This is a genomic window from Pseudomonas sp. N040 (assembly GCF_015637705.1).
Classification (GTDB): domain Bacteria; phylum Pseudomonadota; class Gammaproteobacteria; order Pseudomonadales; family Pseudomonadaceae; genus Aquipseudomonas.
In genome coordinates, this window is record NZ_JADOBE010000009.1 from 1 (window position 1) to 55,507 (window position 55,507).

Consider the following 55,507-nt stretch of genomic DNA (forward strand, 5'->3'; position numbering starts at 1 on the left):
TCTGGTTGAGCGCGCCGCTGCCGGAGATGACGTTGGCCATTGTCAGGTTGTTGGAACGGTTGATCTGCAGGGTGCTGTTGTTGACCACGGCGCCGCTGCCGAGCTGGCCGGTGGTGCCACCGTTGCCCAGTTGCAGGGTGCCGGCGCTGATAGTGGTGACGCCGCTGCTGGTATTGTTGCCGGTCAGGGTGGTCGTTCCGGTGCCGCTTTGGTTCAGGGTTCCAGTGCCGCTGATGGTATTGCTCACGGTCAGCGCATCGGAGCGGTTGAAGCTCAGTGCCGCGTTGTTGACGACATTGCCACTGCCCAGTGTGCCGGTGGTGCCGCCGGCGCCGACGCTGAGCGTGCCGGCGCTGATGGTGGTGGTGCCGCTGTAGGTGTTGTTGCCGGTGAGGGTGGCGGTGCCGGCGCCGAGCTTGGTCAGCGCACCGGTGCCGGAAATAGCGTTGGCGACGGTGACGGCGTTGCTGCGATTGATCTGCAGGGTGCTGTTGTTGATCACATCGCCGCTGCCCAGGCTGCCGGTGGTGCCGCCGGCGCCGATGCTGAGGGTGCCGGCGCTGATGGTGGTGGTACCGCTGTAGGTGTTGGCCCCGGTGAGGGAGGCGGTTCCGGCGCCCAGCTTGGTCAGCGTGCCGGTGCCGGAAATGGCGTTGGCGACGGTGACGGCGTTGCTGCGGTTGATCTGCAGGGCGGCATTATTGACCACGGCGCCGCTGCCCAACTGGCCGGTGGTGCCGCCGGCACCGATGCTGAGGGTGCCGGCGCTGATGGTAGTGGTGCCGCTGTAGGTGTTGGCGCCGCTGAGCGAGGTGGTGCCGCTGCTGGCCTGGGTCAGGCCGCCAGTGCCGATGATACGTGGAGCAATGGCCAGGTCATTTGCGCCGCTGGTGCTGAACAGGGCGCCTGCATTCAGGCTGATTGCGCCGTTGCCGACTGCCAGCAGCGAGCCTCCGCTCATGTTGAAGGCCGTCTGTACGGTGTAGGTGATGTTGTTGTTGATGGTCAGGGATCCGGCCGACATGTCGACCGTGCCGATGGTGGCATTGGCGCTAAGCACCGGCTGGTTACCGCCGGTGGTGTTGAAGATGGCGGTGGCGCCGGCGCCGGGAACCACGGCAGGTGTCCAGTTGCTGGCGGTATTGTAGGCGGTTGTGCCGCCGGTCAGCCAGGTTTGCGACCACACGCTGGTGGGAATGCAGGCACTGATGAGTGCGATTGCAGTACAGGCCTGGAAATGGCGCGAAAGTACAGATTGGTTTGCTAGTGGGCCTGTTTTTTTCATTATGTCCTGGCTCTGGGTTGCAGCTTGTTTTTGTGAATCTTATCGCAAAAAATGTGCCGGCTGCTAAGCGGCTGCGGCTCTTGTTTGTGATATGGAATGCCACTTGCGGTCTACGTTTACTGGGTGATTGAGCCGGCTTGCGGATCCCTCGGGCGACAAGCCGGATGCTGGTCAGTGTTCCCTGCGTTGCAGATCCGGATGCTCTGCGACAAGCAGCCTGAACACTGCGGGTAGGCTGTGTGCAGCGGCTTGGCGAGGCTGTTACCCAAGGGAGTGGTCTGGCGCAGAGTCCGGGTTTCAGCCGCGCGCAGTTCCGTAAGGTGCGCTGCCAAGCCGAAAAGTGCGACCGGGGCAGATAGCCCGCTGGTCGGTCGTGCCGGCATGCTTTAAGCTGCCGCGCCTTGTCTTCAAGCTGTCCCTGCCCAAGGAGTTGCCCGCCGGTGAACGCCAAAGATCCGCTGCACGGGATTACCCTGGAAGCCCTGCTCACCGAGCTGGTGGCCCGGCATGGCTGGGACGGCCTGGCCCGGCAGGTGGATGTGCGCTGCTTCAAGAACGACCCGAGCATCAAGTCGAGCCTGTCGTTCCTGCGCAAGACGCCCTGGGCCCGGCAGAAGGTCGAGGCGCTGTTCGTCGAGTTGCGCCGCAGCCAGGCCAGGTAGTTCGCGCCAGCTCAGCGTCCAGCGCCGTGCGGCCCGGCCCTGAGCAGCTCGACGCGCTGTTCTGCCGGCAATAGCCCGGCGATCTCCAGCAGCATCCGCTGATTGAGTTCCTGCATCTGTGCCTGTAGCTCGCGTTGTCGGGCAAAGGCAGCCTGCAGTTCGCTGCGCGGCAGCTCGGCTTGTCCCATCAGTTGCTCGATGAGCTGGCGCTGCTCGCGCCCCTGGTCGGCCAGCGCGCGCATTTGCGGCGCGTGCTCGCGCATTTTTTCGCGGATCTGCTGACGCTGCTGCTCCGGCAATTGCTGCATGCGCGCCAGCATGTGCTGCAACCGCGGGCCCTCGGCGCCGGGGTGCATGGGCGCGAAGTGCGCCGGTTTGCCGAGCAGCCAGCCACCCAGGAAGGCATTGCCGGCCAGCGACAGCAGCAGGGCGCCGCCCAGTAGCCAGGATTTGTTCATGGTTCCTCCGTGCCCAGCGCGCTGTCGAGCATCTGCGCACTGAGCAGCAATTCGGTGGTGTCGCTGCTGTCCTGCCATTGCCCGGCAAACACGCCGAGCGCGGCGCACAGCGCCAGGCTGGCCAGTTTGTACGGCCAGGCGTAACCCAGTTCCTCCAGCAGCCGTTGCCAGCGCGGCAACCAGCCCTGCTGCTGCGGCTGGGCGAGCGCCTGGCGAATGATCTGCGCAGCCAGGTCGGGCCGTGGCACGGGACGCGGGCTGCCCTGCAGGAGCGGCTCGCGAGGGGTGTGCAAGTGCTTCATCATGCCTCCTCGCGGTGCTGGCCGAGCCAGCCGCGCAGTTGCTTGCGCGCGCGTACCAGCAGGCCTTCCAGGGCTTTGACATGCAGCCCCATCAGCGCCGCCGCCTGCGGATTGCTGTGTTCTTCGAAGTAGCAGAGCACCACCGCCATGCGCTGCTGCTCGGGCAGGCGCTGCACGGCCCGGTCGATGGCCGCGGCCTGCCTGGTCAGGCTGTGGGCGGTGGAAAGATCGGCGGCCGGATCGGGCAGTTCAGCCAGCAGACTGTCGGCATCGCCAACCTGCCGCCGGGCCGTCTGCCGGCGGGCGTGATCCAGGCTGGCGTTCACCAGGATGCGCCCCAGCCAGGCGGCAAAACTGCCGCGCCGGGGTTGCCAGGCGCGGGCCTGGGTCCAGACCCGGGTGAAGGCTTCCTGGGCGACATCTTCGGCATCGGCGCGCTGGCCGACTACCCGGTGGGCAATGGCGTAGGCGCGCGGCAGGTGACGCTCAACCAGCAGGGCAAAGGCCTGCTGGTCGCCCTCTTGCACGCGCGTCATCAAGGCCTCGTCAGTCGGACTGCCGGACATTGCTTACGCAGGCGTCACGGCGTCCCGGTGGCGCCTGGTTGCTGGCCTTTGCGCTGCATCCACTGGTCGCGCATCTGCTGGCGCTCCTGCTGGCTGATCTGCCCGTCACCGTTGCTGTCCATCTTGGCGAAGCGCTTCTCGCAGTTGGCCATGAACTCCTGCTTGGAGATGTTGCCATCGCCATTGGTGTCCATCTGCTTGATGTGCTCCTGCATGTTCTGCTGCATCTGCCCGTGCATCGGCATTTGTCCACCCATCGGCATCTGCCCGTTCATCGGCATCTGGTCCTGCATTGGCATCTGCGCAGTGCCCGTATCGGCAGCCAGGGCAAGGCCGCTGGCGCCAAGCAGAACGGTACAGGCAAGCAGCTTGGTGAAGTTTTTCATGGGGATTCCTCGAGTGTGAAAGCGGGATGCTCAAAGCCTATACGCAGGAGCTGTGCATTCCCCTGCGTTTGATTGGTATAGACCAGTTCAGTCCCGGTTGGCAGCACCGCCGTCGCCGGTACCCGTGACGGGATGCTGGCTGAACCAGTCGAGCGCGAGCGCCGCCAGCCGTTCCGGCTGCTCCCTGGGAATCCAGTGGCCGCAGCCCTCGATGCGCTGGTAGGCCCAGGCGGCGTCCATCTGTGTCGCCGAATCGCGCATCTGCGCTTCGGTGAGGAACTTGTCACCGCTGCTCCAGATGCCCAGTGCCGGGCGGCTGCAGCGCGGCCAGTGGCCGAGTACCACGTCCAGCAGGTTGGCCCGGTACCAGTTGAGCCCGGCAGTGAGCCGGCCAGGCCGCGCCATCCGTTCGACTATTCGTGCGCGGTCCGGCTCGTTGCCCAGCCAGCGCGCCAGGCCACCCCCGCGCAGCAGGTACCACTCGGCCAGGCCGCGCAGCTGGAACCACAGGGTGTACAGGCCCTTGACCAGCTTCTGTTGCAGCCCGGCCCGCCCATAGCAGCGCGGGTGCCCCACCGAGACCGCCACCAGCGCCTGCACCTGTTGCGGGTGATACAGGGCAAAGGCCCAGGCAATCGCCGCGCCCCAGTCATGCCCGATGACGTTCACCGGCTGGTTGACACCGAGCGCCGCCAGCAGCGCCGGTATGTCATCGACAATCTGGCGGATGCGGTATTGCGCGGTTGCCGCCGGCATGCTGGTTTCCCCGCAGCCGCGCTGGTCGAAGGCGATTACCCGGTAGCCGGCGTGCAGCAGCGGCGGGATCACTGCCGACCAGATGTGCAGGTCGTCCGGGAAGCCATGCAGCAACAGCAGCGGCGAACCGCTGCCCTGATCGAACACGCGGAAGTCGAGCCCGCGGGCCTGTACCCGGCGCAAGCTGGCAGCGTTCAGGGGTGCCTGGGTGTCCATGCAACTCCTTGGTGAGGTGTCGGGTTAGCGCAGGGCCTGCATCCGCTGCAACAGGTCGCCGTTGGCTTTCTGCAGGATGCCGCCGGCGCCGCTACTGTAGCGCGCCGGATCGGCCTTGACCGAGAAATCGCGGCTCTGGTTGGTGCCGGCGCCGAGCAGCACGCCTGCCACGTTGCTGGCGGTTTCCAGCACTTTCATGGTTTCCGAGGTGGTCATCTCGATCTCGCCAAAGGCATCCGGCGAAGTGATCGCCTGGCCCAGCTTGAGTGATCCGTTGGCGTTGCTGAAGGTGCCGGCGGCGCCGCCGATCAGGTTGATGCCGCTGCCCGGAATGACCGACAGGGCCTGGCCGACTTCCAGCGCGGAAGTACTGGCAAAGCTGCCACCGGAGCCGTTCTTCGAGGCGAAGTCGAGGGTGTAGGACACCGACAGCACTGGCAGCTTGGCCTGCTCGGCAAAGGTCGAGGCCGCGGTGGTCGGGTTGTCGAAGCCGAAGCCGCCGCTCGGCCCGGTATCGCCGAGGAAGAAGTACAGCTTGCCGATGTCTTTCGGCGCGACATAGGTGACGTCGTTGTTGCTGCCGAAGAACGAGGATTCCTCGGTCAGTGGCGAGGCCTCGTGAGTGGCCTTGGCGAACTCGGTGCTGCCGGTCAGCTGTGCCCGGTCCACCACCTCGTAGCCGTCGGCCTTGAGCTTGGCGAGCAGGTCGCTGTAGGCCTTGTCGGTGATCTCCTGCATCACCGCGGGGGTCAGGCCCTGCAATTCGAGCACTGCGTTGGAGCGGCCACCCATGCCGGTACCGGCCTTTTCCTGTTCTTCCTTGGCGGTGATGAAACCAACCTTGAAGGCGCCGATGACGACTTTGTGTACCCCGGAGAAGGCCTTGTCGCCCTCGGTGGTGATGTCGTCATGGGTGATCATGCCAAACGGGCCGGAGGTTTGCGCCGGTGGTTTGACGACGCCCTGGGTGGCATTCACGCCGCAGGCGGAGATCGATACGAGAATCGCAGCTGCAGATAAGGTCTTGAATATACTCATGATATAGCCTCGGTTGATTGACCTTTGCGAGTATAGACGGGCTCTCCGGCAGTTCCATAAAATTGCGCCGGCAGCGCAGTCGATCAGTCTGGATTGCTTCTGGACGGTATTTTGACGCGCCCGCGGCGGGGCGGCAGGCGCTCGGGGCAGGGTTTGCGCCGGCGGCTGATCCTGCATCGCTTTGACCGGTGTCAGGGCAGCATCACGGCTGCGTCTGCTTTACTGCAACGCCTGTCCCCGGGGAGTCTGCCGATGCGAAATATTCCTGCCGTAGTGCTGCTCTGGCTGATGCTGCTGGCCATGCCGCTGCACGCCAGTGCGAGCTTTCGGGTGGTCACCGAGGAGTGGGCGCCTTTCAACTATCAGCACGACGGTCAACCTGCGGGCTTTGCCGTGGAACTGCTGCAGGCTGCCCTGACGCTGCTCGGCGAGCAGCCGCGCATCGAATTCATGCCCTGGAACAGGGCTTACCTGACCGCGCAGAAGCAGCCGGACGTGCTGATCTTCAGCCTGGCGCGCACCACCGAACGCGAGCCGCAGTTCCAGTGGGTGGCGCCGATCCTTGGCCGTGAAGTCCTGCTCTACCGGCTGGCCCGGCGCCCCGACATCCAGCCGCGCACCCTCGAGGAGGCCAAGCGCTACAAGGTGGGCAGCAATACCCTGGAGGATGCCTCGACCCAGGATCTGCTCGGGCAGGGTTTCGTGCTTGGCAAGAACCTCGAGCTGGTCACCGGCCGCGATGTGCAGAACATCCAGAAGCTGATGCTCGGGCGGATCGACCTGATCCCGATGACCCAGTTGCAGCTGGCTGCCGCTGTCAGGGAAGCCGGTTTTGCGGTCAGCGATTTTGTCCCGACCGTCGCCCTCGGCGCCGCGGGCGAGGAGTACTACTTCGCCTTCAGCGCGGGTACCGCAGAGGCCCGGGTCGCGACCCTGCGCCAGGCGTTTGCGCAGCTGCGCGCCGATGGCACCTACGCCGCCCTGCTGCAGAAATACACGCACTGAGCGTCAGCGGCTGCAGCGCCGGGCGCTCCGCGCCGCTCAGGCGCGGACCGCGAGGATAATCAGCGAAGCCGGTTTCCCGGTGCGTGGGTCAAGTGGTTCGCGCAGCTCGCAGAGGCGCAATCCGGCGCTGGCGAACAGCCTTGTCCAGCTTTCCAGGGTGCGGAAATACCAGGGCGGCGGGCTGCGGAAGTGGCTGCTGAAGCCTTGCCAGGAGCCTTCGCGCCAGCCATCCGCGTAGGGCAGTTCGCCACACGCCTGCAGCGGGTGCAGGGTTTGCACGATGCAGCAGCCGGCCGGCGTCAGCAGCCCGCGGGCGGCGTGCACGACCTGTTCGGCAGACGCTTTGCCGAGCAGGGAGAAATTGCACACCACGCAGTCCACCGCGTCGGGGAACTGGCCGGCGGCCAACTCTGCGTAAGTCATCACCCGGAAGTCGCCGCCACCGGCCTGCCTGGCCGCCTGCACCAGTTCGGCGACCGCATCGATCCCGCTCACCCGGATGCCCCGGGCCGCCAGTTCCCGCGCCAGCCAACCCTCGCCGCAACCGATGTCCAGCACGGATGCCGGTGCCCGGCCCCGCACGGCGTCGATGATGGCCGCATCGGTCACCAACTGGCGGCTGGCGATCTGCCCGGTCCGCACGGCACTGACCCAGGGCTGGGCATTGGCGTGCCAGGACTCGACGATGCCGGCCTCGCGGGTTTGATCCTGGTTCGGCGGTTTTGCCATGTTGCCGTGCTCCTCGGCGCAGGGTGGGCCGTTGTGCGCTCAGACGCTGCCGGCCGGGGCCTGCCGGCAGGGGAAGGCGCTGTCCCCGCGCTCGAACTGCAGGGTGGTGTGCTGGATGTCGAACTGCGTGTGCAGTTCCTGGTTGATCCGCGCCAGCAGGGCATCGTCCAGCGCGGCATCCGGCTTGATCAGGTGCGCGGTCAGTGCCACCTCGGTAGTGCTCATGGCCCAGATGTGCAGGTCATGCACTTCGGCCACGCCGGGCAGGCTCTCCAGGTAGGCCTGCACCTTGGCCGGCTGGATATGCCCGGGCACCGCGTCCAGCGCCAGGTTGAGCGATTCGCGCAGCAGGCCCCAGGTGCTGATCGCGATCACCAGCGAGATGGCCATGCTGGCTGCCGGATCCAGCCACAGCCAGCCAGTGGCGAGCATGGCGATCGCCGCCAGCACCACGCCCAGCGAGATGGCGGCATCGGCGGCCATGTGCAGGTAGGCGCTACGGATGTTCACATCACCGTCCTTGCCGGACATGAACAGCCAGGCGGTGTAGCCGTTGATGGCAATGCCGATGGCCGCCACCACGATCACCGTGCCACCGGCAATCGGCTGCGGGTCGTTGAACCGCAGCAGCGCTTCCCAGGCGATCGCGGCCACGGCCAGCAGCAGGAGCAGCGCGTTGAACAGCGCAGCCAGCACCGAGGAGCGGCGCAGGCCATAGGTATGCCGCTGGGTCGGCGCTTTCTGCACCAGCACGCTGGCGCCCCAGGCCAGCAGCAGGCCGAGCACGTCGCTAAGGTTGTGCCCGGCGTCCGCCAGCAGGGCCAGCGAGTTGGCCAGCAGGCCGAACAGGGCCTCGATCAGCACGAAGCCGACATTCAGCGCAACGCCGATGGCAAAGGCCCGGTTGAAGTTCGCCGGGGCATGGCTGTGGCTGTGGTTGTGTCCGTGGGCATGTGCATGCCCGGCATGGCTGTGGCTGGATTCGTCGGTCATCTGGCGTTCTCGTCAGGGCTGCGGGTTGGCAAGCGGTCGAACGTGGGCAGGCGACAGCGGGCGCCTGCAAGCGTTGGGTCTTCAGCCGGGCAGCGGCGAATCCGGGTGCACCCGGGCAAAGTGCTCAACCGTGGGAAACGGCTCATAGAAATGATGCAGCAGTTGACGCCACTCCTGATACTGCGGCGACTGGCGAAAGCCGATGGTGTGATCCTCCAGCCGCTGCCAGTTGACCAGCAGCAGGTACTTGTCCGGGGCTTCCAGGCAGCGCTGCAACTGGTGCGCGAGGTAGCCGGGCATGCCGGCAATGATCGCCTGCGCCTGGGCAAAGGCCCGCTCGAACTGCACGGTCTGGCCGGGTTTTATCTGCAGCATGGCAACTTCGAGAATCATGTTCTGCTCACGGTGAAGGAGGGAGTGTGCGGCTGCCGGCATCCAGCCGGGCGGCCAGACGGGCCCTGGCGGCTGGCCACTCGGCCGCCAGCAGGCTGAAGATTACCGAATCACGCCGGCGCCCGTCGCGCATCAGCATATGGCTGCGCAGGATGCCTTCCTGCTGTGCGCCGAGCCGGGCAATCGCCGCGCGGGAGCTGTGGTTGAGGAAGTCGGTCAGCCATTCCACCCGGTTGCACTGCCAGTGCTCGAAGGCATGCTGCAGCATCAGGTACTTGGCGGCCGTGTTGACGTGGCTGCGCTGCCAGGTGCGGGCGATGAAGGTGAAGCCGATCTCCAGCCGCCGGTGCGCCGCCTCGATGTTGCGGAAACGGGTGCTGCCGACCACCTGGCCGGAGGCGCTGTCGAGGGTGGCGAAGGCCAGCTCGTGACCGCCGCGGAACTGGGCCTCGGCCTGCTCGAGGAACGCGGGCAGGTCATCCGGGTGCGGCACGCTGGTTACCGGCAGTTGCCACAGCTGGCCGTCGCGGATGGCCGCCGCCAGGCCGGGAAGGTGGCTGGCAGCCAGCGGCTCGAGGCGGACGCCGGCGCCGTGCAGGGTGATTTTTTCGATATTCATGGGCGTGGGCCGGCTCGCTTCAGGTTCGGGTGGTGCTGCTCGTGTGGCTGGCGGAGCGGCTAGCGCGGCTGCCCCGGGTGCTTCACAAAGCCGGCCAGCAGCAGGCTCCAGGCCAGCAGCAGCGCAGTGCCGGACAGCACATGGGCCAGCGTCACCAGCAGTTCCTGCCAGGCGCTGGCGCCGCTGGCTCCGGCCTGCTGGGCCGCCAGCGGGAGGATTTCACGGGTGCCCCACCAGGCGTTGGCGACCTCGGAAAAGCCCATCAGCCAGGTCAGCCAGGCGGCCAGCCACATGACAAAGGCGGCGCGGGCGGACACGGCGTGGGGCAGGGAGATCAGCAGCACCGCCATGAGGATGAACAGCATGCCGTTGATGGCGAACTGGATGTGCGCGCCCAGCGCCAGGCGCGGAAACGGCGTGTGCGGTACGGCCAGGCCCCAGAGCAGCCCGAACAGGACCAGTGCCAGGCCGTGGATGAGGATTTGCCGGCCCCTGCCTTGTGCATTCATGGTTGTTCCCCTGTGAGATCCTTGCCTGCATTAAAGACGCCCTTGGCCTGCAATGCCGCGCGGGTCAGCGCCAGGCGCAAGGGCAGCTGCCGCGCGTCGTGGATATCCAGGTTGCTGGCGAAGAACCAGACATCCTCCGCGGTTTCCACGTAGCCCACGTACCAGCCGACCTGCGGCGGGCTGTCGCCGGCCAGGCCGGTCTTGGCGAACAGCCGGTAGGCACCGGTCTGCTCGCTCAGCATGATCTGCTGCAGGCTGTCGTAGGCCGCCGGGCGGAAGGGCAGCCGGCGCTGGTAGACCTGCTTGAGGAAGGCCACCTGTTCCAGCGCGCTGATCTGCAGCGCGCCGTCCAGCCAGAAGCGGGTCAGCGTGAAGGGTTCGTGCAGCACGCCGTAGCCGATGCGCCGCAGCCAGTCGCGATAGGCCGCCTGGCCGATCTTGCCGGCCAGCTGCTGGTAGCACCAGACGCAGGACACGCGGAAGGCTGTCTCCAGGGTCTGGTCCTGATTCCAGTTGGCGATGCCGTAGTGCGTGCCATCCCAGTGGAAGGGCGAGTCCTTGCCAGCCACCACACCCAGTTGCAGTGCGATCAGGGTATTGGGGATCTTGAAGGTCGAGGCCGCGCTGAAGCGCCGGGCGGCGCGCGCATCATCGTGGATGAAGGTCTGCCCGCCCTTTAGCGAACTCAGCACCAGGGTGCCCTGCACGCCGCTGTCGGCCAGCAGCCGCGCGATCTGTGCATCTTCCGCCAGCAGCGCAGGGCACAGCAGCAGGCAGAACACGAAAGTGACGAGGCGCGGCATCGGCAGGCTGTCCTGGAAGGGTGGCTGTCGGCGGCGCCGGCCTGGGGCCGTTGCCGCCGGCAGGCGTCGGGTGGGGTTACAGCGCCTGCATGATGGCCGGTGGCTGCCAGCTGCCGGCGCCGGGCGGCAGGATCGACGGCGCGCTGGTCTTCGGCCAGTACAGGCGCATCACCAGGTAGATCGGCCCGTCCGGTGCCGGCAGCCAGTTGGCTTCCTTGTCCTTGCCGGGCGAATCCTTCTGGATATAGATCGTCAGCGAACCATCGGTATTGCGCTGCATGGCGTCCAGCATTGGCGAGTTGATCAGGTAGCGGTTCAGCGGGTTCTCGATCAGCAGCTGGGTCTTGCCGTCGTACAGGGTCACCGACCAGAAGGCGTGCACTGGCGGCAGCTGGCCGGCCGCGAAGGTCAGCGTGTAGTTGTGCCGGCTGCCGTCCAGCGGCTGGCCGCTGGCGTCGTTGCGGCTGGCCGGATACATGGCTTCGACCGCATCGTTGCCGTAGATGCCGGCCTTGGCGGCCGCCGCGCGCTTCAGCCAGTTGCCCTGGAAGAAGTCACGGTCACCGAACAGCGAGCCGACTTTCCAGCCATTGATCTCCTTGAGGCCACTGGCCAGAAAGGTATCGACCTGCTCGTTGCCAGCCCTCATCCCCAGCAGCAAGGCGCCCTTGTGCAGCGGCGAGAGGTCCTTGAAGGAGAAGCGCTTGTCCGGGCCGATGCCGATGCTCGCCAGCCGGCTGCGCAGCGCCTGGTTGTCCGGCGTCGCGGGGATGAAGTGCAGGGCGGCGTCGAGGTACTCGAAGAAATTGTCCTTGATCCCGGCGGTGCTGGCCGGCAGGAAGTCGATCGCCGGCGCGGCGGCCGGGGCAGGTTGGCCGAGGTACGCGGACAGTGGCCGGGCCTGGTAACCCGCCTGCACCCGCTGCACGTTGGGCATGTCGGCGGGGTCGAACAGCTGGGTGCGGAAGATGCTCAGCGAAAACGGGGTGGTCGAGGTAAAGACCTGGCGGATTCCCGCCGGTTTCTCCCCCGCCCAGCCGGGCCCGGCGACCAGATAGTCACCGGCTTCGATACCCGTCGCGCGGCTGCCGATATAGCCGTAGTTGTAGGTGTTGCCGTCGACCAGCTGCACCGAGTAGTAGCGATCCTGGTCCACCGCCGGCACCGAGATCACCATCGGCTCGGCGCGCAGGTCGAGCCAGAGCATCGAGTAGGGCGTGTCGCTGTTGGGGGTGACGATCGCCGTGTCCTTGTAGGTGAACACGCGGGAATCGTTGTAGAGGCTGTTGAACGGTGCCTTGTACTGCCCGGAGTCCTTGTTCACCGAGAACTGCTGCATCACCGCGTAGTTCATCACGATCGGCAGGCCGTAGACGAAGCCTTCCTCGGCAATCGCCCGGGTTTCCATGAGGCCGGGGGCGGGGCTGTCGCCGGTCTTGCTGCAGCCGCTCAGCAGCAGGCTGGTGAGGGCGGCCGCCAGGAGGCCGGTCAGGCGGAGGGTTTTTCCCATTTTCATTATTCTCTCACTGCAAGCGACAGGCTGGATGGTTATGGATCAGGCCCGCTGCAGACCGAATTTTCTGCGCGCGCGGGCAACATCCTCGCAGCTTGCGCAGGGCGGGTGCAACCCGCGGGGACGTGGACAAGGTGCCGGCCGTTGGGTGGGGGAAGGCGGGTTTCACCCGCCCTACACCACCTGCCCGGCCGCATGCCCGGACGACCAGGCCCACTGGAAGTTGAAGCCGCCCAGATGGCCGGTGACGTCCAGCACTTCGCCGATGAAGTACAGGCCGGGCTGCAGCTTGCTTTCCATGGTCTTCGATGACACCTCGTCGGTGTTCACCCCGCCCAGGGTGACCTCGGCGGTGCGATAGCCCTCGGTGCTCGACGGGCGCAGCTCCCAGCCGCTCAGGTGCCCGGCGATCTGTGCCAGCACGGCGTCGGGGATTTCCGCCATCGGCGTTTCCGCATGGGCGGGCCAGAACAGCGCCTGCAGTTCCTCGACCAGGCTGCGCGCCAGCCGCTCGCCCAGCAGGCTGCGCAGCAGCGAACGCGGCTGGCTTTTCTTGCGTTCCAGCAGCCAGGCCGGCAGGTCCTCGCCGGGAAACAGGTTGACCTGCAGCGACTCGCCCGGCAGCCAGTAATTGGACAGTTGCAGCGCCGCCGGGCCGGACAGGCCGCGGTGGGTAAACAGGATGTTCTCGGTAAAGCTCGCCCGCGGGTTTTCCAGCACGACTTCGCTGGCCAGCCCGGACAGGCGCTCGGAAATCGCCTTGAAGCCGTCGCTGAACATGAACGGCACCAGCCCGGCACGGGTCGGCAACAGGCTGTGGCCGAACTGGCGGGCGAGGTCGTAGCCGAAGCCGCTGGCACCCATGGTCGGGATCGACAGGCCGCCGGTGGCCACCACCAGCGATTCGGCGCGAAACTGGCCGAGGCTGGTATGCACGGCAAATCGCTGCGGCTGGTCGACCAGCGCCTCGACGCTGACAATCTCGCAGCTGCTGCGGATCTCCACGCCGGCGTCGGCGCATTCGCTCAGCAGCAGGTTGAGGATGTCTTTCGCCGAGTCGTTGCAGAACAGCTGGCCGTGCTTGCGCTCGTGCCAGGCAATCGCGTGCTTGTCGACCAGGGCGAGGAAGTCCCACTGGGTGTAGCGCTTCAGCGCGGAAATGCAGAAGTGCGGATTCGCCGAAAGGAAGTTGTCGCGGGTCACCGCCAGGTTCATGAAATTGCAGCGTCCGCCGCCGGACATGAGGATCTTCTTGCCGACCCGGTTGCTGCGATCCAGCACCAGCACGCGGCGGCCGCGCTGGCCGGCCTGCATGGCGCACATCAGGCCGGAGGCGCCGCCGCCGATGATGATGACGTCGAATGGGCTCACGCGGGAAAGTTCCTGGGGCGGTGGGAAGGCTGCGGATTTTGCCACAGGGCGCGCCGTCTGGCGCGGTTGCGCTGCTGGGGCAGCGCTCAGCCGGCATCGCGCAGCAGCGGGATGAAGTCCTCCAGCCGCCTGATCGCCTGCGTGCCGGGCGGTACCGCGGCGGCCTGCGGGTTGAACCACACCGCGAAGACGCCGTGGCTGGCCGGGCCGAGCACGTCCTGCTCCAGCGAGTCGCCGAGCATGGCGATCTCGCTGGTGCTGCAGCCGAGGGTGCGGGTGACCACTTCCCAGAACGCGCGCTCACTCTTCTGCGCGCCGATCTCGCTGAAGCAGAAGACCTGGCTGATGTACTGCAGCAGGTCGCCGCGGGCCAGGGCCTGCTCGATTTCGCCGCGCCGCGACAGGCTGGCGTTGCTGGCAATGCACAGCGGGTACTCGGCAGCGAGTGCGGCGAGCAGTTCGCGGGCACCGTCGATGACCCGGACCTGCGGCCACTGGCACATCGGCAGGTCCTGCGGCCCGGCCTCCGACATCAGGGTGCTGCCCCAGTCGAGACACACGAAGCGGATCTTGCGCATCTGCTACCTCCGTTGCGCAGCCCTGTGCCGGGCGGTGGAACCTGCCCGCGCGCTCATGCCGGATTGGCCGCAAAGCTGTCGCTGCGCGCCATGCGCCACATGTTGCGGTAGAACGGGTAGGGGATGTCCTCCTGCAGCAGTTCGCCCGGCTTGAGGAACACATGCACCTGCGAGAACAGGCGTACCTCGGTGTCGCTGATGCGCCGCACCAGGTGTTGCGGCTCCAGCTGTTCGGGGTGCTCCAGGCCGGCGGCGGCGAGCATCTCGCCAAGGGTCCGCAGGGTGTTGCGCTGGTAGTTGCAGACCCGCGTGGCCTTGTCCTCCACCACCAGAGCGCGCTGGCGCAGCGGATCCTGGGTGGCCACGCCGGTCGGGCACTTGTTGGTGTGGCAGCTCTGGCTCTGGATGCAGCCGATGGCGAACATGAAGCCGCGTGCCGAGTTGCTCCAGTCGGCGCCGATGGCCAGCACGCTGAGGATGTCGAAGGCACTGATGATCTTGCCGCTGGCGCCGAGCTTGACCTTGTCCCGCAGGTTCAGCCCGACCAGGGTGTTATGGGCGAACAGCAGGCCCTCGCGCAGCGGTGCGCCGATGTGGTCGGTGAACTCCAGGGGCGCGGCGCCGGTGCCGCCTTCCTTGCCGTCGATCACGATGAAGTCGGGCAGGATGCCGCTCTCCAGCATGGCCTTGGCGATGGCCATGAATTCCCACGGGTGGCCGATGCACAGCTTGAAGCCGACCGGCTTGCCGCCGGACAGTTCGCGCAGGCGGGCAATGAAGCGGAGCAACTCCAGGGGCGTCGAGAAGGCGCTGTGTGCGGCCGGCGAGACGCAGTCCTGGCCCATGGGCACGCCCCGGGTCGCGGCGATCTCGGCACTCACCTTGTGCTTGGGCAGGATGCCGCCATGCCCCGGCTTGGCCCCCTGGCTGAGCTTGACTTCGATCATCTTCACTTGCGGCAGGACGGCCTGGCTGGCAAACCGTTGCGCGTCGAAATGGCCAGTCTCGTTGCGGCAACCGAAGTAGCCGCTGCCGATTTCCCAGACCAGGTCGCCGCCATGCTCGAGGTGGTAGGGGCTGATACTGCCTTCGCCGGTGTCGTGGTAGAAGCCGCCCAGGCTGGCGCCCTTGTTCAGGGCGCGGATGGCATTGGCACTGAGTGCGCCGAAACTCATCGCCGAAATGTTGAAGATCGACGCCGAATAGGGCTGGCTGCATTGCGGTCCGCCGATCTGCACGCGGAAGCTGGCCGGGTCGCTGTGCGCGGCAGGCCGTATCGAATGGCCGATGAACTCGAAGCCTTCCTGGTAGACGTCGATCAGGGTGCCGAAGGGCTTGTCCGCGTTGACGTTCTTGGCGCGGCTGTAGACCAGCGAGCGCTGGGCGCGGGAGAAGGGCAGCGCCTCGCGGTCGCCCTCGATCAGGTACTGGCGGATCTCCGGGCGGATGCTTTCGAGCAGATAGCGGCTATGCCCGAGAATCGGGTAATTGCGGCGCAAGGATTGCTGCGTCTGCAGCATGTCGAAGACGCCCAGCAGGCTCAGCGCGCCGCCGAGCAGGGCCAGCGGCCACACATCCGGATACTGGGGCAGCAGGGCCAGGCTGAGCAGCGTGACCAGCACGCAGGTAGCGAAGCAGGCGTAACGACTGAGCAGTGACAGGTTCATGTGCGCTCCGGAGCAGTGGGCAGCGTTCGAGCCTAACTGCTGCCATCCCGCACGGCCAGCCCTGCCGTGCGTGCCGGGGCCGGTCAGCGCACCTCGAAGCTTTGCCGGGCCAGCAGGCGGTCACCCTGGAACACCATGAACTCCCAGGTCCCGGCGACCACCTCGTATGGCTCGCTGAACTCGAAGGCCATCACATCCTGGCTCGCGTTGGCGGCCAGTGGCTGCTCCAGTACGATCTTGTCATGCCGCAGGCCATCCGGCGTGGTTATTCCCGGCGTCAGGTACAGCAGGGTCAGCGGCGCCTCGCCGGGCTGCTTGCCCTTCAGGCTGTAACGCAAGCCGAAGCGGCTGCCCAGCCGCGCCGGGATCAGCGTGGTCTGCTCGATGGCCTGGGTGTTCTGCGTCAGCAGCCGCTCGCCCGCGGCGTACTCCGCAACCGGGCTCTGGAACAGGCCGTACTCGACCGGTCCGGCGATATGCACCTCGGCCAGGGCGGTTAGCGGTGACAGGCACAGGGCCATGAGGATGGCGTTGACGGATCTGGACATGCGGCGACTCCCGGCTGGATTTTTGCCAGCATATGGCGGCAAGGTGACAGCTGGATGACAGTCCTGATGCCGTTCCCGTGGCGCATCAGTCACCCCCTCTCCCGCTTGCGGGAGAGGGCCGGGGCGAGGGGTTTCAATCCGCCCGGCGGAACAGCGGCAGGCAGGCCCGGGCAATCTGTTCGACATGCCGGTGGTCGGTGCCGCAACAGCCGCCGAAGACGTTGAGGTGGCGGAGTTTCTCCTGCTTCAGCGCGGCATAGTCGCGGCCGAGTTCCTCCGGATCGCCGGCGTCGAGCTCGGGGGCCTCGTTGAGTTCGGCATGACTCATCCGTGAAGCATTGGCGCGCAGCCCGCGCAGGCGGCTGGTCCAGGGCTCATCGCCGGCGAGGCTGGTGCTGAAGTGCGCCGGATGGGCGCAGTTGATCATGTAGTACGCCGGGCCAGTCGCGGTGGCGGCATCCACCTGCAGGATCGCCTCGCCCAGCGGCTGGCCGGTCGGCAGCCGGCCATCGGTTTCCAGGGTAAAGGAGATGACCACCGGCAGCCCGGCCTGTTGCGCCGCGCGGGCCAGGCCGATGGCTTCCTCGGCATAGTTCATGGTGATCGCACCGATCAGGTCGGCGGCGCTGTCGGCGAAGCTCGCGACCTGCGCGGCGTGGTAGTCCTCGGCCTGCGCGGCGGACATCCGCTCCCCGGGCACATAGCCATCGCCGCGCGGGCCGATACAGCCGCTGATGACGATGGGCGTGGCGACGGTCTCGAACTCCGCGCGGATGGCCTCGAGCAGGGCGACACTCCGGCGATTGGCCTCGGCGAGCGCGGCGGCATCGTAGCCAAGCAACCTGGCCCAGTCGGCACTGGCGCGCCAGGTCGGTGTCTCGAGCACCAGCCCGGCGCCGTGCCGGCGGGCCAGTTGCGCATAGGGACGGAAGTAGTTGCGCAGCGCCGCCTCACCCTGCGCCGTGCGCAGCAGATCGAAGGCGGCGAAGTGCGGTAGCTCCAGGCCGTCGTGGAAGATCAGGCTGGTCTCGATGCCGCCATCGGCCAGGAAGCAGCCACCACCCAACTGCGGCAACGCGTGCCGGTACTTTGCCATCTCAAGCCTCCCCGCGCGGCACAGCCGGCCACGCTTACAGGTGTGCGTAGAACTCGGGCGGCGCCAGGCGGTCATGCAGGCCGTCGACACAGGTGATCGGCAGCTCCGCCAGGGCCTGCTCGCTCAGGCCCTCCAGGCAGCCGATGTTCACCCCGTACAGCTTGCCCATCGGCGTGTCGTTGCCGACCCCGAACGGGCGGACGCCGCAGTGCTTGCAAAAGTAATGAACGTTCTGCCGGGTGTTGAACCGGTACTCGCTGAGCTGATCCTCGCCGGAACGCAGGCGAAAGCCCTCGGCACCGGCAATCGCCGGCCAGAAGCGGGTGCGCCGGCAGATCGAGCAGTTGCAGCGGTAGGTGGCCTGCTCCAGGTCGAGATCCGCCTCGAAGGTCACCGCACCGCAGTGGCAGCTGCCGCTATAGGTTTTCAGCATGGCCAGTCGCCCTCCGCACATGCCCGCGCTGTCTGGAAGCATAGCCGTTGCCGGTTCAACTGGCGCTGGCGGGCGCCGGGCGGAGTTGTCGCCAGGGCCGGCGCGCCTGCTGCGAAGGGTTATCTGCCGCCGCTCGACTCGGCCGAGCCAAGCAGCCGCACGATGCCCTGGCCAAGCAATCCCCCGACAAGTCCAGCCAGGGCGCCCATGACGCCCAGCGCGATGACCACGAAAGGAAACAGGTTTGCAGTTTCCGGCGGCACGAAGAAATGGATGGTTGCGTCCAGGAGGGCACCGGCGGCCAATGCCGAACCCACAATCAGGGCAATCAGGGTCGCGCGGAGTCGAGCAACTGCGCCAAAGAGGATTGCGGTGACTAGCGAAACGCCTGTTATGGCAATTGTCCCCGGGACCGCATCGTTAACTGGCACGGTTTGCCTGTTCCAGTACAGGCCTGCGAGTACAGCAACAATCATTACAACTGTGCCGCCGACGATCACTACCGATTTCTTGTCCATAGAACCCCCGTTCAGGCATTAACTAATGGGGTCGGAGTCATTTAGTTGCGCCCTTTTTAGACACATAGCCATTGCCGGTTCCGCGGGTGCTGGCGGGTGCGGGTCGGGGAATCGTGCCCCCCCGCCCCGCAGCTACCCCAGCGGCGACACACCGATCAGCCACAGGTGCAGCACGCGGGCAAACACTACCCAGAGGATGATGCCGGCCACCAGGTTGATGACGGTGGCGCTCCATTTCGGCTGCGGATACACCACCTGGTTGAGGCGGTCGCGCCGGTAGCAGCTGGCCAGGTCGAACGCCGCCCACAGGCCGAAGCTGGCGAACAGCAGCAGGTCGGCCGGGCTGCTGTTGACCAGCAGGTGCGCCAGGGCAAACAGCAGCACACCCCAGAGCATCGGATGGCGAACCAGCAGGCGAATATGGCTGTGCTTGATCGCGTAGGCGCTCAGCAGCAGCATGCTTGCCAGCATCAGCAGGGCGGTTGCGCCGCGCCCCCAGGCCGGCAGGTTCCACAGCGGCTGGGCGTCGAGACGTGCCTGCGCGTAGCCCCACACGATCAGGGCAAAACCCAGCAGTGCAACGGCGCTGTAGAAGCCGCGCCAGGGCAGGGCGCCCCAGGCGGCAATGCGTTCACTGCGCCAGCCGTCGGCCAGCATGCGCACCGAGTGCATGCCGAGAAAAAGCAGCAGGCCGATTACCAGATAAGTCATGTCGGGCTCTCCTTGTACATGCGCGTTGCGCGGGTAGTTGGGGTTCTTTCTAGCACAGGCCTGGCCGCCCTGGTTTCAGGGCAGTGATTTTTTGCCGGGATGACAAAGGATCTGGACCCGGCACCTGCTGGTTTGTGGCGGCGTTCTGCCAAGCCGCTGGAGCGAACGCAGCTTGAGCGCTTGGCGCCTGGGGGGCGGATGTCCGGTGCGTTTCTTTCTGCTTGCCGCACTGCAAGAAAAAGTAGCCCGCCCGGAGTACAGCCGCAGGCTGGCCCTAAAGGCAGGCGCGGCGCGCATACCCGTAGTCCTGTGCCGCGCAAAGTGCTGCGCTGGGGTGCGCAGTCGGGGCCAGCAAATACAGCACCGGATTGCACCATCCGGTGCTTCATGCACCTCACAGGTTGGCGATCTTCTCGCGCTGCTCGACCAGCTTGGCCAGCGCCTGTTCGGCCTCGGCCAGCTTGGCGCGTTCCTTGTCGAGTACCTCGGCTGGCGCCTTGGCGACGAAGCCTGCGTTGGCCAGCTTGCCGCCGACACGCTGCACTTCACCGGAGAGGCGCTGGATCTCCTTGTCCAGGCGCGCCAGTTCGGCGTCCTTGTCGATCAGCCCGGCCATCGGCACCAGCACTTCCATCTCGCCGACCAGGGTGGTCGCGGACATCGGTGCCTCTTCGCCGGCGGCCAGTACGCGGACCGACTCCAGTTTGGCCAGCTTGTTCAGCAGCGGTGCGAAGTCGTGCAGGCGGCGCAGGTCGGAGGCCGAGGCGTTGGCGACGATGATGTCGATGCGCCTGGCCATGGAGATTTTCATCTCACCACGGATCTGGCGGACGCCGAGCATCAGCTGCTTGACCCACTCGATGTCGCCTTCGGCGGCGTCGTCGATGCGGGCATCAACGGCCACCGGCCAGGCCTGCAACATGATGGTGGCGCCGTCCTTGCCGGCCTGCGCCTTGATGCGCTGCCAGATTTCTTCGGTGATGAAGGGCATGAACGGGTGGGCCAGGCGCAGGATGACTTCCAGCACGCGGATCAGCGTGCGGCGGGTGCCGCGCTGGCGCTCGGCCGGTGCGTTCTCGTCCCACAGCACCGGCTTGACCAGCTCCAGGTACCAGGCGCAGTACTCGTCCCAGATAAACTCGTAGAGCGCCTGCGCGGCCAGGTCGAAGCGGAAGGCGTCGAGGTGGCGGGTCACGTCCTGCTCGCAGCGCTGCAGGGCGGAGATGATCCAGCGGTCGACCGGCGACAGGTCGACGGCTTCGCCATTGATGCCGGTGTCCTGGTTATCGGTGTTCTCGATAACGAAGTTGGCGGCGTTCCACAGCTTGTTGCAGAAGTTGCGGTAGCCCTCGACGCGGCCCATGTCGAACTTGATGTCGCGGCCGGTGGAGGCCAGCGCCAGGTTGGTGAAGCGCAGGGCGTCGGTGCCGTAGGCGGCGATGCCTTCCGGGAATTCGGCGCGGGTCTGCTTGGCGATCTTCTCGGCCAGCTTGGGCTGCATCATGCCGCTGGTGCGCTTGGCCACCAGGGCTTCGAGGTCGATGCCGTCGACGATGTCCAGCGGGTCGAGCACGTTGCCCTTGGACTTGGACATCTTCTGCCCCTGGCCGTCGCGCACCAGGCCATGCACGTACACGGTCTTGAACGGGATCTGCCCGGTCAGGTGGGTGGACAGCATGATCATCCGGGCGACCCAGAAGAAGATGATGTCGAAGCCGGTGACCAGTACGTCGGTCGGGTGGAATGTCTTGAGGAAGTCGGTCTGCTGTGGCCAGCCGAGGGTGGAGAAGGTCCACAGGCCGGAGCTGAACCAGGTGTCCAGCACGTCTTCGTCCTGGCGCAGGGCGATGTCACCCAGATTGTGCTTGGCGCGGACTTCCGCCTCGTCGCGGCCGACATAGACGTTGCCGGCCTCGTCGTACCAGGCCGGTATGCGGTGACCCCACCACAGCTGACGGCTGATGCACCAGTCCTGGATGTCGCGCATCCAGCTGAAGTACATGTTTTCGTACTGCTTGGGCACGAACTGGATCTCGCCGCTCTCGACCACGGCGATGGCCTTCTCGGCCAGCGGCTTGGTGGCGACGTACCACTGGTCGGTCAGCCAGGGCTCGATGATGGTGCCGGAGCGGTCGCCCTTCGGCACTTTCAGGGCATGGGCGTCGATGCTTTCGAGGAGGCCGGCGGTTTCAAACGCAGTGACTATCTGCTTGCGCGCCTCGAAGCGGTCCAGGCCGGCGAACTGCGCCGGCAGGCTGCCGTCGATCTCTGCGTTGACGCTGCCGTCGAAATTGAACACCTGGGCGCGCGCCAGCACGGCGGCGTCCTGGTCGAAGATGTTGAGCAGCGGCAGGTTGTGGCGCTTGCCGACTTCGTAGTCGTTGAAGTCGTGGGCCGGGGTGATCTTCACGCAGCCGGTGCCGAACTCGGGGTCGCAGTAGTCGTCGGCGATGATCGGGATGCGCCGGCCAACCAGTGGCAGCTCGACGTAGGTGCCGATCAGCGCCTTGTAGCGCTCGTCTTCCGGGTGCACGGCCACGGCGGCGTCGCCGAGCATGGTTTCCGGGCGAGTGGTGGCGACTATCAGGTAGTCCTTGCCGTCGGCGGTCTTATTGCCGTCGGCCAGCGGGTAGCGCAGGTTCCACAGGCTGCCTTTCTCGTCGTGGTTTTCCACTTCGAGGTCGGAGATGGCGGTGTGGAACTTGGTGTCCCAGTTGACCAGGCGCTTGCCGCGGTAGATCAGGCCATCCTGGTGCAGGCGCACGAAGGCCTCTTTAACGGCTTCCGAGAGGCCCTCGTCCATGGTGAAACGCTCGCGCGACCAGTCCACCGAGCTGCCCAGGCGACGGATCTGCCGGGTGATGGTGCCGCCGGACTGCTCCTTCCATTCCCAGACCTTCTCCAGGAACTTCTCGCGGCCCAGATCATGACGGCCGATGCCCTCGGCGGCCAGCTGGCGCTCGACCACCATCTGGGTGGCGATGCCGGCGTGGTCGGTGCCCGGCTGCCACAGGGTGTTGCGGCCCTGCATGCGGCGGAAGCGGATCAGGCAGTCCATGATCGAGTTGTTGAAACCATGGCCCATGTGCAGGCTGCCGGTGACGTTCGGCGGCGGGATCATGATGGTGTAGGGCTCGCCGGAACCTTGCGGGGCGAAGTAGTGGTTCTGCTCCCAGGTCTGGTACCAGGAAGTTTCGATGGCGTGGGGTTGGTAGGTCTTGTCCATGGGTGGCGGGACCGTTCTGGCGGCTGATCGGGAAAGCCGGCGAGTATAACGGTTTAAGGCCTCGGGCCGTAAGCTTCAGGCTGCAGGCAGGTGCGGCTGGCCGCGCTGGAACCGGCGGAAACTGCCGGTTTTCAGGGCTTGTGCTGCTTGATCAGGAGATCCAGCCGGCCCTGCAGGCGGCGCTGGAGCTCGGCTTCGATCTGCGGCACGAAATCATCGATGACCTCCTGCAGCAGCAGTTCGGCCGCGGTCCGCAGCGCGCTGTCCAGCGGATTGATCGCCAGGGATTGCGGCCCGGCAGCCGGTGCTGATGGCCGTGGCGGGGCGGCTGTTGCCGGAGTAACGATGTCGGAGAGCAGCGGAATGTCCTGCGGATTGATCGCATCGGTCAGTAGCGGCGGCTCGGGGTGCTCAGGCTCGAGCAACTGGCGGATCGATTCCAGATCGCTGAGCAGCTGGGCCGGTTTGTCTTTGGGCGGGTTGCTGTCCATGACTTGCTCTTAGAGCTCTACACGGCGCGGATCATACCCGCGCTGGCGATAACTGCGAAAATTCTCGCGCCCGGCGGCCAGTAATTCGGGCTGCTGGTCGACGATCTCGATGATGCGCTGAAATTGCGCCAGATGCCCGGACAGGTCGTGGCCCAGGTTGAGCAGCACCCCGTTGGCCTGGGCGGGCGCTTCATTCTCGCCGATCACCACCGGCGCCAGCGGATCGTCGGCATGCAGGTTGTGCGGCACGAAGGTGTCGCGGCGAAACTGCCAGAGCAGCTCGTCGAGCTCCCGGCACTGCTGCGCATCGCTGCAGCGCAGGAATACCGGCAGGCCCTGGCGCCAGGCTTTCAGGGCCAGCTGGCAGGCGGTCTGCAGGCGCGCGGCAGGCTGCTCGCCGGGAAGCACGTAAAACTCGATGCGGGTCATGGGCTCTGGTCTGTTGGCGGTTCGATTGGCCGGCGCCGGGCGCTTTATGCCCGGTCCAGCAGGTACTGGGTGAGCAGCGGTACCGGTTTGCCGGTGGCGCCCTTTTCCTTGCCGCCGCTGATCCAGGCGGTGCCGGCGATATCCAGGTGCGCCCAGGGGTACTGCTTGGCGAAGCGCGAGAGGAAGCAGCCGGCGGTAATGCTGCCGGCTTTCGGCCCGCCGATGTTGGCGATGTCGGCGAACGGGCTGTCCAGCTGCTCCTGGTATTCGTCGAACAGCGGCAGCTCCCAGGCACGGTCATCGGCGCTGCGACCGGCCTTGAGCAGTTGCTGCAGCAGTTCCTCGTTGTTGCCCATCAGGCCGGAGGCATGGCTGCCCAGGGCGACGATGCAGGCACCGGTCAGGGTCGCCACGTCGATCACCGCCTGCGGCTTGAAGCGTTCGGCGTAGGTCAGGGTGTCGCACAGCACCAGGCGGCCTTCGGCGTCGGTGTTGAGGATTTCCACGGTCTGCCCGCTCATGCTGGTGACGATGTCGCCGGGGCGGGTGGCGCCGCCGCTGGGCATGTTCTCGGCACAGGCCAGCAGGCACACCAGGTTGATCGGTAGCTGCAGCTCGAGTACGGCCTTGAGCGTGCCGAACACGCTGGCGGCGCCGCACATGTCGTATTTCATCTCGTCCATGCCCAGGCCGGGCTTGAGGCTGATGCCGCCGGTGTCGAAGGTGATGCCCTTGCCGACCAGGGCGAAGGGTTTTTCGCCTTTCTTGCCGCCGTGGTAGTCGAGCACGATCATCCGCGGCGGCTGGTCACTGCCCTGGGCCACGGCGAGGAAGGCACCGGCGCCGAGTTCCTTGAGCTTCTTCTCGTCGATAATCTCGACCTTGAGGTTCTTGTGCGCCTTGGCCAGGGCGCGGGCCTGGTCCGCCAGGTAGCTGGGGTGGCAGAGGTTCGGCGGCAGGTTGCCGAGGTCGCGGGTGAAGGCCATGCCGCTGGCAATAGCCTGGGCATGCAGGCTGCCGCGCTCGACCTCCGCCAGTTCGGCCTTGTCGGCCAGCAGGGTGATTTTCTTCAGGGCGCGCGGTTCGGCTTTCTGGCTCTTGAACTGCTCGAACTGGTAGCCGCCATCGGCCAGGGTCTCTACCAGCAGGCGCGCCTTGCCATAGGCATCGCGACCCTTGAGCTGGATATCGCCGAGCGCCAGCACGGCATCGCTGCCGCCCAGGCCCTTGAGCACGCCATGCACGGCGGCCACCAGTTTGCGGAACTGGCGGTCGGAGAGGGCTTCCTTGCCGCTGCCGACCAGCAGCACACGGGCGGCCTTGAGGTTGGGCAGGTCGTGCAGCAGCAGGGTCTGCCCGGGCTTGCCACTGATGTCGCCGCGCTTGAGCAACTGGCTGAGGGCGCCGGCAGACGCCTGGTCAACGGCCTGCGCCAGGGCGCCGAGGCTGCGGCCTTCGCCGACCGGCAACACCAGGGTGGCGGTCTTGGCGGTTTCCGGACGGATATTTTTCACGAAGAATTGCATGAGCGGTCCCCAAGACAAAGGCGGTTGATTACAGGATAATGCCGGCTGATTTCAGTGGTCCGCGCCAATGGCGGGCCAGCAGTCATGCGGCTAGTTTGAGCGTTGCTGCCTGAGCCTGACAACCCTGGAGTGTCTGGTTTGATCGTATTCCGTTACCTGTCCCGCGAAGTGTTGGTCACCATGAGCGCCGTCAGCGCCACGCTGCTGGTGATCATCATGAGTGGCCGTTTCATCAAGTATCTGGCCCAGGCTACCCAGGGCATCCTCGATCCGTCAGCCCTGTTGCTGATCATGGCCTTCCGCATCCCCGGTTTCCTGCAGATGATCCTGCCACTGGGGCTGTTTCTCGGCATCCTGCTGGCCTATGGGCGCCTGTACATGGACAGCGAAATGACCGTGCTGACCGCTACCGGCATGAGCCAGCAGCGCCTGACGCTGTACAGCTTCGCCCCGGCGCTGCTGGTGGCGCTGCTGGTGGCCTGGCTGACCATGGGCCTGACGCCCAAGGGAGCGGAGGAGGTCGAGCGCATCCTCAACCAGCAGGACACCCTGACCGAGTTCGATACCCTGGTGCCCGGGCGCTTCCAGAAGATGCGCAATGCCGAGCGGGTTACCTATGTCGAGCACCTTTCCGCGGATCGCACCCAGCTCGGCGGCGTGTTCATTTCGGAAAAGCGGCGCTCGGCGGATGGCGCCAAGGAGCGTGGCATCACCGTGCTGGTGGCTGACAGCGGACGCCAGGAAATCCAGCCCGATGGCAGCCGTTACCTGATCCTGGAGAATGGCTACCGTTACGACGGCACCCCGGGCGCCGCCGATTATCGGGTGACCCGTTATGACGCGCATGGCGTGTTGCTACCTAAAGCCAGCGTCAGCGGCGAGATCACCGACCGCGAGGCCATCCCGACCAGGGAGCTGCTCGGCAGTTCCAAGCGCAAGCATCAGGTCGAGCTGCAATGGCGGCTTTCGCTGCCGCTGCTGGTGTTTGTGATCGTCCTGCTGGCAGTGCCCCTGTCCCGGGTCAATCCACGCCAGGGGCGCTATCTCAAGTTACTGCCGGCCATCTTCCTGTACATGGCTTATCTGTCCTTGCTGATCGCGGTGCGTGGCGCGCTGATCAAGGGGCGCATCCCGGTTGAAGTCGGCCTGTGGCCGGTACACGGCCTGTTCCTGCTGATTGGCTTGCTGCTGCTTTACTGGGAGCCCTTGCAGCTGCGCTGGAAGGCGCGGCGCGCGACACGGGAGGTGGCACTTGGTCAAGCTTGATCGCTACATTGGCGCCAGTGTGTTCTGGTCGATTCTGGCCGTGCTGCTGGTCATTCTCGGCCTGGCCCTGCTGTTCGCCTTCATCGATGAGTTGAATGACATCGAGGGCGGCTACGGCCTGCTGGAGGCTTTCTGGTATGTGCTGCTGACCACGCCGCAGCGGCTGTTCGAGCTGTTGCCGATGGCGGCGCTGATCGGTTGCCTGGTCGGGCTGGGTACCTTGGCCAGCAACAGCGAGCTCACCGTCATGCGCGCGGCCGGGGTATCCGTCGGGCGAATCGTCTGGGCCGTGATGAAGCCCATGCTGGTGCTGATGCTGGCGGGCCTGCTGATCAGCGAGTACGTGGCGCCGGTTACCGAGAGCATGGCGCAATCCAGTCGGGCCATGGCGCAGGGTGCCGGGGATGCGCAAAGTGCCAAGCGCGGCTTGTGGCACCGTGAAGGTAACGAGTTTGTGCATATCAATGCCGTGCAGCCGAACGGCCTGCTGGTTGGCGTGACCCGTTACCGCTTTGGTCCGGAGCATCGTCTGGAACATTCCAGTTTTGCCCGGCGGGCGGTTTTCGATGGGCTCAACTGGGAACTGCAGGACGTCACCACGACGCTGTTCAGGGAAGATCAGACCGAGGTCGTCAAGCTGCCCGAGGAACGCTGGGACATTCAGTTGAGCCCGCAGCTGCTGAGCACCGCCGTGCTGGACCCGGATGCCCTGTCGATCAGCGGCCTGTGGGATTACACCCACTACCTGGCGGAGCAGGGGCTGAACAACGGGCCCTACTGGCTGGCATTCTGGAGCAAGGTGCTCAAGCCGGTGGTGACCATGGCGCTGGTGCTGATGGCCATTTCCTTCATCTTCGGGCCGTTGCGCTCGGTAACCCTGGGGCAGCGGGTGTTCACCGGTGTGCTGGTGGGTTTCGTGTTCCAGATTGCCCAGGACCTGCTCGGCCCTTCGAGCCTGGTGTTCGGCTTCCCGCCATTGCTGGCGGTGCTGATTCCGGCCGGGATCTGTGCGCTGGCCGGTATCTGGCTGTTGCGCCGGGCGGGGTGAGCCGGAACAGGCGAACGCTTGGTCATGGATGGCTGGGCCAAGGTTAACTGGTACACCGAAGTGTCGACAGGGATGTCATCGTCAACACTGCTTCGCTCCGGTCCTCGGCGGTCGACATCCCGGTATCCTCACCGGAAGCGCGGCGAAACTATTTCTTGTGCGTGTCCTTGGGCAGCTGGACGAGCTCGCTGTCCGAGAAACTGTCGTGCCAGCTGCGTTTTTCCTTGCTGACCAGTACCCAGAAAAATCCCAGCCCGAGGCACACCCAGGACGCAATGGCGGCCATGAAGCGCACCAGTGCCTGCCACAGGCTGATGGCGCTGCCGTCCTTGTTCTGCACGCGGATACGCCAGACCTGCATGCCCAAGGTCTGACCGTTGTGGGTCCAGAACTTGGCGAAGAAGGCGAACACGCCGAGGAATACCAGGCTGGCGAGCAGCGGGTCGGCGTCAAGGGCGCCGGCATCGGCCATGGCCTTCAACTGGGCGTTGCCGTAGATCGCGCGCAGCAGCCCTTGCTGGTAGGCGAGGGTGATGCTCATGGCCAGTGCCAGGCACAGCAGGGTGTCATAGAAGATGGCGGCGAACCGACGGATGAGTCCCGCTGCGGGAAAACTGCCTGCGGGGCGCAGTTGATGCTTTGGCATGGTGTGCTCTTGGTCCAGTGAATGTGTGGATTGTACAGGCCCGGAAATCCAGGGCACAAAAAAGCCCCTGATGTCGCCATCAGGGGCTTTTTCTGCAACAGCCGATTACGCCAGGATTTGCACCTGATCAGCCTGCATGCCTTTCTGGCCCTGGACAGCGATGAAGCTGACTTTCTGGCCTTCTTTCAGGCTCTTGAAGCCATCGCTTTGAATGGCGCGAAAGTGCACGAACAGATCCGGACCGCTTTCTGGAGTAATGAAACCAAAGCCCTTTTCATCGTTGAACCACTTGACGGTACCGTTTTGACGAGTCGACATGTCTTAAATCCTTGAAACTTGAGTTAATGACAGCCTCTTGTCTCTAGAAAGCCAAGAGGGCTGGAACTGGTTGCAAAGATTAAGAGAACTCGAGCGGGATGTAGCGGATCTGGACGATCTACTGCACCAGGTCACGATTCAGCTGCGACCCATGCAAACACAGTTACAAAACAATAGCCTAAGTTTTTGGCATTTGCCAAGTCCCCAAAAGCGCATAAAAAACAAAGCGCGGGCAGCGGATTGCAGCGGCTGTGTGTGCGGATTGTTTTTGGCTTGACTGGCGTAGTTTGACTGCTGCGCGAGGCGAGCAATGCGCTGAAATTGCGCGAAGAGATGTAAATGGTGCCCGGGGGAGACTCGAATCTAAGGCTGTAAGTACTGTAATGCATGGGTTTTTATTGATTCGATTCTTTCATCTACTCACAAATCTACGCTCTTTTGCTTTTTCTGCTGCATTCGCCACCTCAGTTAATGCGGAGTGACCGGATAGGCATGGGGGTTGGGAATCAACGGGGGCAAAGAGCGCTGAAAAAGTCATGGGCATATTTTACTGGGGTTAAGTAGGATTAAGACCTATTTATTCGGGACGATCATCATGCGTAGCACTCAACAATTCAACATCACTCAGCCTAATAGATGGCTGACGTGCTGAAGGCCAAGGTAGCTGCTGGTGAGTACGCCACTGAAAGGGAAGTGATTCGTGATGGGCTGAGAGTGATATTGGCTCGTGATCGCGCCTTGGAAAACTGGCTCGTTAGTCAAGTAGCACCGGCTTACGATGCCTTGAAGGCTAACCCTTCGTGTGCATTGAGTGCCCATCAGGTGCGTGCACGGTTGTTGGCTGAGCACCAGAACGCCACTGCCGAAACGTGTCGGATGAACTTGCTGAGTAGACACCGTTGGCTGGAGGCCTGAGTGCTGTTTGATCTTCTTGAACACCCAGACTCGAATGCAAAAGTCCCACTCTACGAGGGTACCTTTTTCATTTCTTCAATGGATAAGCTTTTTCAAGTCATCAATCTGACAGGTGGTGTAAAGCATCTGTACGAAAAAACCAGACCCGCCGGCACACTTACTTGGAAGACCCTCTACAAGCTTTCCAGCAGCGATTGCAGCAAGGATATGCTCCGGCCAACAACGATAACGAAACTTGAACGGTTGTTTGCTGGTAATCCTAGTGCCATCTCATCTATTACAACTGTAATGGCCAAAGGGGCCCATTGGCCTGAGCATTCCCAATGGATGAGCTTGATCGATGGTGGATTGTTTGGCCATCCGGCGGCGCGGGGTTACTGGGTTAGTCGCCTTGATACCGTTTGGGAGCTTTTTTGCAATCAAATCCGGGCAGCTAAGAGTCCTGTTGAGCGCATTCGCATCTTTGCTGAGAGTTCACTTTCGAAAGACTTTGGGTGTGAGCTCACCCAGAAAAGGCTGATCCAGTTTCTCGAATCCAAACCAAGTACCGACAAGTTGCTAGCAAGCACCGCCCTTCGGCATCACATGCGTGCTTGTGAAGTGACAACCATGCTCCGTTTTGGGGCCTGGCTTGTAGCAGATTGGGTGGATGCACACTGGGATGATGCCGTGAGGGTGGGTGACCAAGAGCGAATTTTTCTGCAGATACTTCTACCGAAGTTTGAATCAGAAACTTCAAGTTTCAGTTGTCCAGTTGGAGCTTGTATTGAGCAAATGGCCAAGGTTACTGACTGCCCTGATGGTAAAGCTTCGGCTTCTCATCTAGGCCAACTCTGGGCTGACTTTGAGTTTGATCAAAACATAGCCCAAGGCAGTCAGAATACAGTCCAGTCAAAACAAAGGCTGATTCGATTATGGCTTGATGGTAATAAAGGAAGGCCCGATGCAAAGTCTGTTTTTTCACTCAGCAAAGCGGTCGTCTATTCAGTCTCAGGAGAGGCTGACTTTGATCATAGCGACCAGAACCCGACCACGTTTTTTTTAGGTTGCGGACTGATTTTTTCAGAAAGCTGCCGCTACCTACTTAAAAAACTCATTAAAGAGCATTTTACGGCTGAAGAGATTGTCGCAATCTTCTCGACCTATGAGGATGAGTATAGGAAAGCGCGCTCCTCCTTCGGCAAGCCGCTATCAGCCAATGAAAATACCATTCCAGTTGAAAGCTGATACCTCGAAAAGATTTTTCCGATTCAATTCCTCGAACAGAGAAGCCATCAGCTCAATCATTGGCGTCGTCAGGCAAATCCGCTGACACATACAGCCAATTTGGAGATTTATGATGGCCAAGCATGATGACGACAATCGTAGCAATCAACTGAACGACAACAACGATGCCTACTGGCAATCGCGTGGCGAGGATGAGCGTCCCGACGACTGGCAAGATCGCAACTCGGAGGATGAATAATATGACTTCTTCAAAGCGTCCTGCTGATGCTAGAGCAGACATTCAGAATGCTAACAAGGGCACGTCTGGCACCAATGCAACATACGATAAAGCCCAAGGGAATAGGGGTAAACAGCTCAATCCGAATCAAAGGGTAGGAAAGAAAACCTCTTAGTTGTGCACTCGGGGCCAGTGCAAGGCTGGCCCCTTTTAATTACCAACATCCATTCGGTTGATGTTGCGTACAACCGGTATGAATCTAAAGGCTTTGATTCATTCCCTGAAGTCGCGCCATCACCTCTTCCTTGGCATGCAGGTGGTAAATCCAGTTTCTGTACTTAGGGTTGTATTCACCCCCCAATTGATTTCGCCAAGATTTCAGCAGTTCAGTTATTTGAGGGTTGTATGACCAAGAGCGCACGGCTATTGAACCGCTTGGCAGAGTCCGGACTGAAACCCACATGCCCATGATGGTGAAGCGCTGCTCAGAAAATTTGGCCTCAGGCTGGAGCATTGGTTGTGATGGGCTTTCCGGGCTCTGCCAAGCTTGGCTCGTCGGCAAGAAGATTGCTGGTGGCTCTGGAAATATCCAGGCTTTGTTCTTGGTCTGCTTCAGGATGGCGTTCTTGACGGCCTCAGACGGTATAGCGTGCTGGGTAAATAGTTGCTCCCTGAGGTCGATTTCGATTGTTCGCGTGCCGGCCTGCTTAATCCGTTCAAGCTTTTCATCGCCGATGAATGAAGTTACTGCGACTTCGATGAAGAGCTGAGAGCCATCCTTTAGCTGTGCTACTAAGTCTGGCTGGAACCCCCACTGCGGCACTTCTTCCTCGACACCCTCGAAGTCCCACCAGCTTGTGGGGTCTGCGCTTGAGGGCACAATGCCTGGTTCTGGCGGTAACTGCAGCCCAAGCGCATCACGAATGACTTCCTTGGCGTAAAGATGCAAAAGGCTTTCACGTTGTATGAAGCAACTATCCTTGTTTGAGTGGTGAGCAAAGTGGTGCTCACGGATTAGACCTTTGCGGGCGATAACAGGCTCGCCGCAGCTTGCGCAGTAACATTGACAAGCCAATCCGCGAGAGGCCTTGTCAATGGTGGTCAAGCGGCCATTGTGATCTAGTGCGATGAACATACTCATGTGATAACCCTCTGGTTTGAAGACGGCTCAAAGAGTCATGATGTTTGCTGGCAGATACCTCCCCCAAACCCTGCAGAAAGGGTTTGGGGGAGGTTTGAAATGGTCTGTAGCCCTTTATTTGCGGGCGTAAGGAGGTTTGGTGCTTGAAGTTATGCGTTGCCTTGCGAAGGAGCTAAATGCCATGCCGGCGGACTCCAAGGCACATCAAATTTTGAAATTTATGGTTGAAAGCAAGCTCATGGCGCTGGAGCAGGGGCGAGAGGAGCAGCTGTTCTTTGAGCGCCCCAAGCTACTGGTGGCCGTGGAAGGTAAGTTGCGCGCTGATGCTTTGGATCCTGCTAGGTGGCTTACTAATGGATTGCTTGAGCAGTTCCTGGACTCACGCAAAGTATCTTTGTTGGCACGGCTAAGAAATGCTGGGCTTAAGCACCGGCCTGTGATCGGTAGCAATGACTCTAAGGGTGGAAAAGGTATTCAGCGCACGTATTGGTTGGATGTTGAGGCTATTCCGCCAGACGAACTGGGTGAGCAGGTACTTGATTTTGAACGCATCGAATATCGCCGGACTGAAGCGGGTGAGGTCAAACCGTCCTGGTTATTGCGAATGGTTTTTTCCAACGGAGAGTTGAAGAACCGTAGTGGCCGAGGGCTTTCATTGTTAATTCTTGTATTACTCGGTATGGCCTTTTGGGGGCTTTATCTGCTTGCGGGTTTTTGGCGAGTTTCGGGCCTGAGCGAGCCGATAACTTTACGTCAGCTGATTGAGATCGCATTTATTGCATTGTGTTCGTGGTTTGTATGGAAGAACTTTTTCCGGCCTTGGATTGAGTTGGTTGATCACCGCGTGGTTAAGGCACCCCAAACCATGCTGGCTTTTGGTGAGGATGAAGCAGAAATTGAGATGCACTGTGACAGTGCGAAGAATCAATGGACCCGCTTTGTACGCTTCACTGGTGATTGCCCATTGTGCAGCGGAAGGGTGCTATTGATGCCTGGAAAGCCGGAGCACAGTCTTCCTTTGGTGGGACGTTGCAGTGAAAGCCCGCATGCGCACGTATTTAGTTTTGATCGGACTAGGTTGTCAGGTGTTTATGTAGGGCCTCGGAGTGAATAATTTACTTGTCTGTGTGGGGGGATTGAGTTAGTCCATGGATAACACAGTAATTAGGCCGCTTAGGGTAGTTGACTCAATCGGTCGATGAGGCGCGTTAGAGCCTGTTTGAGGATTTTGTATGCTTAAGGCGAGGAAGCTCCCAAAGATTTTTTGCACCGAAAGCTTGGTAATTAATATATGAGGTCGCTGGCAGAAATAATGCTTAATTCAGCAGGTTGTCCTTCCTTTATTAATTATTTTGCTGTGGCGATGGGGTGGGGTCTAGAATTTTAGAAATACCATAAAGATATTTCGCGCATATTTTTGAAAAAAATGCTGGTGCAACGTGCTCAATATAAGACAAGTGGCCCCTTAATGTTGCCGTGTCTTCCTGCATTAACTTTCCTTTTTCAAAAAGAGAAAGCATTAATCTGATCTTGTCTTTATAGTCTCGCGTGATAGTAATGTGGCTATCTTGGCAAACCCTTAGGCCTGTTACAATCGCACTTCCACCAGCGCGACTAGAGAAAATGGTTTTCTTTTCATTGATGAATATTCGAGGTGATAAATTTTTATTAACCATTATTTTAAATAAATTTAAAAACTCCAAGCATCCACCTTTCGTGTCAGTGGAGAATACGATATCGTCTGCATATCTTGTTATTATGCCTGCTCCCAGCTTAGCTTTATTGTCGTTAACTAAGCTTAGTAAGCGAGTATCAAAGTCGTACATGACTGCATTAGAAATGGCTGGCGAAGATATATATCCAATAGGTAACCGTCCCAATTTATCAAAGCACACTCTTTTAATAAAAAACTGATCAGATTCACTTAATGATATGAGTGAATTTGATTTGTTATAAAATTTAATCGTTTTAAATAAATCATCTGCCTTAATTGATTTAAAAAAATCTTTAAAGTCAACTCGAATAAAGTACTTGGACTTTCTATGCCGCTCTGCATTTGAGAGAATTGACTTTCCCCGCAAAAAAGCCATTGCAATTTCGTGGTTGGCAAGCTGGTTAAATATGGTAAGAGTTAACCAGCGCTGAAGCGTTTCTAACTCGGCAGAAGGCCTGTGAATTATCCGGGTCTTGTTAGGGTCTCCTTTCTTCTTTATATGTATGATTTTTACGTTATTCGGGCCGCTATCAATAACGGATTTAATCCATTCTTCGGATACATAGCAATCTTTAGCGGCTAACTTAACAAGGTTAGACATTTATAAGTCTTCCAGTGTTATGTCTCAAGTGGTGACTTCTAAACTGAGCTAACAGTTCATCTGCTACAGACCCAAATGCGATGAATGGCTCTGGCGTGCTTGTGGTGTAGTAGTAAGTGTTGTCAATTTTTTTTGAGTCGATCAGGCTGGACGCGTGAAGAATTCCGCGCAGATCTTTAAGATCATCAAGATTTTCTTCATCGCCATATAGTTCTTTGTATATGTTTATAGTTTCGGGGTGCGAAATTGGCCCGCAAATATGAATAATATCATGTAAGAAAAAAAGTGAAATCTGCTCGGTGGTGTTCGGCTTGCAGGAATTTATATTAACCTTTCCTCTAGATATATTTTTCTTAAAATGCTTTATTATTCCGGGTAAGGTGCCGCCAATGGAATCAAGGTTATTTATCCCATTAGTGGCCATTGGATACCAGAGGATGCGTTCGTCACTACTGCTTTCTTTGATAGCCTGAATTGGTCCTAAATTTATAAACGATTTTGATTTTTTGAAATTTAAATCATTAATTACTAATAATTTTTTTCTAAATTCGTTGTGCGCAAATGCGCCAAGTTCGCAAAATGCACTATTGCTTTCTAGAATAATTAATATCCAGTCAGCAATGTTTGATATTTTATGCTCTATGTCCAGTAGATTTTTTTCTTTTCCATGATTTGAAAGCTCTTCCATAACCTTTTCTGCATATATTATGCGTGTATGAGGGAGTTTTTCTTCAATTGTCTTCTTTAAGAATATTCTGCGCTCTGATGGAGTGTTTTCAGATTTATTTGCGCCACATAAAAAAATGATGGAAATATCTTTTCTCACAAAGATATTTCCATCAATTAATTTTTGCTTGAATTTTTGGAATACGTGCCCAATTTTGAACTGGGAATCGCTAATTTTAGCTTCCAAAGTGCCTACCTGACGCTGCGAGGGATTCGAATACGGAGATCAGCCGACGGGCTGGGATCCGTATTCGAATCCCTCGCCAGATCAGTAGAAATCCAAGGCGGGTAGTGGCTCACTATCCGATTCGGCTTACGCCGAATAATGCTAGGCAGAATCAGTTTTAACCGTTGACCCTTTAGTGTCAAGTTGAAGGGGCGATTGCGCTAAAGCGTGGTCATCTTTACAGCACGATAGTTCGCGCCCCGGAGGATTTTGTAACTCAAGTCCGATTCCAAAGCCGCTTAACCGTGCTTAGGGAAATCTTCAGTTCCTGAGCCACCTCACTCTGCGACTGATTCGCCGCTTTCAGCTTTTGAACGTCACTTGCCGAGGCTATTGGCGGCCGGCCAAGGGATTTACCTTCCGACTTAGCTCTCGCTAATCCTGACTGTGTGCGCTCAATCAGCAGATCCCGTTCAAACTCAGCTACTGAAGCAATGACCGACATGGTCATCTTGCCAGCGGGGGAGGTGAGGTCAACGCCTCCCAGTGCCAGGCAGTGAACTTTGATGCTTCTGCCATCTAGCAATTCAACAGTCGAGCGCACATCCATCGCATTGCGACCAAGGCGGTCGAGTTTGGTTACGACTAGTACGTCACCCGACTCCATGCGCTCAAGCAATTTGTGGAAGCCTTTTCGATCACTGGCGGGCACAGAGCCGGAAACGGTTTCTTCGATGCAGCGTTGTGGCTGGATGTCGAAGCCGGCGGCTTTGATTTCTTGAACTTGGTTCTCAGTGGTCTGGCCGGTTGTGCTTACTCGGCAATAAGCAAAGGTACGAGACATAATGATGCCCTCTTGGTGTCAAAAACATAGGCTCATTATTTATCTAGTGTCAAATATAGTCAATGCTATTTTCTGACACCAAAATGCACGCAATCACAAAGGGGTGTCAAAATCGACCGTTTTTGATCTGCTAGGTTTGAATCGCAGCGACAAGCTGGATCAGCTTGAGATTGAAATGCATCGCAAGCGCATCAGGCAGAAACAGATCAACAAAGACATAGATGATCAAAAGACTATGGCGCCGGAACCCCCTCATCTGGAGCGTTGAGTCTCCAGCGCCCATCAGCTGCATTAGTTGCAGCTGATGGGCGAGTCGAAGCAATCAGATACTTTGCTTCAACGATGGCAAACCCGCGACTTGAAATCTCTCATTTTGAAATGAATCAGAGCTCATGCCGGTGCCACGAAGGTCGATGCGCTTCAGTATCACTTCACCAGCTCCATCAACTTACCGAAGCTATTCACCACGTCGTACTTCACGTTCTCTGGTGCGTACTTCCGGTTGATCTCGTCGAAGAACTTGCGGGCACACTTGATCTTGGTTTTCTCAATCTCGTTGAGCGCCATAGACGACATCGACCCCTTGGTCTCGGCCACGAAGTACACGTGCTTGACGGTGCCTTCCTTGAAAGACACAGCCCAATCTGGGTTGTAGTCGCCGACGGGTGTGGGAATCAGGAAGCCACGCGGTAGCTTGGCGTACACGACCACTTCAGTGCAGGTATCAAGTTCCTTCACAAATTCCCGCTCAATGCCGGAGTCAGTGATTGCATAGTCGTAAATGTGGCGTTTTAACTTCTCACCCGTCTTGGTGAAGTCCTGCTTGGTCTGGCCTGCGGTGAAGATGTCCAGATCGAACTTGTCTTCGACGGGGTCGTAGGCCAAGTGTTCGATGATCATCGTCGCCTTCTGCTCGTTGATCAGGCGCACGGCTTCCGCAATGAAACTCTCTGGATTGGTTCGGAAAAGTGCAAAAACCGCAACGTTGATCCCTTTGAGAATGTCAGCCGTCGTGCGCCGTGTCAGTTGCGTACCTTCAGCGATTTTGCCGATGAGGTCGTACTTCACTGCAGAATGAATCGACTGCTTGTTGTACTCGGTTGTTGTTTCAGAAACCTTGAAGCCGTCGCCACTCTTCAGTGCATCTGCCGTCACCTGATCAACTTGCTCGCCAGTCTGGATCGTGTACTGCAACGGCGTCACGCGAAGGCTCTTGTCCAGTTCTGCGACCGCCTTTGTCACCAACTCTGCCGAATCGAAGTCGACGCTGTAGGCCGCCTTGCGATTGATCCGGTTCCACAGCGCTTTGAACTCCTGTTTGTCGAAGTTGCTGTTGAGCGGGTTCTTCTTGGGGCGACGGTCGTCGCTGATCTCAAACATCTGGCTGTCGCTGAAGACGCTGTCGATCAGCTGGTACACCTGCTCGGCATGAGCCTGCAGCTCCGGGGGCAGAGGTGCCAGAGTGCCTTCCCTCTTGGCCTCGTGGTAAGTGCCTGTGATACGGTCGGTATCGTCGCTGTAATCGTTCTTGAGCAGGTACTTGTAGATCTGCTTAGCTAGTTGCGGCGTCACTTCGACATTGCCGGTGGGCGTCTTCAGCACCTTGCCGGTGAAGTAGGCTTCGTTCGCCACCTTGGGGCGGGCAGACAAGGAATCGCTGATGTCTTTCTGCAGCGCAGTGACGAACTCCTTGAAGCTTTCGCTCGCCACTACGGTCAGTACGTTGACGTCATGGACAATGGCCGGATGATCCACCCGGTCGCCGAGCTGATTGACAGACAAGCGCAGACCACGACCGACCTCTTGTCGGCGCGTGACCTCGTTGTTGTAGTCGGGGTGCTTCAGGAAGCAGATCACGAAGACATTGGGGTTATCCCAGCCTTCGCGCAGGGCCGAGTGCGAGAAGATGAAACGTACCGGCTCTTCGAATTTGAGTAGTTGCTCCTTCTTTCGAAGAATCAGGTCGTAGGCATCCACATCGTCGGACAGGCCTTTGTTTTCGCCAGTCTTGGCTATGCTCGGATCGACGTCGCGCTTGGTCTTCTTGTCGATGGAAAAGTATCCGCTGTGCGTCTTTTCCGCCGCAATGCCCTTCAGATACTTGATGTACGGCGTTTCATCCAGGTCCAGCACCTCGTTCAGGTACTGGCTGTATTCCTCTTCAAAGATCCGCGCGTAGTCACCTTTCTCGTCCGATGCCGAGTAATCGCGGTACTTGACCACTTCATCAATGAAGAACAAGGTCAAGACCTTGATGCCTTGCTGGAACAGCGCCTGCTCCTTGTCGAAGTGAGCCCTGATCGCCTCCCGAATCTGGATGCGACGCAGCGACGCTTCGTTCACGTCTCCGGTGGCATCGCCAACAAACAGTTCTACGCCGTTGGTGAAGCTCAAGGTGTCGGTATTGGCGTTGATGTCCGCCACCACAAATCCACGGTACTGATCCAGCTCGTTTGAAAGGCCGTCGGAAAACAGGTTATCGCCCTTGCCCAGCTTGCGGACGACGCGCTTGATCTCGCCACTTTTCAGCTTCTGCTCGAACTCGACGCGGGCCACCGGTGCCTTGCTCGAAATCTCGATGGACTGCAGGTACAGATAGGCATTGGTTCCCGCCAGCCCCTTCACTGAGATGCCGCGTACGGCGATCTTTTTCACCAGCTTCTGGTTGTAGGCGTCGAGCGCGTCCAGCCGGTGGATCTTGTTGTGTGTGGTCTTGTGGGTGGCCGAGTAGCGCAGCACCATCAGTGCCTTAAATTCCTCCAATGACTTCAGGGTTGCTGCCCCTTCCATTTTTTGCGGCTCGTCCAGGATCAGGATCGGGCGGTTAGCGCTGATCACATCAATCGGTCGGCGAGACTGGAAGTCGTCCAACACGTCGTAGATGCGCCGGTTGTCCGCGCCACGGGCAGCAAATGCCTGCACGTTGATCACCATCACGTTGATGCCCGCGTCTGACGAGAAGCTCTCCAGGTGGTGCAGCTGTTTGGAGTTGTAAATGAAGAAGCGCGCCTTCTTGTGGTAGGTCTCCAATAAGTGCTCCGCCGTGATCTCCAGCGACTTAGCCACGCCCTCACGGATGGCAATGCTGGGTACCACGATGATGAACTTGCTCCAACCGTACTGCTTGTTCAGCTCGAAGATGGTCTTGATGTAGCAATACGTCTTGCCCGTGCCGGTTTCCATCTCGATGTCGAGATTGACCCGGCTGACTTTGGTCTTCACCAGTTCGGACGACTGAGGGAGGTTCTGTTGATGCTGGACTTGGGTGATGTTCTCCAGCAGTGCAATATCGGTCAGCTTCAGGTCGGCGTTCTTGAACCCGCCCTCCGCAAATAGGTCTTCGACGCCTTTTTTGGCCTTGCCCGGATCGATGCGGTAGCTGATGGCCTCAGCCGACGCGGGCGGCTGCCCTTTGAAGCAGTCGACCACGGCTTGTACCGCCGCTGTCTGATAAGCCTGCGTTTTGAATTTGAGTTTCATCGCGCGCCCCTCAGATGCATTTCACTTCGGTGGCGGGCGACAAGAGCTTGAAAATCTGCTCGACGTTGATCTTGACCGCGCTGCCTTTGTAACCTGCATCGCGGAACACCACGCGCAGCGGCTGATGTTTGGCCAGTTCTTTCACAAAGGCTTCGTCGATGCTGCCGCTGGCGTCGAAGCACGCAGCAAGCGCATTGCCATCGACAAAGAACACGTCCTTGCCTTGGATGGACTGCTTGGTGATGGGTAGGGCCAAATCGACTCCCCAATCCAGCATCACCTGGAACAGCAGGTCTTCGGGCGTGCGGTCGGGCTTGATGTTGTCAACGAATAGGTCGAACTTAGCCTTGTCCAGCGCATCGGGCGCGTAGTAGACGTCGGCCATGTTGGATGTGTCGATCTTCAAGACACGGAAGCCTGTATCTTTGTGCCAGCCTTCGTGAAAAATAGTTGTTGAGAGTTCAATTCCAGCACGGCGGATTCTCTCTTTACTGAGATCTGCAATGGTCTTCATGTTGCACTTCTTATATGCAACTGAGTTCTCACTGCATTCCTCCGGAAGTTGAACGCAAATGAATCGCCGATTTCCTCCATCCTCGCTATTAATCAACATTACAGCATGGGCGGTTGAACCGCTCCCTGCAAAAAAATCCAGAATAATATCTTCATCAACTGTGGCGATGTTAACAAGATTCTTTAGGAGCGATGTTGGCTTTGAATGGTCAAATGCTTTAGGAGCTAGTAGTCGAGCTATTTCTGCAGTTCCATCCGAATTCAGTCCATGTTTGTCCCACCAAGATTCCGGCTTTGTTCTTGTTGAATCGCGCTCAGACAGAAATTTTTTCTGGATTGGACCTGCATTGCCAGTTTTTCCGAAAATGATCCGACCATCACGGATTCTTTTATTGACTTCAGCTTCATTGAATACCCAGTAGCGACCATCTGCGGGTAAATAAGCTTTCCCTGTTTTTGGGTTCACTATCTCAAATAGTGGACCTTCATGATTTGCAGACAAGTCGGAGGTTGTCCATGGCCCGCGGGGATCGTTATCAGGATTATCATAAGTATTATTTATGTAATCTTCGGTTAGCGGGAAGCCAAGAATGGATGTTTCACTGACTATTTTCCCATAGCACAGAATATAATCATGCACGGGCGGGATATAGCCCATATTATTTCCGTTCGTTTTTTTCTTCCAAAGAATGGTCCCCAGACAATTAGCTTCACCGAAGACTTCATTGCAAATGCTTTTTAGATTGGAATATTCGTCATCACTGATTGAGATAAAAATAACCCCATCATCTTTCAATAATTTTCTGGCTAGTCGAATTCGAGACACAATCATCGATAACCAGTCTGAATGGAATCTGCCATTCGCCTCTGTGTTTGCAATCAACCTAGTACCTTGGGAGTCGATCTGGCGCGATTTACTTAGATATTCAACGGTAGTGGTCGAAAAATCATCTTTGTAGACGAAGTCATCGCCAGTGTTATAGGGCGGGTCGATGAATATCATCTTGACCTTACCAAGATATGTCTCTTGCAATAGCTTGAGTGCGTCGAGATTATCGCCTTCGATAAACAGATTTTTCGTGCTGTCAAAGTCCACGCTTTCATCGCGGCAAGGCCGCAGCGTTTTGGCAATCGGCGCGTTGGCCGTGAGCAAGGCTTCGCGTTTGCCCGGCCAATTCAGGTGGTAGCGTTCCTGCGGCCCTTCAACAATCGATTCAGCAAGCTCCTGGCGGAGCTGATCAAAATCCACCACCACCTTCACGACGCCGTCTTCACCTTTAGCTTCGGTTTTACAGTTAGGAAATAATTCGAGAATACGGGCGATGTTGTCCTGCGTGAGATTTGGCGAGTGCATTTTCATTTTTTCCATATTCTTTTCCTCTGAACGCTTTCCATTTTGAAAAAGGCTTAGCGGCTCAATTGTTCTAGTTCGGTTTTGAGTTGCCGCATGGTGGCGTTGATTTCGACCTTGCGGTTGAATTGTCTTTCTTTGGCCAGCTTGCTGGCGGTCTTCTCGACCTCACGCTGCTTTGCCGCAATCAGCTCTACACGGGCGACCAGGTCAGAGAGGCCTTCTTGCGGGCGTGCGGGCGTGGGGATCAGGCGTTGAAGCACCTGCTCATACAGGCCGCCGAGATCCAGTGCTAAGGGCATGGAGGTACGTTCAATATCGCTGGGTAACCACGTCGTCGCAAAGTAATCGCTCAGCACCCAACGGCTCGCATCTGCTTCGCTAGGGCGCTTGAAAGCCGCCACCATCCGAGTGCGCTGCTCGTAGTGCAACTCAAAGATGATGGGTAGCGAAATGGCGCGATCGATGGCGCGCAGAACTTCTTCATCCAACTCTGCTGTTTTCTGCGTGATTTCAAAAACTTGAATTTCCGGCACGCTGCCCCGTGCGGGCAGGTTAATGGTTTCCGGTGCCAGTTTGTAAGCCCAGGTGATCTGCTCCACCTGGCGTACAAACTTATCACGCAATGCAGTGTTTACTGGCCCGTGCTCGTAGATTTTGCTCTTTGGCACCACACGGGAAACCAGAGCCTGGTTTGGAAAGCTGAAAAGAGCTGGCGGGATTGCTGCCTGGCTCATGCCGCGCCTTGAATAACAATGAAGCTAATCAACTCGAAATCACCCAGCCCGGAAATGCTGTCAACTAAGGCAGTGGTTTTACCACCAGTAAACAGGCTATCGATGTCCCTTTCTTCTTTTACATCAATCATCGAGCGAATAGCCTGATCAAGCAGGTTGGAGTAGACGCGCATGTTACGTCCATCTTGTGTGGACTGATTAAATTGCTCGTACGCCTCACGGATCGGCAGGCTGTGGCCTTTGCAAGCACTGCGCGCCAGATCAAGCAGGCGCTTGGCTTGGGTCTGGTCGCTGATGATCTGTCCTTCCATGCTGATGTAGATCAAATAGAACGGATGCAGCCGATTTTGTTGATTGAGGCTTGAGCCTCTATTCAGATTGCGCAGGGTGAATATCACACCAGGCAGCAGGCCTAGCTCTGCTCGCGCCGGTACGACGGCATGCATGCCACTGGGGGCTTTTTCAAGGTCACCATTGGTCTTGATGTAGTTCAGCAAATCCATACGGAAGTCATTCAGCCCGAGGTCGGTAATGGAGACCCCGGTCTTGATATCTTCCATTTCGATCACTTCATCTTGCAGGCGCCGTAGTTGCTCCTTCCTGTACGCCACGTCATTGGCTTGGGCATTGAGAACATTGTCATCACCCGTGGCGGTGACATCAGCAATCATCATGCGGTTCTCAACCCGCTCTTTCAGGTTGATGTACTCATCCAGGCTTATGTCCGGCCAATAGTTGACCAGCTGGATACTGGCATTTTGTGAACCAATTCGGTCGACACGCCCAAAGCGCTGGATGATACGAACCGGGTTCCAGTGAATGTCGTAATTGATCAGGTAATCGCAGTCCTGCAGGTTCTGGCCTTCGGAGATACAGTCTGTGCCGATCAGGATGTCAATTTCTCGCGGCTCGTCCGGGTAAATCATTGCTTTCTCTTTAGATCGCGGAGAGAACAGCGTGAGCAAGCCTTGGAAGTCGTAGGTCTGGCGACTGCCTGGCATTGTGCCGAGGGTAGACTTGGGCGCATCACTGCCGGTGACTTTGCCGGAATGCACCTGATGAGTACTCAGCAGGCATTCAGCTAGGTTTTCGTAGAGGTAGTTGGCGGTATCCGCGAAGGCTGTAAAAATCAGCACTTTGCGATTGCCCGGATTGATTGGCGATGCCAGCTTGTTGGTAATCTGGGTTTTAAGGTGCTGCAGCTTGGCATCGTCGTCCGGTGTGACCTTGGCCATTTCAGCCAGCAGTTCTTCAATAAAGACCAAATCGCCCAGTAGATCTTGCTCCCAGGACGGCACGTCCATGTCGTCCAAGCTGATCTGAATCTTTTTGCCAATACTGATATCACCAGGCAAGGGCAAGTTGTCGTCGTCAAAATCGGTATCTTCAAAGGCAGCGGTAACGTCGGCGAAATCGCTGGCAATACCAGTTTTCTTGAAGGCAGCAATTTTATCCAGCGCGATCCGATGCGTGTTTTGCAGATTTTTCAGTGTCAGCCGGAAAGACTCGATCGAGCTTTCCAAGCGCTTGAGCAAGTTGGTGGTCATTAGCGCTTGCAGGCTTCTCTCGCGGTCGACCTGTTTGAGCTTTCCTTTGCCGCCTCCAACTTCTGTGTCGTACATTTCCTCGTATTTACGCATACGACTGGGCAGGATGTAGCTGACAGGTGCGTAGACAGCGAGTTTGAGTAGCGAAAGCTGGTTGAAGATATCATTGAAGCCAATGACGTCGCCACGCGAAGTAAGTGGGCAATGAAACGACAGCGGTTTACGGCGCTCAGGGAAACTGCCGATGTCAGCGGTGTTGTAGAAAGTCTCGATGTGCCGGCGTGATCGGGCAATGGTCACACTGTCGAGCAGCTCGAAGAAGTCGAAGTCCAACTTATTAAGTATTGCGGCTGCGGTGCGCTTCTCTGGAGGCAAATTTGACCAGGCATTAAACACAGCCTGAGCACGGCGAAAAATGCCGTCGATATCCTTCTCTGTGCGCAGCTTGTCATTGAGGTTGCTGGTGTCGCCTTCGTAGGCCAATGCCAGCTGGTTACGTAAATCGCTGAAGCGGTTGTTGACCGGTGTAGCAGAGAGCATCAGCACCTTGGTCTTTACGCCTTGACGAATAACCTGATTCATCAGCCGCTGGTAACGGGTCTCTTTGTCTTTGTAGACGTCGTTGTTACGGAAGTTGTGCGACTCATCGATCACTACCAGGTCGTAGTTGCCCCAGTTGACGCGATCCAGCGGAATGCCTAACGACTCACCACGGGTTCGCGTCAGGTCGGTGTGGCAAAGCACGTCGTAGTTGAAGCGATCCCTTGCAAAGATGTTGGTTACGAGATTGCGATTGTAGTTCAGCCAGTTGTCAGCGAGCTTCTTCGGACACAGCACCAAGACGGACTTGTTACGCAGCTCGTAGTATTTGATAACCGCAAGAGCGGTGAAGGTTTTACCCAGCCCAACGCTATCAGCGAGGATACAGCCGCTGTAGGTCTCCAGCTTGTTGATCAGACCGGTCGCAGCATCGCGCTGAAAGTTGAACAGCTTTTTCCATATCAGGCTTTCTTGGTAACCGGTACGGTCGTTGGGCAGTACGTCTTCATTTATGTCTTCCAGAAACTCTCGGAAGATGTTGTAGAGCATCAGGAAGTAAATGCGCTCTGGGGGATTTTCCTGATAAACCGAAGCGATGTGGTCGCAAAGCCTCGTGGTGACGTCCTCCAGCTTGCTAGGGTCGTTCCAGATCTGATCAAACAAATTGAGGAAAGTCGCGGTAACGCTTGGTTCATCAATTTTGGAAACAAAGTTGGATACAGCATTCCCCTGCTGGTAACCCAGATCCACAGCTGTGAAGCCTTGAAGGGGCATGTAGACGCTGTCGCCCGTATTACTTTGCACACCGGCAAATGGCTGCATGGGTGCTTGGGCACGATTTGAGCGGAACTTGGCCTTACGTTGAATCCAGTCAGCACATTCGCGAGCGATAGCCTTCTGGGTAAGCTGATTTTTCAGCTGAATTTCAAATTCACTACCGGTTGTGCTGCGCTCACGCTCAGCCTTGGGAATATGAAACTCGCGTTGCTCCTTCTTCACCTTGTCGGTCACTTCGTTGGGCACGAAGGTAGGCGAGGTGAAGATGAACTCAAGAGAGTCGATGCGCTCCAGCTCTTTTTTCAGCGCCACGTAGGCATAAATGGAAAAGCAAGAAGCCGCAATCTTCAGCTTCGCACTCGGTTTGAGCGTGCCTTTGAGGCTTTCACCCAGCAGGTTGTTGATGTTGTCGATCAGTTCCATGAAACGACTTCCCTATGTGCTAGCCGTGTCGATAATTACTATGCTCGCGCTGAAATTCACAAGAGTAGTGGTCAATAGCGCAGGCTTCAGCGAAGCACAAAGCAGGTCCCGGCATGGATGCTAAATCAAACTGACTCATACATTGCACTCGCTGCCTGCAGTTTCCGGAAAATTTCTGCGCGAAGGCCGAGCGGTTCCAACACCTCAATGGCATCCGCTTGCGACAGCAGCCACCAGTGCAGCTGCCAGCTATCCAGTACCGTTGCGGTCAGCTCGTGGCCGCCGTCAACTTTTGTGATTTTCATGTCAGGTGAAATGGGGGTTTCGCTCAGTAGGTTGAGCAAGGCACTGTTGATTCTTGCCTTGAGCTGAATGACATCGCCTTGGCTGAACTGCAGCGCGCCGCTTTTGATATAGGTTTTCAGGTCAAAGTCGCTGGGCCGATTGACTGGTTTTTCCAGCATTTCCACTTGCTTGAATCGGTGCAGGGCAAACAAGCGCACGTCTGTGTAGGGCTCAACCGTAGCTGCCAAGTAAGTGATGCTTCCGCGCAGGATCAATGCCAGGGGATTGAGCGTTAGGGCTCGGGTTTTATTTGTGAATGCCGCGAAGTAGGTCGACGTGATTTGCTGATCATCCAGCAGTGCTTGTTGGATTACTTCCAGCAGCTCTTCATCGATCTCTGGCGCAATCAGATTTAACTCTGGCTGTACGCTGGCTATTTTATCGATCCAGCGGGCTGTGGGCATTTGCGCGGTGAGTGCGTCGAGCTTTTGTCGCGCCTGGGCAAAGCGAGGCTGCAAGCTTTTCAAAATTCCAGCCGGCAGCAGTGGGCGCAGACTGTTTTCCACTAGCTGAAGGGTGAGCGCTTCACTGAGGGTTACGCCTGGCAGATCAGAAGGCGATCCCGGCGTCCAATACCAACCGTAGGGCATGCCTTTGTTGTTGCACTGCAGAGGAAACAGCAGCGATAGCTCATTCAGGTCTCGTTCAACTGTGCGCTTGCTGATCTCGTAGCCGCCATCAGCTAATTTCTCGACCAGCATTTGCACGGTGTAACCAGGAAGGCGTGAAGGCAGCAGCTTCAGCAGCTCCCACTGTCGGCTTAAGGTGCTTCGGCTATTCGCGGCAGGCATGACGGTTTCAATTCACTCGGGCATGGATGATGAGTGTTTTTTCGAGCGGATTAATCTCAATTTTTTTGATTTCGTAGGTACGTTCATCAAAGGTCATTTCGGTAACAAAGCTCTCGGTCAATGGATCTATGAACGCTGTAATTTCAGCAGGGTGCATTTGTCTTTCCGCGATCCATGGACGTTCATTTTCAAACTTGACCTTAACTTTGACTGGGCCGGTGTTCGAAAACAGGCAAAGATATTCTTCGATTTTCTGATGCACAGTCATCTTCCATTGGAGTGATTATCGTCTAGTAAATCAGGAGGCTGGGATGCCTACGGTCTTCCCCTCTGCAGACCCTGCAGTGCCAGCGGGGGTGGTGCCAATTCAGCTTACAGGCCGATTCCAAACCAAAGCCAGGATGAGTGCAATCCAAGCAATATGCATTGGCAACAGCCAAACCCAGCGAAAGGCGCTGAGGATTTGGCTACGTCGCGATTCAATTGTTGCTGAAAAAAGGCCCACTTTCTGTACTAAAAATCCAAGAAAGCACCAAAGAAGAAAAAGTGCAGCTCCCAGAAATCCCCAAATTCCTGAAGCCATCATCATTTCGTGGTTGAACATGGCATTTCCTCATGATCTCCGCGTGTCGGAGGACTGATCCGTTAACTGATGCTGCATATGATTTGCTCTGGTTGCGACGTAATATGTCGCACATAGGCATTACTCTAGCCTTATCAGAGGTCACAGTTTGGCCGGATAAGGATCGAGGTAGCGAATGAGCCAGAAAATGAGCGTGTCAGAGATTTCCAAGATACTGTTCGACGCTGACCCAATGGGAACCTGCTGCAAGGAAAACGATTGTTTTGACGAGTACGACGCCATTGCACGGGCCATTTTCCAACAGCTCTCAAGCGGGCGGCCAGCAGATGAGGCGGTCAGTGAGACCTTGATGGATTGGTTTGAGGTTGAGTCGATTGAGCCAACTAGCCTGGCCAGTATCGTGCTGGCGCTGAAAACAGAAAGCCGCAGCTAGTCAGGAGTGCCGTTATGTCGGTGATAAATCTACGCCAAGAAATAAAGCGTCGCGCTGCAGATCGAAACCATACGGAGATACTTGTGGCTATGGGCTACGAGCATCCTTCTGAACAAGCGATTGCCCGCCTGAAATGGGTAATGGGCTCTCCTACGCTCGGGTTGGAAAAAGGGCCTACCGATTACCAGTACACAAGAGAGCAATTTGTTTTAAAGCTATGTCAGGTGCTTGAGATTCCAGAGGATGGTTCTCTGAAGGCGGTCAAAGATGCTAGCGAGTATTGGTCTAACGAGGCTTGGGCCTTTAGGCCACAGCTTCATGCAATCACTGGTCTTAAGCGTGAGGGACGCTCTGCAATGACCATGGGGCACCTCTTGAATCAGTGCCGAGTTGATCTACCTGATGGTATATGGCATCAGCCGCTGGATGTTCAGGTCGAAATGGCAAAGGCAACTGTACGGAAAAATATGCAGGAAACCGCCGGAGATTTCGGCCCTTCTGGACAGGTCGAAAGGTATCGATTCGTATATGAAAAAGACAAAAGTCTGGAATTATCATTAGAAGGTGAAATAATTGGTGGCGTGATCCCGTGTCAAGAAACTAATAAATAAAAGGAATTTTAATGTACGACATTATCGGCGACATACACGGTCACGCAACTCCGCTTAAAAATCTGCTGAAGAAGATGAATTACGCAGAAATTGATGGGGTGTGGCAGCATCCAGAGCGCAAAGTCATATTTCTTGGTGACTTTGTAGATCGGGGACCAGAGCAGCTGGAAGTGATCAATATCGCAAAGTCCATGGTCGAACGAGGCTATGCACAAGCTGTAATGGGCAACCATGAATTCAACGCAGTTGCATGGGCCACCCCAACTGCAGACGGGCTCGATTATTTACGAACGCATAGTGATAAAAATCAACACCAGCACAAGGCTTTCCTTGCGCAGATAGGTGAAGGTTCAGAGAAGCATTTTGAGGTTGTTGAGTGGTTCAAGACGCTACCAATTTTCCTGGACCTTGAAGGATTGCGCGTGATCCATGCTTGTTGGCACCCAGCATCGTTACAGGTGTTGGCCGACTTCACGGATGAGAAAGATTGCATTAAATCGGATGCCTGGGCGGAGTTGAATCGTAAAGGAAGCCAGGCTTATGACGCTCTAGAAATAGTACTTAAAGGCTTAGAGATTCCGCTTCCAGGCGGTGTTGATTTTGAAGACAAAGATGGCCATTCCCGCAAGCACATTCGAGCTAAGTGGTGGGAGTTAGAGGGGCTTACCTATCGTGACCTAGCCATGGTCCCTAGCGACGTTATTGATCTCATTCCACATACGCCAATTCCGGATGACCTATTACCAGGTTACGCAGGAGATAAATTGCTGTTCGTAGGGCATTACTGGATGACAGGAGAACCAGTAGCTTTGAGCACTCACATTGCTTGCCTGGACTACAGCATCGCAGCCAGCACACCATCGAATAGGCCGGATGAGCGAAAGCTTTGTGCTTATCGATGGAGTGGTGAAAATGAAATTATTCAAGATAATTTTATTTCAGTTAAACATATTTAATTTATCAGCTAATAAGTGCTCGTATAAAGGGTGCTCTTTTCAGTAATTTTAATTTTTATTAAGTGAAAAATTTATGAGTGATAGGTTTGATGCCGTTCCTGTCGATGCTGATACTAAAATTATGACTCAAGTAGAAACAAAGCTTGGGCAATATCAAATTCTTTACCAGAAATGGGGGTGGGATGGAATTGTTGCAGAGAGTATAATTTTCGTAAGCAAAGATATTTCGAAATTAAATGATCATGAAATTGAGCAGGAAGTGAGGAGTTCGCCAATGGTAAAAAAAGACTCAAAAACCACAATGTCTAAAACAGATTCAGGTTTCACACTGGTAAATTTTAATTTCGAATCGATTTAATTAAACTTTTTAATATGACTTTGCTGGATTGATGTAAAATGAAAGCATGGTTATTATTGTTCGTGATTTTAGAATAAAGTGATCCGTGTGCATGAATAATTATGAATACACCTTTCAAGTCGGAGGCATTGGGTATGTTGTTCGATTCTCGAACGATGCTCAATTATCATTTTTTACACCGCACTCGAATTACGATGAATTTGCCGTGTTCGGAACTGAGGTGGAAAGCTATAACGACCTGGGGCTCTCGGGAGTCAATTCTTTACACGTATTTCGTGAAGTGGAGAGAATTGCTGTCGCGCATATCAAGAAATTCAAAATGAATTATGTGTGGTTCACTTGTGTTCCGTCGCGCTCTAGCCTTTATGTTCGTCTTGCCAAGCACTTGTCCGAAACTGTCGGGCTTGTGGTAAGCAATGTTAATAATACTGAATTTTATCTTTCAAAATAGCTCGGACTTCCGTGTCAGAGATTAATAATTTCATTTTGGATTAAGGTAAATAAATCGAAATCTGCGAAGCGAAAGATTCATCAAAAAAACAGGACTTCGTTGATAAAATTTAACCGCTAAACATTTACTGGAGTTAAATTAATTTCAATAATCGGCTTAATTTGTAAGCGGTTCTTGCCGACCGATTGTTTTAAATTAAGAGTTCTGGATAATTAATGCTTCGTAAGCGATTAGGAACCAAAACATGCTTGCGTGTATCAGTAGTGATCCGATAGTTATTATATTTAAGTCAATCATTTTTTGATATACCCTGTTGGGTTTGTTAGTTCCCATTGCATTACATCTATTCGATTTTGTGGTATTTCTTTTGTGACATAAAATAGCACCCCTTCTTGTTCATAAATCTCTTTGAACCAGCTTTCTTTGTCTTTACATGATAAATCAATCATTGCGGTGGCACTGTCCGAATGTTCCCAGTAAAACTTCACCAATTGTTTAAAGTTTAGTGAATTAATGCGTTCTATGTTGTTTATTCTTGTTATAGGATTTTCAGTTATTAAATGAACATGAAGCCCTCCATTTTTGTGTTTTTCTAAAGAAACAGCGACCTTTAATGCTTTTTTAGATTTTCTGCCAAATATTGAAATGCTTAATTCCTTCAAGAATTTATTAATTATTTCCCTTGCTCTGGATTCGCTTCTTGTGCTCATAAGGTTTAGTGTTATAAAGTAATACCATTCATACCTATTCAAGAAACCTACAGTGCTAATTTGAAGCTTTTCATTATTTGATAGATCAAATTTTTGATTTTTCATTTTTTCCTTTTAATTTATTTTAGTTACTACTAAACCTAGGCGCTATTGTTGAAGGCCTACGATCACAAATCTCAACACGATTATTAATTCGAAGTGAGTAGCCTTTAGCCTTAAACACTTCTTAGGCGATGCCTAAGGTTTTGATTTGTGTATCCCTATTTCTAATTCTGTTTCCGGTTAAAGGTTAATTAATTCCGATATGAATTTATTTATAAGAATTCAAATTCTAATAGACCGTTTTCAGGACGATAATCAGCCCTGAATATCTATAATTAATAAATTCACACTTTTGAATTAAATCAGGCAGCTATGCTGCGACTAGCAGAAATTTGTACTTCGCACCACGCAAGCACTTCGGACTCAATCCAAACAACGGATTTTGGCCCTAGTGAAACTTGCTTGGGGAAGGTGCCAGCTGCTATCCGGCGGTAAATTTCGGATGTGGAGAGGGTGGTAAGGGATTTAACTTCGTGCAGTTTGATAAAGCGACGAATTGGTGTGATTACTGATGATGAATTGTTTTTTGATGATTCTGAGGTGGTACTAGTCATGTTTGCGGCCTCCATTGGCTGCTGTGAGAACATGACGTGCACAATATAGGTTAGGCTTAAAAAATTGTCCTATTAGGATTTGTGTAAAGTCTATTAGGATTTATTATTATGCTTAGCAGCTGCTTTTAGGAATTTGGCAATAGTATCTCTTGCTGGTAGTTCTATTCCATGTGTCGCAGCAGAGGCTTCTAAGGCTTCAGCATCACTGTATGGGTTAGTTAATTTGTATTTTGCATCTTTAGCTAGGGCAAGAATAATGCGCTCCATGCTGGTTCTTTCTCGATCATCAAGAGGCTTTTCTGGCTTATCTAGATTAACTTTGGCCATGAAATCTTCGAGATCACTGTGTTGGATAACAATGTCTTCAAATCCGATTTTCGGCTTAATATACTTCCGAGCTGTCGAATTTTCGTCTATTACTTTTGGTAAGTAATCAATTAATCTATTTAATTTATCTGTTTTTTCTGATTTTGAGGAGGTGCTTCTTTCTATTTGGATGCCATTTTCTAAACTGCAAAACTTTGAGTAATCAATTTCATAACAAGCTGCTTTGCAACCACTGTTCAGTACAATAGTAATGTATTCACGATTTGATTGGAGCTCAGCTACATCTATGCGGTAAGGGCCATTGATGATTTCATCCGGCGCTACTTGATGACCCTCCTTATTCCTTGCGAATTGATCTCGGTTTTCGCCATGCAATTTTGCGTCTGTATCTGTGGATTTGATAATAAAACAATGCCAGCCATTAGCTATTGCTGATCCAACCATGTATCCATCCAGCATAAATCGTGCTACGTCGATGCTTTGTACTTCGTCATTGAATGTACTTGATAAATAGTGAGCTACTTCGTCGAGGGTTAGGTACCTTTTGAATTTCCAAAGTTTGTTCATGTGCTTACCTTGTAATTGCGAATTGTCAAAAGTGTGCTGGTTAAATTGTGCGGCTGGCCATGCTTGGACATTGTTCGAAAAGCCGCTAGCGCATGCGTCTGGCTTTTACCGCTTGCGTGCCTGTACCAGCTATCGCTATTGAGTCAGCCCATTCTTGCATCATTTTTCGACGCTGCTTGAGGTAGGCCGCGTGGTTGTAAGTTGCCCGCATATCATCGCTATCACCATGCGCAAGCTGGCGCTCTACCCAATCCTTGTTGTAGCCGCGTCCGTTTAGCTCGGTGCTCAGCAGGTGTCTGAAGCCGTGCCCCGTTTGTTTTCCTTCATAACCGGCCAATTTCAGTGCTTTGTTTACTGTGTTCTCGCTCATCGGGCGTTCTGGGTTGCTGCTGCCTGCGAAGGCTAGTGAGTACCGTCCGGTGATTTCTTTTAACTGGCGCAGGATTGTTATGGCCTGGTGGGGGAGGGGTACCACGTGCGGGCGACGAGCTTTCATTCTCTCGGCAGGAATTGTCCAAGTCGCTGTGTCGAGATCGAATTCAGCCCAAGGTGCTTTACGTAGTTCGCCAGGCCGCACTCCAGTTAGTAGCAGCAAGCGCACGGCGTAGCGGGTCATGGCGTGGCAGCGGGTAGCTTCGAGCTTTTCAAGTAGTTCGGGTAATTCATCAAAAGCGACGTGTGGGTGATGTGTAGTACGCGGCGCAAGTGCTGCTACTACATCCAGATCGGTAGCAGGGTTGCTATCTAGCGCGCCCTTGGCTAAGCCAAAGCGGAATATTTGGCTCAACCATTGGCGGGTTTTCTTCGCCACATTAAAAGCACCACGACCTTCAATCTTGCGCAGCAGATCTACCAGTTCAGGACGGGTTATGGCTTTTACAGGCCTCTTGCCAAGGGCTGGTAGCAAATCGGACTTTAGATAGGCTTCGGCTTTATTGGCTGTGGCAATAGCCCAGCGAGGTGAGTTGTAATCGAACCATTCCTGGGCCAGTAGCTCGAAGGTAAGGCCTGCTACTTTTTGCGCAATTTTGGCAGTCTTACGATGTTCGCTGGGATCTATATCTTCGGCCTGCAGTTGTCGAGCTTCGTCGCGCTTTTGTCTAGCCTTCAACAGGCTGATGGTTGGGTATGAGCCTAAAGCCATCATCTTTGCTTTGCCGTCGAAGCGGTAACGGTAGCGCCATAATTTTGAACCGTTTGGCGTAATTTCGATGCACAGACCATGAGCGTCTGTCAGGCGATACAGTTTTTCGCTGGGCTTGGCGTTGCGAATGGCGGTGTCTGTGAGTGACATGTGGACCCCTTGCAGGTCACGCCAATTGGTATGTTGCGCCATTCGCGTGAGTAGATTTCAAGACCGAACTGATCCTACTCTCAAATCTACTCACTAATTTCTGGGCTTTCAAGGGATTGGTCGGGAATTGCAGGCAATAAAAAACCGGCTAATTGGCCGGTTTTATTGGGGTTTCAGGCAGTTTCGGTACTGCTTGAGAAGATCTAATGGTGCCCCGGGGGAGACTCGAACTCCCACTCCTTTCGAAAACGGATTTTGAATCCGCCGCGTCTACCGATTCCGCCACCGGGGCACAATGGGCGCGGAGTATAGGGAGAGCCGCTGCCCCGGTCAACGGTGCGCGTGGCCTCACGCCGGCATTTCCGGTAATATCGCCGGCCCTGCAAGACGACCCTCCGAAATGCGTGTTACTGACTTCCACTTTGAATTGCCCGATTCGCTGATTGCCCGTCATCCGCTGGCCGAGCGCCGCGCTAGCCGGTTGCTGGTGCTGGATGATCCGGCCGGCCCGCCCAGGCATCGGGCCTTCGCCGACCTGCTGGATTATCTGCAGCCGGGCGATCTGATGGTATTCAACAATACCCGGGTGATTCCGGCGCGGCTGTTCGGCCAGAAGGCTTCCGGCGGCAAGCTGGAGATCCTGGTGGAGCGGGTGCTGGATAGTCACCGTGTGCTGGCGCATGTGCGCTCCAGCAAGTCGCCCAAGCCGGGTTCGCGGATCCATATAGAAGGTGGGGGCGAAGCCGAGATGCTGGCGCGCCACGATGCGCTGTTCGAGCTGCGCTTCGCCGAGGCGGTGGTGCCGCTGCTTGACCGCGTCGGGCACATGCCGCTGCCACCTTATATAGACCGGCCGGATGAAGCCGCCGATCGCGAGCGGTATCAGACGGTGTATGCCGACCGGGCCGGTGCAGTGGCGGCGCCGACGGCAGGCCTGCATTTTGACCAGTCAATGCTCGACAGCATTCGCCAGAAGGGTGTGGAAACGGCTTTTGTGACCCTGCATGTCGGTGCCGGGACTTTCCAGCCGGTGCGCGTCGAGCGGATCGAGGATCACCACATGCACTGCGAATGGCTGGAAGTCAGTCAGGCGGTGGTGGATGCGGTTGCCGCCTGCAAGGCACGTGGCGGGCGGGTGATTGCCGTAGGCACCACCAGCGTGCGGTCGCTGGAAACGGCGGCGCGCTCGGGCGAGTTGCAGGCGTTTTCCGGGGATACCGATATTTTCATATTCCCCGGCTATCGGTTCCGCGTCGTGGATGCGCTGGTAACCAACTTTCATTTGCCGGAATCCACCTTGCTCATGCTGGTGTCGGCGTTTGCCGGCTATGCACAGACGATGGCGGCCTATGCTGCGGCGGTTGCGCAGCAGTACCGTTTCTTCAGTTACGGTGATGCGATGTTCATCACCCGCAATCCGCAGGCCGCAGGGCCACAGGACTGATTATGAGTTTCATGAACTTTGAGTTGCTGGCGACTGACGGCAAGGCCCGGCGCGGCCGCCTGAGCTTCCCGCGCGGCGTGGTGGAAACCCCGGCATTCATGCCGGTGGGTACCTATGGCACGGTCAAGGGCATGCTGCCGCGGGACATCGAGGCGATTGGCGCGCAGATCATCCTCGGCAACACCTTTCACCTGTGGCTGCGCCCGGGCACCGAGGTGATTCGCCAGCACGGCGATTTGCATAACTTCATGCAGTGGCAGGGGCCGATTCTTACCGATTCCGGCGGGTTCCAGGTGTTCAGCCTGGGCGCGCTGCGCAAGATCAAGGAGGAGGGGGTCTACTTCGCCTCGCCGGTGGATGGCGCCAAGGTGTTCATGGGGCCAGAAGAGTCGATGGCGGTGCAGCGGGCGCTGGGTTCCGACATCGTAATGATCTTTGACGAATGCACGCCCTATCCGGCTGATATTGAAACGGCTCGGCGCTCGATGGAGCTGTCGCTGCGCTGGGCCGGGCGATCCAAGGTGGCGCACGGCGATAATCCTTCGGCGCTGTTCGGCATCGTCCAGGGCGGCATGCACGAAGAGCTGCGCCGGCGTTCGCTGGACGGCCTCAACGAGATCGGTTTTGACGGCCTGGCGATTGGCGGACTGTCGGTCGGCGAGCCGAAGGAGGAGATGATCCGCGTGCTGGATTTTCTGCCGCCACAGATGCCGGCGGACAAGCCGCGCTACCTGATGGGCGTGGGCAAGCCGGAAGACCTGGTCGAAGGCGTGCGCCGTGGCGTGGACATGTTCGACTGCGTGATGCCGACGCGAAATGCGCGCAATGGCCACCTGTTTGTCGACACCGGGGTGCTGAAGATTCGCAATGCCTTCCACAAGAAGGACGAATCGCCGCTGGATCCGAGCTGTGACTGTTATACCTGCCAGCACTTTTCGCGGGCTTACCTGCACCACC

57 protein-coding genes and 1 tRNA gene (1 of these 58 cut by a window edge) are annotated in these 55,507 nt (G+C 57.6%); 14 read left to right on the top strand and 44 right to left on the bottom strand.

Features of this window, described 5'->3' with window-relative positions:
- Positions 1-1,186 (bottom strand): autotransporter-associated beta strand repeat-containing protein (locus tag ISX93_RS17240; protein ID WP_195779250.1); only part of this gene is annotated, 1,186 nt, incomplete at its 3' end.
- A 539-nt stretch (positions 1,187-1,725) separates the two neighbouring features.
- On the opposite strand from ISX93_RS17240, the gene ISX93_RS13440 reads away from it, so the two are divergent.
- The gene (locus ISX93_RS13440; protein WP_195779251.1) at positions 1,726-1,947 is read left to right on the top strand and encodes a VF530 family DNA-binding protein; all 222 of its coding nucleotides are present in this window, start codon (positions 1,726-1,728) and stop codon (positions 1,945-1,947) included.
- 11 nt (positions 1,948-1,958) lie between these two features.
- Here the strand turns inward: ISX93_RS13440 and ISX93_RS13445 are convergent, their stop codons facing one another.
- From ISX93_RS13445 to ISX93_RS13470, 6 genes are all read right to left on the bottom strand, one after another.
- Positions 1,959-2,405, bottom strand: a complete 447-nt coding sequence (locus ISX93_RS13445; RefSeq protein ID WP_195779252.1) for a periplasmic heavy metal sensor — start codon at positions 2,403-2,405, stop codon at positions 1,959-1,961.
- Positions 2,402-2,707 (bottom strand): hypothetical protein, encoded by a 306-nt coding sequence (locus ISX93_RS13450; RefSeq protein WP_195779253.1) that lies wholly within the window; start codon positions 2,705-2,707, stop codon positions 2,402-2,404. The genes ISX93_RS13445 and ISX93_RS13450 overlap by 4 nt, the downstream gene beginning before the upstream one ends.
- Positions 2,707-3,243: a sigma-70 family RNA polymerase sigma factor gene (locus ISX93_RS13455; RefSeq protein WP_195779254.1), complete on the bottom strand. Its 537-nt coding sequence runs from the start codon at positions 3,241-3,243 to the stop codon at positions 2,707-2,709. The genes ISX93_RS13450 and ISX93_RS13455 overlap by 1 nt, the downstream gene beginning before the upstream one ends.
- 44 nt (positions 3,244-3,287) lie before the next feature.
- The gene (locus ISX93_RS13460) at positions 3,288-3,659 is read right to left on the bottom strand and encodes an EF-hand domain-containing protein (RefSeq protein WP_195779255.1); all 372 of its coding nucleotides are present in this window, start codon (positions 3,657-3,659) and stop codon (positions 3,288-3,290) included.
- Positions 3,660-3,746: 87 nt separating this feature from the next.
- Positions 3,747-4,631, bottom strand: a complete 885-nt coding sequence (locus ISX93_RS13465) for an alpha/beta fold hydrolase (RefSeq protein ID WP_195779256.1) — start codon at positions 4,629-4,631, stop codon at positions 3,747-3,749.
- Positions 4,632-4,655: 24 nt separating this feature from the next.
- The gene (locus ISX93_RS13470) at positions 4,656-5,669 is read right to left on the bottom strand and encodes a hypothetical protein (protein ID WP_195779257.1); all 1,014 of its coding nucleotides are present in this window, start codon (positions 5,667-5,669) and stop codon (positions 4,656-4,658) included.
- A 252-nt stretch (positions 5,670-5,921) separates the two neighbouring features.
- Between ISX93_RS13470 and ISX93_RS13475 the strand changes: the two genes are divergently transcribed.
- Entirely contained in the window at positions 5,922-6,674 is a 753-nt protein-coding gene (locus tag ISX93_RS13475; RefSeq protein ID WP_195779258.1) for a substrate-binding periplasmic protein, read from the top strand.
- 36 nt (positions 6,675-6,710) lie between these two features.
- Here the strand turns inward: ISX93_RS13475 and ISX93_RS13480 are convergent, their stop codons facing one another.
- The 19 genes from ISX93_RS13480 to ISX93_RS13570 all read right to left on the bottom strand — a co-directional run bounded on the left by ISX93_RS13480 (position 6,711) and on the right by ISX93_RS13570 (position 24,827).
- Positions 6,711-7,403, bottom strand: a complete 693-nt coding sequence (locus ISX93_RS13480; RefSeq protein WP_195779259.1) for a class I SAM-dependent methyltransferase — start codon at positions 7,401-7,403, stop codon at positions 6,711-6,713.
- A 39-nt stretch (positions 7,404-7,442) separates the two neighbouring features.
- On the bottom strand, positions 7,443-8,396 hold the full coding sequence (locus ISX93_RS13485) for a cation diffusion facilitator family transporter (protein ID WP_195779260.1): 954 nt from the start codon (positions 8,394-8,396) through the stop codon (positions 7,443-7,445).
- An 81-nt stretch (positions 8,397-8,477) separates the two neighbouring features.
- On the bottom strand, positions 8,478-8,789 hold the full coding sequence (locus ISX93_RS13490; RefSeq protein ID WP_195779261.1) for an antibiotic biosynthesis monooxygenase family protein: 312 nt from the start codon (positions 8,787-8,789) through the stop codon (positions 8,478-8,480).
- Between the two features lie 7 nt (positions 8,790-8,796).
- A complete protein-coding gene (locus tag ISX93_RS13495; RefSeq protein ID WP_195779262.1) occupies positions 8,797-9,408 on the bottom strand; it encodes a GNAT family N-acetyltransferase in 612 nt (203 codons plus the stop codon).
- A gap of 59 nt (positions 9,409-9,467) precedes the next feature.
- The gene (locus ISX93_RS13500) at positions 9,468-9,917 is read right to left on the bottom strand and encodes a hypothetical protein (protein ID WP_195779263.1); all 450 of its coding nucleotides are present in this window, start codon (positions 9,915-9,917) and stop codon (positions 9,468-9,470) included.
- Entirely contained in the window at positions 9,914-10,720 is an 807-nt protein-coding gene (gene blaOXA, locus ISX93_RS13505) for a class D beta-lactamase (RefSeq protein WP_195779264.1), read from the bottom strand. The genes ISX93_RS13500 and blaOXA overlap by 4 nt, the downstream gene beginning before the upstream one ends.
- A 76-nt stretch (positions 10,721-10,796) precedes the next feature.
- Positions 10,797-12,236 carry a DUF1254 domain-containing protein gene (locus tag ISX93_RS13510; protein WP_219841027.1) on the bottom strand — a complete coding sequence of 480 codons (1,440 nt, stop codon included), beginning with the start codon at positions 12,234-12,236 and terminating at the stop codon, positions 10,797-10,799.
- Positions 12,237-12,407: 171 nt separating this feature from the next.
- Positions 12,408-13,604: an NAD(P)/FAD-dependent oxidoreductase gene (locus ISX93_RS13515; RefSeq protein WP_195779265.1), complete on the bottom strand. Its 1,197-nt coding sequence runs from the start codon at positions 13,602-13,604 to the stop codon at positions 12,408-12,410.
- An 86-nt stretch (positions 13,605-13,690) separates the two neighbouring features.
- A complete protein-coding gene (locus tag ISX93_RS13520) occupies positions 13,691-14,182 on the bottom strand; it encodes an HAD family hydrolase (protein WP_195779266.1) in 492 nt (163 codons plus the stop codon).
- 53 nt (positions 14,183-14,235) lie between these two features.
- Positions 14,236-15,849, bottom strand: a complete 1,614-nt coding sequence (locus ISX93_RS13525; protein ID WP_195779267.1) for an FMN-binding glutamate synthase family protein — start codon at positions 15,847-15,849, stop codon at positions 14,236-14,238.
- An 83-nt stretch (positions 15,850-15,932) separates the two neighbouring features.
- A complete protein-coding gene (locus ISX93_RS13530) occupies positions 15,933-16,397 on the bottom strand; it encodes a DUF3859 domain-containing protein (protein ID WP_195779268.1) in 465 nt (154 codons plus the stop codon).
- A 133-nt stretch (positions 16,398-16,530) separates the two neighbouring features.
- The gene (locus tag ISX93_RS13535; RefSeq protein WP_195779269.1) at positions 16,531-17,493 is read right to left on the bottom strand and encodes a homocysteine S-methyltransferase family protein; all 963 of its coding nucleotides are present in this window, start codon (positions 17,491-17,493) and stop codon (positions 16,531-16,533) included.
- A 34-nt stretch (positions 17,494-17,527) separates the two neighbouring features.
- Entirely contained in the window at positions 17,528-17,926 is a 399-nt protein-coding gene (locus tag ISX93_RS13540) for a GFA family protein (RefSeq protein WP_195779270.1), read from the bottom strand.
- A 119-nt stretch (positions 17,927-18,045) separates the two neighbouring features.
- Positions 18,046-18,444 (bottom strand): hypothetical protein, encoded by a 399-nt coding sequence (locus ISX93_RS13545; protein WP_195779271.1) that lies wholly within the window; start codon positions 18,442-18,444, stop codon positions 18,046-18,048.
- Between the two features lie 132 nt (positions 18,445-18,576).
- Entirely contained in the window at positions 18,577-19,155 is a 579-nt protein-coding gene (locus tag ISX93_RS13550) for an NnrU family protein (RefSeq protein ID WP_195779272.1), read from the bottom strand.
- A 394-nt stretch (positions 19,156-19,549) separates the two neighbouring features.
- Positions 19,550-22,381 carry a valine--tRNA ligase gene (locus ISX93_RS13555; RefSeq protein WP_195779273.1) on the bottom strand — a complete coding sequence of 944 codons (2,832 nt, stop codon included), beginning with the start codon at positions 22,379-22,381 and terminating at the stop codon, positions 19,550-19,552.
- A 131-nt stretch (positions 22,382-22,512) separates the two neighbouring features.
- Entirely contained in the window at positions 22,513-22,872 is a 360-nt protein-coding gene (locus tag ISX93_RS13560; RefSeq protein ID WP_195779274.1) for a DNA polymerase III subunit chi, read from the bottom strand.
- 9 nt (positions 22,873-22,881) lie between these two features.
- Positions 22,882-23,301 (bottom strand): DNA polymerase III subunit chi, encoded by a 420-nt coding sequence (locus tag ISX93_RS13565; protein ID WP_195779275.1) that lies wholly within the window; start codon positions 23,299-23,301, stop codon positions 22,882-22,884.
- 44 nt (positions 23,302-23,345) lie between these two features.
- Positions 23,346-24,827, bottom strand: coding sequence for a leucyl aminopeptidase (locus tag ISX93_RS13570; protein ID WP_195779276.1), 1,482 nt, complete (start codon positions 24,825-24,827; stop codon positions 23,346-23,348).
- 138 nt (positions 24,828-24,965) lie between these two features.
- Here ISX93_RS13570 and lptF point away from each other — a divergent pair, with 138 nt between their 5' ends.
- Both lptF and lptG read left to right on the top strand, forming a co-directional pair.
- Positions 24,966-26,093, top strand: a complete 1,128-nt coding sequence (lptF, locus tag ISX93_RS13575; protein ID WP_195779277.1) for an LPS export ABC transporter permease LptF — start codon at positions 24,966-24,968, stop codon at positions 26,091-26,093.
- Positions 26,080-27,141 carry an LPS export ABC transporter permease LptG gene (lptG, locus tag ISX93_RS13580; protein ID WP_195779278.1) on the top strand — a complete coding sequence of 354 codons (1,062 nt, stop codon included), beginning with the start codon at positions 26,080-26,082 and terminating at the stop codon, positions 27,139-27,141. The genes lptF and lptG overlap by 14 nt, the downstream gene beginning before the upstream one ends.
- Before the next feature lie 148 nt (positions 27,142-27,289).
- Here lptG and ISX93_RS13585 read toward each other — a convergent pair whose 3' ends face one another.
- A complete protein-coding gene (locus ISX93_RS13585) occupies positions 27,290-27,787 on the bottom strand; it encodes an RDD family protein (protein WP_195779279.1) in 498 nt (165 codons plus the stop codon).
- A gap of 105 nt (positions 27,788-27,892) precedes the next feature.
- Positions 27,893-28,105, bottom strand: a complete 213-nt coding sequence (locus ISX93_RS13590; RefSeq protein WP_195779280.1) for a cold-shock protein — start codon at positions 28,103-28,105, stop codon at positions 27,893-27,895.
- Between the two features lie 915 nt (positions 28,106-29,020).
- Here ISX93_RS13590 and ISX93_RS13595 point away from each other — a divergent pair.
- The gene (locus tag ISX93_RS13595) at positions 29,021-30,247 is read left to right on the top strand and encodes a hypothetical protein (protein ID WP_195779281.1); all 1,227 of its coding nucleotides are present in this window, start codon (positions 29,021-29,023) and stop codon (positions 30,245-30,247) included.
- Positions 30,248-30,359: 112 nt separating this feature from the next.
- Entirely contained in the window at positions 30,360-30,485 is a 126-nt protein-coding gene (locus tag ISX93_RS17245; protein WP_258166980.1) for a hypothetical protein, read from the top strand.
- Between the two features lie 238 nt (positions 30,486-30,723).
- Here ISX93_RS17245 and ISX93_RS13600 read toward each other — a convergent pair whose 3' ends face one another.
- Positions 30,724-31,605 carry a competence protein CoiA family protein gene (locus ISX93_RS13600; RefSeq protein ID WP_195779282.1) on the bottom strand — a complete coding sequence of 294 codons (882 nt, stop codon included), beginning with the start codon at positions 31,603-31,605 and terminating at the stop codon, positions 30,724-30,726.
- 139 nt (positions 31,606-31,744) lie between these two features.
- Here ISX93_RS13600 and ISX93_RS13605 point away from each other — a divergent pair, with 139 nt between their 5' ends.
- Complete coding sequence (locus tag ISX93_RS13605) at positions 31,745-32,719, top strand: hypothetical protein (protein WP_195779283.1); 975 nt, start codon at positions 31,745-31,747, stop codon at positions 32,717-32,719.
- Positions 32,720-32,948: 229 nt separating this feature from the next.
- Here ISX93_RS13605 and ISX93_RS13610 read toward each other — a convergent pair whose 3' ends face one another.
- The 10 genes from ISX93_RS13610 to ISX93_RS13655 form a co-directional block, all read right to left on the bottom strand.
- On the bottom strand, positions 32,949-33,920 hold the full coding sequence (locus tag ISX93_RS13610) for a retron St85 family RNA-directed DNA polymerase (protein WP_195779284.1): 972 nt from the start codon (positions 33,918-33,920) through the stop codon (positions 32,949-32,951).
- The gene (locus ISX93_RS17165; protein WP_219841028.1) at positions 33,913-34,833 is read right to left on the bottom strand and encodes a retron St85 family effector protein; all 921 of its coding nucleotides are present in this window, start codon (positions 34,831-34,833) and stop codon (positions 33,913-33,915) included. Before ISX93_RS17165 ends, ISX93_RS13610 begins: the two co-directional genes overlap by 8 nt.
- 256 nt (positions 34,834-35,089) lie before the next feature.
- Positions 35,090-35,656, bottom strand: coding sequence for a recombinase family protein (locus ISX93_RS13620; RefSeq protein WP_195779285.1), 567 nt, complete (start codon positions 35,654-35,656; stop codon positions 35,090-35,092).
- A 426-nt stretch (positions 35,657-36,082) separates the two neighbouring features.
- On the bottom strand, positions 36,083-39,136 hold the full coding sequence (locus tag ISX93_RS13625) for a type III restriction-modification system endonuclease (RefSeq protein WP_195779286.1): 3,054 nt from the start codon (positions 39,134-39,136) through the stop codon (positions 36,083-36,085).
- A gap of 10 nt (positions 39,137-39,146) precedes the next feature.
- Entirely contained in the window at positions 39,147-41,018 is a 1,872-nt protein-coding gene (locus tag ISX93_RS13630) for a site-specific DNA-methyltransferase (RefSeq protein WP_195779287.1), read from the bottom strand.
- Between the two features lie 38 nt (positions 41,019-41,056).
- Positions 41,057-41,737 carry a DUF4391 domain-containing protein gene (locus tag ISX93_RS13635; RefSeq protein WP_195779288.1) on the bottom strand — a complete coding sequence of 227 codons (681 nt, stop codon included), beginning with the start codon at positions 41,735-41,737 and terminating at the stop codon, positions 41,057-41,059.
- Positions 41,734-45,024, bottom strand: coding sequence for a helicase-related protein (locus tag ISX93_RS13640; RefSeq protein ID WP_195779289.1), 3,291 nt, complete (start codon positions 45,022-45,024; stop codon positions 41,734-41,736). The genes ISX93_RS13635 and ISX93_RS13640 overlap by 4 nt, the downstream gene beginning before the upstream one ends.
- 125 nt (positions 45,025-45,149) lie before the next feature.
- Positions 45,150-46,160: a helix-turn-helix transcriptional regulator gene (locus ISX93_RS13645; RefSeq protein WP_195779290.1), complete on the bottom strand. Its 1,011-nt coding sequence runs from the start codon at positions 46,158-46,160 to the stop codon at positions 45,150-45,152.
- A 7-nt stretch (positions 46,161-46,167) separates the two neighbouring features.
- Positions 46,168-46,422 (bottom strand): hypothetical protein, encoded by a 255-nt coding sequence (locus ISX93_RS13650; protein WP_195779291.1) that lies wholly within the window; start codon positions 46,420-46,422, stop codon positions 46,168-46,170.
- Positions 46,423-46,527: 105 nt separating this feature from the next.
- Positions 46,528-46,764 (bottom strand): hypothetical protein, encoded by a 237-nt coding sequence (locus ISX93_RS13655; RefSeq protein WP_195779292.1) that lies wholly within the window; start codon positions 46,762-46,764, stop codon positions 46,528-46,530.
- 154 nt (positions 46,765-46,918) lie between these two features.
- Here ISX93_RS13655 and ISX93_RS13660 point away from each other — a divergent pair, with 154 nt between their 5' ends.
- From ISX93_RS13660 to ISX93_RS13680, 5 genes are all read left to right on the top strand, one after another.
- On the top strand, positions 46,919-47,176 hold the full coding sequence (locus tag ISX93_RS13660; protein WP_195779293.1) for a hypothetical protein: 258 nt from the start codon (positions 46,919-46,921) through the stop codon (positions 47,174-47,176).
- 14 nt (positions 47,177-47,190) lie between these two features.
- Positions 47,191-47,787: a hypothetical protein gene (locus ISX93_RS13665; RefSeq protein ID WP_195779294.1), complete on the top strand. Its 597-nt coding sequence runs from the start codon at positions 47,191-47,193 to the stop codon at positions 47,785-47,787.
- An 11-nt stretch (positions 47,788-47,798) separates the two neighbouring features.
- Entirely contained in the window at positions 47,799-48,743 is a 945-nt protein-coding gene (locus ISX93_RS13670; RefSeq protein ID WP_195779295.1) for a metallophosphoesterase, read from the top strand.
- 73 nt (positions 48,744-48,816) lie between these two features.
- On the top strand, positions 48,817-49,101 hold the full coding sequence (locus tag ISX93_RS13675) for a hypothetical protein (protein ID WP_195779296.1): 285 nt from the start codon (positions 48,817-48,819) through the stop codon (positions 49,099-49,101).
- Between the two features lie 91 nt (positions 49,102-49,192).
- A complete protein-coding gene (locus ISX93_RS13680) occupies positions 49,193-49,552 on the top strand; it encodes a hypothetical protein (RefSeq protein WP_195779297.1) in 360 nt (119 codons plus the stop codon).
- 293 nt (positions 49,553-49,845) lie between these two features.
- Here ISX93_RS13680 and ISX93_RS13685 read toward each other — a convergent pair whose 3' ends face one another.
- The 5 genes from ISX93_RS13685 to ISX93_RS13705 all read right to left on the bottom strand — a co-directional run bounded on the left by ISX93_RS13685 (position 49,846) and on the right by ISX93_RS13705 (position 53,398).
- Positions 49,846-50,367, bottom strand: a complete 522-nt coding sequence (locus ISX93_RS13685; RefSeq protein ID WP_195779298.1) for a hypothetical protein — start codon at positions 50,365-50,367, stop codon at positions 49,846-49,848.
- 299 nt (positions 50,368-50,666) lie between these two features.
- Complete coding sequence (locus ISX93_RS13690; RefSeq protein ID WP_195779299.1) at positions 50,667-50,918, bottom strand: helix-turn-helix transcriptional regulator; 252 nt, start codon at positions 50,916-50,918, stop codon at positions 50,667-50,669.
- 93 nt (positions 50,919-51,011) lie between these two features.
- Positions 51,012-51,812: a hypothetical protein gene (locus tag ISX93_RS13695; RefSeq protein ID WP_195779300.1), complete on the bottom strand. Its 801-nt coding sequence runs from the start codon at positions 51,810-51,812 to the stop codon at positions 51,012-51,014.
- Between the two features lie 85 nt (positions 51,813-51,897).
- Entirely contained in the window at positions 51,898-53,106 is a 1,209-nt protein-coding gene (locus ISX93_RS13700; RefSeq protein WP_195779301.1) for a tyrosine-type recombinase/integrase, read from the bottom strand.
- A 207-nt stretch (positions 53,107-53,313) separates the two neighbouring features.
- Positions 53,314-53,398, bottom strand: a tRNA-Leu gene (locus tag ISX93_RS13705).
- Between the two features lie 108 nt (positions 53,399-53,506).
- Here ISX93_RS13705 and queA point away from each other — a divergent pair.
- Both queA and tgt read left to right on the top strand, forming a co-directional pair.
- Positions 53,507-54,550 carry a tRNA preQ1(34) S-adenosylmethionine ribosyltransferase-isomerase QueA gene (gene queA, locus ISX93_RS13710; protein WP_195779302.1) on the top strand — a complete coding sequence of 348 codons (1,044 nt, stop codon included), beginning with the start codon at positions 53,507-53,509 and terminating at the stop codon, positions 54,548-54,550.
- An 11-nt stretch (positions 54,551-54,561) separates the two neighbouring features.
- Positions 54,562-55,507, top strand: the 5' portion of a protein-coding gene (gene tgt / locus ISX93_RS13715; protein WP_195779447.1) for a tRNA guanosine(34) transglycosylase Tgt. It continues 167 nt past the right edge of the window; 946 of the gene's 1,113 nt are visible here — the first part of the coding sequence; its start codon is at positions 54,562-54,564; its stop codon lies beyond the right edge, outside the window.

What these genes read in the sequence shown, in the direction of transcription:
- ISX93_RS13445 (WP_195779252.1), bottom strand. Translation starts at nt 2,405, where the DNA reads ATGAACAAATCCTGGCTACTGGGCGGCGCCCTGCTGCTGTCGCTGGCC.
- ISX93_RS13450 (WP_195779253.1), bottom strand. Translation starts at nt 2,707, where the DNA reads ATGAAGCACTTGCACACCCCTCGCGAGCCGCTCCTGCAGGGCAGCCCG.
- ISX93_RS13455 (WP_195779254.1), bottom strand. Translation starts at nt 3,243, where the DNA reads ATGACGCGCGTGCAAGAGGGCGACCAGCAGGCCTTTGCCCTGCTGGTT.
- ISX93_RS13460 (WP_195779255.1), bottom strand. Translation starts at nt 3,659, where the DNA reads ATGAAAAACTTCACCAAGCTGCTTGCCTGTACCGTTCTGCTTGGCGCC.
- ISX93_RS13465 (WP_195779256.1), bottom strand. Translation starts at nt 4,631, where the DNA reads ATGGACACCCAGGCACCCCTGAACGCTGCCAGCTTGCGCCGGGTACAG.
- ISX93_RS13470 (WP_195779257.1), bottom strand. Translation starts at nt 5,669, where the DNA reads ATGAGTATATTCAAGACCTTATCTGCAGCTGCGATTCTCGTATCGATC.
- ISX93_RS13475 (WP_195779258.1), top strand. Translation starts at nt 5,922, where the DNA reads ATGCGAAATATTCCTGCCGTAGTGCTGCTCTGGCTGATGCTGCTGGCC.
- ISX93_RS13480 (WP_195779259.1), bottom strand. Translation starts at nt 7,403, where the DNA reads ATGGCAAAACCGCCGAACCAGGATCAAACCCGCGAGGCCGGCATCGTC.
- ISX93_RS13485 (WP_195779260.1), bottom strand. Translation starts at nt 8,396, where the DNA reads ATGACCGACGAATCCAGCCACAGCCATGCCGGGCATGCACATGCCCAC.
- ISX93_RS13490 (WP_195779261.1), bottom strand. Translation starts at nt 8,789, where the DNA reads ATGATTCTCGAAGTTGCCATGCTGCAGATAAAACCCGGCCAGACCGTG.
- ISX93_RS13495 (WP_195779262.1), bottom strand. Translation starts at nt 9,408, where the DNA reads ATGAATATCGAAAAAATCACCCTGCACGGCGCCGGCGTCCGCCTCGAG.
- ISX93_RS13500 (WP_195779263.1), bottom strand. Translation starts at nt 9,917, where the DNA reads ATGAATGCACAAGGCAGGGGCCGGCAAATCCTCATCCACGGCCTGGCA.
- blaOXA (WP_195779264.1), bottom strand. Translation starts at nt 10,720, where the DNA reads ATGCCGCGCCTCGTCACTTTCGTGTTCTGCCTGCTGCTGTGCCCTGCG.
- ISX93_RS13510 (WP_219841027.1), bottom strand. Translation starts at nt 12,236, where the DNA reads ATGAAAATGGGAAAAACCCTCCGCCTGACCGGCCTCCTGGCGGCCGCC.
- ISX93_RS13520 (WP_195779266.1), bottom strand. Translation starts at nt 14,182, where the DNA reads ATGCGCAAGATCCGCTTCGTGTGTCTCGACTGGGGCAGCACCCTGATG.
- ISX93_RS13525 (WP_195779267.1), bottom strand. Translation starts at nt 15,849, where the DNA reads ATGAACCTGTCACTGCTCAGTCGTTACGCCTGCTTCGCTACCTGCGTG.
- ISX93_RS13530 (WP_195779268.1), bottom strand. Translation starts at nt 16,397, where the DNA reads ATGTCCAGATCCGTCAACGCCATCCTCATGGCCCTGTGCCTGTCACCG.
- ISX93_RS13535 (WP_195779269.1), bottom strand. Translation starts at nt 17,493, where the DNA reads ATGGCAAAGTACCGGCACGCGTTGCCGCAGTTGGGTGGTGGCTGCTTC.
- ISX93_RS13540 (WP_195779270.1), bottom strand. Translation starts at nt 17,926, where the DNA reads ATGCTGAAAACCTATAGCGGCAGCTGCCACTGCGGTGCGGTGACCTTC.
- ISX93_RS13545 (WP_195779271.1), bottom strand. Translation starts at nt 18,444, where the DNA reads ATGGACAAGAAATCGGTAGTGATCGTCGGCGGCACAGTTGTAATGATT.
- ISX93_RS13550 (WP_195779272.1), bottom strand. Translation starts at nt 19,155, where the DNA reads ATGACTTATCTGGTAATCGGCCTGCTGCTTTTTCTCGGCATGCACTCG.
- ISX93_RS13555 (WP_195779273.1), bottom strand. Translation starts at nt 22,381, where the DNA reads ATGGACAAGACCTACCAACCCCACGCCATCGAAACTTCCTGGTACCAG.
- ISX93_RS13560 (WP_195779274.1), bottom strand. Translation starts at nt 22,872, where the DNA reads ATGGACAGCAACCCGCCCAAAGACAAACCGGCCCAGCTGCTCAGCGAT.
- ISX93_RS13565 (WP_195779275.1), bottom strand. Translation starts at nt 23,301, where the DNA reads ATGACCCGCATCGAGTTTTACGTGCTTCCCGGCGAGCAGCCTGCCGCG.
- ISX93_RS13570 (WP_195779276.1), bottom strand. Translation starts at nt 24,827, where the DNA reads ATGCAATTCTTCGTGAAAAATATCCGTCCGGAAACCGCCAAGACCGCC.
- ISX93_RS13585 (WP_195779279.1), bottom strand. Translation starts at nt 27,787, where the DNA reads ATGCCAAAGCATCAACTGCGCCCCGCAGGCAGTTTTCCCGCAGCGGGA.
- ISX93_RS13590 (WP_195779280.1), bottom strand. Translation starts at nt 28,105, where the DNA reads ATGTCGACTCGTCAAAACGGTACCGTCAAGTGGTTCAACGATGAAAAG.
- ISX93_RS17245 (WP_258166980.1), top strand. Translation starts at nt 30,360, where the DNA reads ATGGCCAAGCATGATGACGACAATCGTAGCAATCAACTGAACGACAAC.
- ISX93_RS13600 (WP_195779282.1), bottom strand. Translation starts at nt 31,605, where the DNA reads ATGAGTATGTTCATCGCACTAGATCACAATGGCCGCTTGACCACCATT.
- ISX93_RS13610 (WP_195779284.1), bottom strand. Translation starts at nt 33,920, where the DNA reads ATGTCTAACCTTGTTAAGTTAGCCGCTAAAGATTGCTATGTATCCGAA.
- ISX93_RS13620 (WP_195779285.1), bottom strand. Translation starts at nt 35,656, where the DNA reads ATGTCTCGTACCTTTGCTTATTGCCGAGTAAGCACAACCGGCCAGACC.
- ISX93_RS13625 (WP_195779286.1), bottom strand. Translation starts at nt 39,136, where the DNA reads ATGAAACTCAAATTCAAAACGCAGGCTTATCAGACAGCGGCGGTACAA.
- ISX93_RS13630 (WP_195779287.1), bottom strand. Translation starts at nt 41,018, where the DNA reads ATGGAAAAAATGAAAATGCACTCGCCAAATCTCACGCAGGACAACATC.
- ISX93_RS13635 (WP_195779288.1), bottom strand. Translation starts at nt 41,737, where the DNA reads ATGAGCCAGGCAGCAATCCCGCCAGCTCTTTTCAGCTTTCCAAACCAG.
- ISX93_RS13640 (WP_195779289.1), bottom strand. Translation starts at nt 45,024, where the DNA reads ATGGAACTGATCGACAACATCAACAACCTGCTGGGTGAAAGCCTCAAA.
- ISX93_RS13645 (WP_195779290.1), bottom strand. Translation starts at nt 46,160, where the DNA reads ATGCCTGCCGCGAATAGCCGAAGCACCTTAAGCCGACAGTGGGAGCTG.
- ISX93_RS13655 (WP_195779292.1), bottom strand. Translation starts at nt 46,764, where the DNA reads ATGTTCAACCACGAAATGATGATGGCTTCAGGAATTTGGGGATTTCTG.
- ISX93_RS13660 (WP_195779293.1), top strand. Translation starts at nt 46,919, where the DNA reads ATGAGCCAGAAAATGAGCGTGTCAGAGATTTCCAAGATACTGTTCGAC.
- ISX93_RS13665 (WP_195779294.1), top strand. Translation starts at nt 47,191, where the DNA reads ATGTCGGTGATAAATCTACGCCAAGAAATAAAGCGTCGCGCTGCAGAT.
- ISX93_RS13670 (WP_195779295.1), top strand. Translation starts at nt 47,799, where the DNA reads ATGTACGACATTATCGGCGACATACACGGTCACGCAACTCCGCTTAAA.
- ISX93_RS13675 (WP_195779296.1), top strand. Translation starts at nt 48,817, where the DNA reads ATGAGTGATAGGTTTGATGCCGTTCCTGTCGATGCTGATACTAAAATT.
- ISX93_RS13680 (WP_195779297.1), top strand. Translation starts at nt 49,193, where the DNA reads ATGAATAATTATGAATACACCTTTCAAGTCGGAGGCATTGGGTATGTT.
- ISX93_RS13685 (WP_195779298.1), bottom strand. Translation starts at nt 50,367, where the DNA reads ATGAAAAATCAAAAATTTGATCTATCAAATAATGAAAAGCTTCAAATT.
- ISX93_RS13690 (WP_195779299.1), bottom strand. Translation starts at nt 50,918, where the DNA reads ATGACTAGTACCACCTCAGAATCATCAAAAAACAATTCATCATCAGTA.
- ISX93_RS13695 (WP_195779300.1), bottom strand. Translation starts at nt 51,812, where the DNA reads ATGAACAAACTTTGGAAATTCAAAAGGTACCTAACCCTCGACGAAGTA.
- ISX93_RS13700 (WP_195779301.1), bottom strand. Translation starts at nt 53,106, where the DNA reads ATGTCACTCACAGACACCGCCATTCGCAACGCCAAGCCCAGCGAAAAA.
- queA (WP_195779302.1), top strand. Translation starts at nt 53,507, where the DNA reads ATGCGTGTTACTGACTTCCACTTTGAATTGCCCGATTCGCTGATTGCC.